The sequence below is a fragment of the Frigoribacterium sp. 2355 genome, from assembly GCF_054060695.1.
The window spans coordinates 54164-110576 of sequence record NZ_JBSSDL010000006.1; the positions used below are offsets into that span (position 1 = coordinate 54164).

The window sequence follows — 56413 nt, forward strand, 5'->3', positions numbered from 1 at the left end:
GGCCCCCGACGACGCCGAGGCCCGCCTGCGTGCCGCCCTCGGCGCCCCCGCGCCCCGCGCCGACCAGTAGTCCGCCGCGCGGCCCCCGCCGCACCTGGCCCGGCCGCTCTGGCCTCGTGCCGCGGCGCGCTCGTGCCGCCCCGCCGCCGTGCCCTCACGCCGCCACGAGATGGACACAGCGCCACCTTTTCGCCTGGCGTCGTGTCCACATCGTGGCGGGATGCCGGAGAGAACCGCAGCCTCTGACGGTTCTGACATTGCAGATAAGAATGTTGCTACCTTCGTCGCATGTACGAAAGCCGCCTCCGATGTCACTCGCCAGCTGCCACCGACCACGTCGCCGGCGAGTCGGCGAGGTCGACGATCCTCGATGCCCTGCCCGACTACCTGTTCCTCCGCGGGGGCGCCAGGTGACGGCGGTGTCGCTGTGGGGGGTCGGCCACGACGTGGTGGACACCAAGGGGGCGCGGCGCCCCGTCCTCGAGCAGATCTCGTTCACCGTGGCGAGGGGTGAGACCGTGGCGCTCATGGGGCCCTCCGGGTCCGGAAAGTCGTCGATCCTCGGGTGTGTGGCCGGGCTGCAGGACTGTTCGACGGGTCGCGTCGACGTCCTCGGTGGCGACATCCAGGCGCTCGACGCCGCAGGCCGTGCGTGGGTCCGGGCTCACCACGTCGCCCTCCTCCTCCAGGGGGATGACCTCCTGCCGGCTCTGACGGTCCGGGAGAACGTCGAACTCCTCCATCGCATCCGCGGCGAGAGGCCCCCGGCTGACGTGATCGACGACGCCCTTCGTCGCGTCGGACTCGCCGACAGGTCCGACGAACTGCCCGAGGGTCTGTCGGGTGGCGAGAGGCGCCGGGTCGCACTGGCCCGGGTCGCCGTCCAGCCGCCTCACGTCACACTGCTCGACGAACCGACCGACGGGCTCGACCCGAGATCGGTCGACGCCGTGGTCCAGATGATCCGCATCCGTGCCCGTGCCGGCTCGGCGGTCCTCGTCGTGACACACGATCCGAGGGTGGCGTCCGCTGCCGATCGCGTCGTCTTCGTCGACCGGGGCCGAGTGCGCCATGACGTGACCGGTCCGACTCCGGAAGGGCTCGAGGCCATCTTCCGTTCGGCTGGCACGGCATGACGGTCTGGCTGGCCTGGAGGTCGATCCGTGCAGACCCCCGGGCGGCCCTCGCCGCCACGATCGTCGCCTTCGTCTCGACCTCGGCCCTGACCTTGGCGCTGGGAATCGCGGTGTCATCCGAGATCATGCGGTGGGTCGAGCCCGATCCGGTGGACGCCGACGTGAGCCCGGTCGTCGTCGCCACGGCGATGGCGACGGTCGTCGTCCTGATCCGCGTGCACGCACTCGCCGTGCGCGGCGACGAGGTACAGAGCGCCCTCCTGTCGACCGCAGGGCTGGGTCCGAGGCACGTCGTTCGTCTCGCACTCGCCCGGGCAGGGGCCTGCGCCGTCCTCGGGTCGGTCTTCGCCGCGCCACTCGCCCACCTCCTCGTCCTGGTGCTGGTCCGTCTTGCCCTCGACGCCGTCGTCCCCTCGTTCGTGCTGCTGGTCGGCGGCAGCCTGTCGTGGACGTGCAGCGCTGCGTCCGTCGTGGCGCTGTCCCTGCTGTCGGCGCGCTCGGCAGCCTCCAGGGCTTCCACGCGCCTCCCGGCTCGGGTCCTCCGCGGCGAGGGGGCGGATCACACGGTGGCTGCCGCCCCGCCCGCAGGTCGCATCGGCGTCGTCGCCGCGATGTGGCTCGCGTTCGTCTTGCCCGTCGCGGCCCTCGTCCTCGTCTGGGACGGGCTGACGGCGACCGTCACGTCCGGCGCGGAGTTCTTCGACCAGGCCGACGTCGCCGCGTTCTCCGAGCTCGCGTTCTTCACGCCTGCCCTTCGGTTGCTCGCGCTGCAGTCGACGGCGGGTGTCGTGTCGGTCGCCAGTGTGGTGCTCCTGTACCCGTCCTTCGTGCCCTGGTTCGTCCGCCGATGGACACGGCTGGTGCCCCCTGGCAGAGGAATCGCCTGGCGGATCACGACGGCCCGGGCCGTCCACGGGACCGTGTCCGCCGTGTCGACGACGGTGACCGTCGGCGTCTTCGTCGGTCTCGTCATGGCGACCGGGTCGGCACTCGACCTGGCCGTCATGCTCGGAGTGTCACCCGCCGGAGCCTCGGGGCCACAGTGGCGTCAGACGGCTCTGGCCCTCGGGCCTGCATCGGCCGTGGCGCTCGCGGGTGCGGCCGCCTCCACCTTGCTCCGCGGCCCTCGCCGCGACCCCGACCGACTCCACTTGTCCGCACACGGGGCGCGACCCGCCGTCGCCCGACGGATCACCCTGGCAGAGGGGTTGGTCGTGGTCTTCACGGCCACACTGCCCGTCGGACTCGTCGTGGCGACGTCGACGGGTTTCTCGCTCGCGCTCGCCGTGTCCACCGGGGTGCAGGTGACCCCCACCCTGCCCGACGTCGTCCCCGTCGTCGTCGCGACGGCCCTCGCCGCGGCCGCCGTCGTGGGCGCCACGGGGGCGGCCCACTGGCTCGACCGGGGCGTCGTCAGCGCGCCCCGAACACGCTCCGTGACGGCTCGGGCGAGGGCACGGCCGTCGCGTCGGTGACGACGGGCGCCCCGGCGACGAAGTCGCGCAGCTCACGGCCGTGGACGACCTTGGCCGGCAGCGGGTCCGACGAGTAGAGCCGGGGCATGCGGTCGGTCGGCAGCGGCGACGGCGAACCGATCAGCACGACGTTGCCGAAGCGACGGCCCTTGAGCGTCGCGGGGTCGGCCACGGCGACGACGTGCTCGAACACGGTCGCGAGGGTCGACGCCTGGCCGCGGGCGAAGGCCAGCCCCGCGCCGTCGGCCGAGTTGACGATCAGCATGCCGGTCGGCGACAGGAACTCGGCCGCCGCCGTGTAGAACTCGAGCGACGTGACGTGGGCGGGGATCTGCGAGCCACCGAACACGTCGACGATCAGCAGGTCGACCGTGCCGCGCAGTCCGGCGGGCAGCTTCACCATGACCTCGCGGGCGTCGCCGTAGCGCACCCGGATCGAGGCCCCCCGCGGCAGCGGCAGGGTCTCGCGCACCAGGGCCACGAGGTCGGCCTCGAGCTCGATCACCTGCTGGCGCGAACCCGGTCGGGTGGCCTCGACGTAGCGCGGCAGGGTCAGGGCGCCGGCGCCGAGGTGCAGTGCGGTGACCGGCCCCTCGGGCAGCAGGTCGACGGCGTGCCCGATGCGCCGGACGTACTCGAAGGCCAGGTGCGTCGGGTCGTCGAGGTCGACGTGCGACTGGGGCGTGCCGTCGACGACGAGGGTGTACGAACCGGGGCGGTGCCGGTCCTCGTCCACGCGGGCGAGACCCGCCCCGATCGAGATCTCGACGGGCGGGTCGTCGTGCTGTGCGGCCATGCCCCAAGCCTCCCATCCCGGGGACGAGGAGGCGCGCGCGGCCCTCGATCCCGTGGAATGCCTGTGCATGCGCCCGGGTTATACCGAAGCTCGGGCGAAAGGTCAACGACAGGGCTTGCCAGGCGTGTCCGGGGCGACCTAGTATGGACCTTTGCGCTCCCCGTGCGTCCTGTCGTCATATTGCGGTCGACAACGTCTCGAGACACCCACCCCCGAATATGACGGCGGGGTGGATGGTGTCCGCCGGGTAGGGCCGTTCACTCACTCACCACATACTGTCCGACAGTGATGACCCGACGGGGTCCACGGAGGTTACTTCCTTGGCTGCTGCGAACAACGCATCCACCAACTCACCCAAGAACGGTCGCAACGCATCGCGGCTCTCGTTCGCCAAGATCACCGACACGCTGACGGTCCCCGACCTGCTGGCGCTCCAGACCGAGAGCTTCGACTGGCTCGTCGGCAACGACATCTGGAAGGACCGCCTCGCCGAGGCGACCGAGCAGGGTCGCACCGACCTGGCCCTCCACTCGGGCCTGGAAGAGATCTTCGAAGAGATCTCGCCGATCGAAGACCTCGGCGAGACCATGCAGCTCTCGTTCACGGCCCCCGAGCTCGAAGAGCCCAAGTACACGATCGACGAGTGCAAAGAGCGTGGCAAGACCTACGCCGCGCCGCTCTACGTGAACGCCGAGTTCATGAACCACCTCACCGGTGAGATCAAGACCCAGACGGTCTTCATGGGCGACTTCCCGCTCATGACCGAGCGTGGCACGTTCATCATCAACGGCACCGAGCGTGTCGTCGTCTCGCAGCTCGTCCGCAGCCCGGGCGTCTACTTCGAGCGCGCCTCCGACAAGACCAGCGACAAGGACATCTACTCGGCTCGCGTCATCCCGAGCCGTGGTGCCTGGCTCGAGTTCGAGATCGACAAGCGCGACCAGGTCGGCGTGCGCATCGACCGCAAGCGCAAGCAGAGCGTGACCGTCTTCCTCAAGGCCCTCGGCCTGACGAGCGAAGAGATCATGGAGGAGTTCAAGGGCTTCGCCTCGATCGAGGCCACCCTCGAGAAGGACGCCATCCTCACCAAGGAAGAGGCGCTCAAGGACATCTACCGCAAGCTCCGTCCGGGCGAGCAGGTCGCTGCCGAGGCCGCGCGTGCGCTCCTCGACAACTTCTACTTCAACCACAAGCGCTACGACCTGGCCAAGGTGGGTCGCTACAAGATCAACCGCAAGCTCGGCATCGACGCGCCCCTGGGCGACTCGGTCCTGACCGTCGACGACATCGTCGCGACGATCAAGTACCTCGTGTCGCTGCACGCCGAAGAGAAGTCGATGAACGGCACGCGCGACGGCGAGCCCGTCCAGCTGCGCCTCGACGTCGACGACATCGACCACTTCGGCAACCGTCGCATCCGCGCGGTCGGCGAGCTGATCCAGAACCAGGTCCGCACCGGTCTGTCGCGCATGGAGCGCGTCGTCCGTGAGCGCATGACCACGCAGGACATCGAGGCGATCACGCCGCAGACCCTGATCAACGTGCGCCCCGTCGTCGCCGCGATCAAGGAGTTCTTCGGCACCTCGCAGCTCTCGCAGTTCATGGACCAGAACAACCCGCTCTCGGGGCTGACGCACAAGCGTCGTCTGAGCGCGCTCGGCCCCGGCGGTCTGTCGCGTGAGCGCGCCGGCGTCGAGGTCCGTGACGTCCACCCCTCGCACTACGGCCGCATGTGCCCGATCGAGACCCCTGAAGGCCCGAACATCGGCCTGATCGGTTCGCTCGCGTCCTTCGCGCGCATCAACTCGTTCGGCTTCATCGAGACGCCCTACCGTCGCGTGGAGAAGGGCAACGTCACCACGACGATCGACTACCTCACCGCCTCCGAAGAAGACGACTACGTCGTCGCCCAGGCGAACGCGCCCCTCGACGACAAGTTCGACTTCGTCGACGACAAGGTGCTCGTCCGCAAGAAGGGCGGCGAGGTCGAGCTCGTCGACAAGGCCGAGGTCGACTACATGGACGTCTCGCCGCGCCAGATGGTGTCGGTGGCCACGTCGCTCATCCCGTTCCTCGAGCACGACGACGCGAACCGCGCCCTCATGGGTGCGAACATGCAGCGTCAGGCCGTCCCGCTCGTCCGCAGCGAGAGCCCCCTCGTCGGCACCGGCATGGAGGGCTACACCGCGATCGACGCCGGTGACGTCGTCACCGCCGACGCCGCGGGCGTGGTCTCCGAGGTGTCGGCCGACGTCGTCACCGTCCAGCTCGACGACGGCGGCACGCAGGACTACTACCTGCGCAAGTTCGACCGCTCGAACCAGGGCGCCAGCTACAACCACCGCGTGATCGTCGACGCCGGCCAGCGCGTCGAGGTCGGCGAGGTCATCGCCGACGGTCCCGCGACCGAGAACGGCGAGCTCGCGCTCGGCAAGAACCTGCTCGTCGCGTTCATGCCCTGGGAGGGCTACAACTACGAGGACGCGATGATCCTGTCGCAGAACCTCATCAAGGACGACACGCTCTCGTCGATCCACATCGAAGAGTACGAAGTCGACGCCCGCGACACGAAGCTCGGCAAGGAAGAGATCACCCGTGATCTCCCCAACGTCAGCCCCGACCTGCTGGCCGACCTCGACGAGCGCGGCATCATCCGCATCGGTGCCGAGGTGCGCCCCGGCGACATCCTCGTCGGCAAGGTCACGCCCAAGGGCGAGACCGAGCTCAGCGCCGAAGAGCGCCTGCTGCGCGCGATCTTCAACGAGAAGAGCCGTGAGGTCCGCGACACGTCCCTGAAGGTGCCCCACGGCGAGCAGGGAACGGTCATCGGCGTCAAGGTCTTCGACTCGCAGGACGGCGACGACGAGCTCGGCTCGGGCGTCAACCAGCGCGTCGTCGTCTTCATCGCCCAGAAGCGCAAGATCACGGCGGGCGACAAGCTCGCCGGTCGTCACGGCAACAAGGGCGTCATCTCGACGATCCTGCCGGTCGAGGACATGCCGTTCCTCGCGGACGGCACGCCGGTCGACATCATCCTCAACCCGCTGGGCGTCCCCGGTCGGATGAACTTCGGCCAGGTGCTCGAGATCCACCTCGGGTGGATCGCGGCGCAGGGCTGGAACGTCGAAGGCGTCCAGGAGTGGGCGAAGAACCTGCCCGAAGAGGCGCTCAGCGCCGCTCCCGGCACGAAGGTCGCCACCCCGGTGTTCGACGGTGCCGCCGAGCGCGAGATCGAGGGTCTGCTCGACTCGACCCTGCCGACCCGCGACGGTGAGCGTCTGATCGGTTCGTCCGGCAAGGCGCGCCTGTTCGACGGTCGCTCGGGTGAGCCGTTCCCGAACCCGATCTCGGTCGGTTACATGTACATCCTGAAGCTGCACCACCTCGTCGACGACAAGATCCACGCGCGTTCGACGGGCCCGTACTCGATGATCACGCAGCAGCCGCTGGGTGGTAAGGCACAGTTCGGTGGCCAGCGCTTCGGTGAGATGGAGGTCTGGGCCCTCGAGGCCTACGGCGCCGCGTACGCGCTGCAAGAGCTCCTGACCATCAAGTCGGACGACATCCTCGGCCGCGTGAAGGTGTACGAAGCCATCGTCAAGGGCGAGAACATCCAGGAGCCCGGCATCCCCGAGAGCTTCAAGGTCCTCATCAAAGAGATGCAGTCGCTCTGCCTGAACGTCGAGGTCCTCTCGGCCGACGGCCAGACGGTCAGCCTGCGCGACACGGACGACGAGGTCTTCCGTGCCGCCGAAGAGCTCGGCATCAACATCTCCTCCCGCTTCGAATCGTCGAACGTCGACGAGATCTAAGCCCCCTTCCCACAACGACACGTCGATACATCTGACAAGGGATTAAATTTTGATCGAAGCAACAACTTTCGATGAGCTGCGGATCGGCCTCGCCACTGCCGAGAACATCCGCGCCTGGTCGCACGGTGAGGTCAAGAAGCCGGAGACCATCAACTACCGCACGCTGAAGCCCGAGAAGGACGGCCTCTTCGGAGAGCAGATCTTCGGGCCGTCGCGTGACTGGGAGTGCGCGTGCGGCAAGTACAAGCGCGTCCGCTTCAAGGGCATCGTCTGCGAGCGCTGCGGCGTCGAGGTCACGAAGTCGTCCGTGCGTCGTGAGCGCATGGGCCACATCGAGCTCGCCGCTCCCGTCACGCACATCTGGTACTTCAAGGGCGTCCCCTCGCGCTTGGGCTACCTGCTCGACATGGCACCGAAGGACCTCGAGAAGGTCATCTACTTCGCGGCCTACATGGTCATCTCGATCGACGAAGAGGGCCGTCACGCCGACATGCCCGGGCTCGAGAACGAGCTCCGCCTCGAGATCAAGCAGCTCGAGTCGCAGCGCGACACGCGCATCGCCGACCGCCTCCAGAAGCTCGAGGACGACCTGGCCGTCCTCGAGGAAGAAGGCGCGAAGAGCGACCAGAAGCGTCGTGCGAAGGACGGCGCCGAGAAAGAGATGTCGCAGACGCGCAAGTCGTTCGACGAGGACATCAACCGCCTCGAGCGCGTCTGGGAGGACTTCCGCAGCCTCAAGGTCGGCGACCTCAAGCCCGAGGACGCCGTCTTCCACGAGCTGCAGGACCGCTTCGGCATCTACTTCGAGGCCCACATGGGCGCCGAGGCGATCAAGAAGCGCCTCGAGGGCTTCGACCTCACCACCGAGGCCGAGAACCTCCACCTGCAGATCTCCGAGGGCAAGGGTCAGAAGAAGATCCGCGCCATCAAGCGCCTGCGCGTCGTGAGCTCGTTCCTGGCCACCGGCAACTCGCCGGCCGCCATGGTCCTCGACGTCGTCCCGGTCATCCCGCCCGAGCTGCGTCCGATGGTGCAGCTGGACGGTGGCCGCTTCGCGACCAGCGACCTGAACGACCTCTACCGTCGCGTGATCAACCGCAACAACCGCCTCCGTCGCCTGCTCGACCTCGGTGCTCCCGAGATCATCGTGAACAACGAGAAGCGCATGCTGCAAGAGGCCGTCGACGCCCTGTTCGACAACGGTCGTCGCGGTCGTCCCGTCACGGGTACCGGCAACCGCGCCCTGAAGTCCCTGAGCGACATGCTCAAGGGAAAGCAGGGTCGCTTCCGCCAGAACCTGCTCGGCAAGCGCGTCGACTACTCGGGTCGTTCGGTCATCATCGTCGGCCCGACGCTGAAGCTGCACCAGTGCGGTCTGCCCAAGCAGATGGCCCTCGAGCTGTTCAAGCCGTTCGTCATCAAGCGCCTGATCGACCTGAGCCACGCTCAGAACATCAAGTCGGCCAAGCGCATGGTCGAGCGTTCGCGCCCGCAGGTCTGGGACGTCCTCGAAGAGATCATCCGCGAGCGCCCGGTGCTGCTGAACCGTGCGCCCACGCTGCACCGTCTCGGCATCCAGGCGTTCGAGCCCCAGCTGGTCGAGGGCAAGGCCATCCAGCTTCACCCGCTCGTCTGCGCGGCGTTCAACGCCGACTTCGACGGTGACCAGATGGCCGTGCACCTGCCGCTGTCCGTCGAGGCCCAGGCCGAGGCGCGCATCCTGATGCTCGCGTCGAACAACATCCTGAAGCCGTCCGACGGCCGTCCGGTGACCCTGCCCGCACAGGACATGATCATCGGTCTGCACTACCTCACGACGGTCACCGAGGGTGCCGAGGGTGAAGGCCGTGCCTTCTCGTCGGTCGCCGAGGCGATCCTCGCGAAGGACCAGGGCACGCTCGACCTCAACGCGATGGTCAAGATCCGCATGAACGGCGTGCACTTCGCCGAGGGCGAGGCTCCCGAGGGCTACGAGGTCGGGCAGGACATCCTGCTCGAGACGACCCTCGGTCGCGCGCTCTTCAACGAGAACCTGCCGGCGGACTACCCGTTCGTCCAGCAGGTGACCGACAAGGGCATGCTCTCGACGATCGTCAACGACCTCGCCGAGCGCTACCCGAAGGTCGCCGTCGCGGCGGCACTCGACAACATCAAGGACGCGGGCTTCTACTGGGCCTCGCGTTCGGGTGTCACCGTCGCGCTGTCCGACGTGCTCACGCCTCCGCGCAAGCCCGAGATCGTCGCGGGTTACGAGAAGCAGGCGGCCGCCGTGCAGTCCGAGTTCGACAAGGGTCTGATCTCGGACGCCGAGCGTCGCGCCGACCTGATCAAGATCTGGACGGAGGCCACGAACGAGGTCGCCGCCGAGATGCGCGCGAACTTCCCGATCGACAACACCATCAACCGCATGGTGACGTCGGGTGCTCGTGGTAACTGGCTGCAGGTGCGCAACATCGCCGGCATGCGAGGCCTGGTGAACAACCCGAAGGGTGACATCATCCCGCGCCCGATCATCTCCTCGTACCGCGAGGGTCTATCGGTGGCCGAGTACTTCATCGCGACGCACGGTGCCCGCAAGGGTCTGGCCGACACGGCCCTCCGTACGGCCGACTCGGGGTACCTGACCCGTCGTCTCGTCGACGTGTCGCAGGACGTCATCATCCGTGAGGACGACTGCGGCACCTCGCGCGGCCTCGAGATGCCGATCGCCGCACCCGACGCCAACGGCGTCATGGTGCGCGACGCGACCGTCGAGAACACCGTGTTCGCACGGTCGCTCGCGGCTGCCGCGGTGGACGCGAAGGGCACGGTGCTGGCCGAGGCCGGCGCCGACGTCGGAGACGTGCTGATCGACGAGCTCGTGGCGGCCGGTGTCGAGACCATCAAGGTCCGCTCCGTCCTCACCTGCGAGGCCGCCGTCGGTGTCTGCGCCCAGTGCTACGGCCGTTCGCTGGCCACCGGCAACCTGGTCGACATCGGTGAGGCCGTCGGCATCATCGCGGCCCAGTCGATCGGTGAGCCCGGCACGCAGCTGACCATGCGTACCTTCCACACCGGTGGTTCGGCCTCGGCCGACGACATCACGCAGGGTCTGCCCCGCGTGACCGAGCTGTTCGAGGCGCGTACCCCCAAGGGTGCGTCCCCGATCGCCGACTCGGCCGGTCGCATCACGATCGAGGACACCGACAAGGCTCGCCGCGTCATCCTGCAGCCCGACAACGGCGACGAAGAAGTGATCTACCCCGTGCTCAAGCGTTCGACCCTCCTCGTCGAGGACGGTCAGCACGTCGAGCTCGGTGAGCAGATCATCGCCGGTGCGGTGGACCCGAAAGAGGTCCTGCGCGTCAAGGGCGTCCGTGCGGTGCAGCAGCACCTCGTGGGTGGCGTCCAGGACGTCTACCGCTCGCAGGGCGTGCCGATCCACGACAAGCACATCGAGGTCATCGTCCGTCAGATGCTCCGCAAGGTCACGGTCGTCGACCACGCCGACACCGACCTGCTGCCCGGTGAGCTCGTCGACCGGTCGAAGTACAACGAGATCAACCGTGCGGCACTGACCGAGGGCAAGCGGACCGCGTCCGCTCGTCAAGAGGTCATGGGCATCACGAAGGCCTCGCTGGCGACCGAGTCGTGGCTGTCCGCCGCGTCCTTCCAGGAGACGACCCGCGTCCTGACGCAGGCCGCCATGGAAGGCAAGAGCGACCCGCTGGTCGGTCTGAAGGAGAACGTCATCATCGGAAAGCTCATCCCCGCGGGCACCGGCCTGTCGCGTTACCGCGACGTGTCGGTCGAGGCGACGGAAGAAGCGAAGGCAGAGCGGTACCCCAACCGCGTCTTCACCGACGACGCGTCGTTCAACGAAGCCGACCTGAGCTTCGTGGACTTCGACTCCTTCTCGTCGGACGACTTCACCCCCGGCACCTACAACTGAGAACCCCGTCAGGAGGCGCGGTGAGGGTCTGACCCCCACCGCGCCTCCTGAGGGCCTCACCTCGAAGGGCCCCGGCTCGCACTCCGTGCGGACCGGGGCCCTTCGTCGTCCCCTTCCGGTCCGAGCGGCGACGCGAGCGGGTGTTCCCCCGTCGGGCTGAGGCGACGGCGGGAGCCGACCCGGCAGGATGGAGGGATGCCTGACGACCAGCCCGACGAGACCGCCACCCTGACGACCGGCGTCGCCGCCACTGCCGCCGCCGCCACTGCCGCCGCCGTCGGAGCACCGGCCACACCGCCCCCGGTCGTCGTCGCCCGAGGCGAGGCCGCCGAGGGGGTCGGCATCGGCACGGCCGACCGCCCCGTCCGCGAGCGGGTGACGGCACCTGACGTCGTGGCGTCACCGGAGCCCGTCGCCGGTGTCACCTGGCGACCGCTCACCCTCGACGACCTCGTGCCCCTGCACGCGCTCTGTGCCCGCATCGGGTCGGTCGACCACCCCGACCGCGGCCATGCGCTCGAGGTCGTGCGTGACGACCTCACGTCGCCCGGCATCGACCTCGTGCGGGACAGCATCGTCGGCTTGGACGCCGACGGCCGCTTCGTCGCCTGGGGCCTCAGCCACCTCGGCCCGACGCGGGTCAGCCTCGTGCGGGTGGGGGTCCCCGGCGGTGTCGACCCCGGCCGACGCGGCGAGGGTCTCGGTCGCCGCCTCCTGGAGTGGCAACGGGTCCGGGGCGAGCAGCACCTGGCCACCTGTGACGAGGTGCTGCCGGCCGGTCTCGTGACCGACGTCGAGGAGGACGCCCTCGCCACGCGGGCGGCGTTCCGTCGGGCGGGGTTCGACGAGTCGCGGTGGTGGACCGAGCTGCGGCGCGACCTGACGGAACCGATCGAGCGCGTCGCGCTCGACCCGGCCGTCCGCCTGGTCACGATGACCGACGAGTGGGTCGAGGCGACGCGCCAGGCCCGCAACGACGCCTTCCGTGACCATTGGGGCAGCCAGCCGACGAGCGAGGAGCGGTGGGTCGGATGGTCGGTGCCGGCACGTTCCGGCAGGACCTCTCGCTGCTGGCCGTCGCCCGTCCCCTCGACGACCCCGAGGCCGTCGAGCAGGTCGTCGCGTTCGTGCTGAGCGACGTCGACCCCGAGGACTGGGCGGCCCTGGGGCGGCGGTGCGCCTACGTCGAGTACGTCGGCGTCCGGCGCTCCTGGAGGGGACGGCACCTCGCGCAGTCCTTGCTCGCATCCACGCTGGAGGCGCACGTGGCCGAGGGGCTCGAGGTCACCGTGCTCGACGTCGACTCCGTGAGCCCGACGGGCGCCCTGGGGCTCTACGCCCGGGCCGGGTTCGTCGCCGCGAGGCGCTCCGCCACGGTGGTCCGCGCCTACTGAGTCCGACCGGGGGGCGACCGGCGCACCCCTTCGAGGGGCACCCGCTCTGGGACGTGCCGCCGACGGCGTCGCCGCCGTAGCGTGAGGCAAGCTCGGACCCGACCCCGAGCGTCGAACGGCCTCGTCGTCCTACCCCCGAGGCCCTGTACTTCCGAGGAGGTACGCGTGGCTTCCATGACCGAGATCCTGATCTTGCACGGGCTGTTGCCGATCGAGCAGCTCGACGTGATCCCGCGCGGCCCTGCCGAGGAAGAGGCGTCCATCCGCGACCTCCTCTCGCGAGGCGTCGTCACCGAGATGCAGGTGGCGAGGGCCCGGGCCACCGCCGCCGACCTCGACTTCGTCGAGCTGATCGACTACCCGGTCGACCGCTCGGCCGTGACGATGGTGCCCGCGGCCGTGTGCCGACGGCACAAGGTCCTGCCGATCGGCGTGCGCGACGGTGCGTTGATCCTCGCCATGGAGGACCCGGGCGACGTCTTCGCGATCGACGACGTCCGCGCCGGCCTGCGCATGGGCGTCGACCCCGTCGTCGCCGAGAAGAACGACCTGCGCGCCGCCATCGACCGGTACCTGCGTGCCGACGACGAGCTGAACGACCTGACGTCGACCCTCGAAGAGGAGAGGGCGCACGAGACGGCGGCCGACATCACGGACGGCCCCGACGACGACGTGCCGATCGTCCGGTTCGTCAACCTGCTCGTCAGCCAGGCGATCACCGACCACGCCTCCGACATCCACATCGAGCCGTCCGAGACCGACGTGCGCATCCGGTACCGCATCGACGGCGTGCTGCACGAGATGCAGCCGGCGCCCAAGGCGATCCAGAACGGCGTGATCTCGCGCCTCAAGATCATGAGCGAGATCGACATCGCCGAGCGCCGCAAGCCGCAGGACGGCCGCATGTCGGTCCGCCACGGCGGGCGGCAGATCGACCTGCGGGTGGCGACGCTGCCGACCGTCTGGGGCGAGAAGGTCGTGATGCGCATCCTCGACAACTCGAACACCTCGATGAGCCTGCGCGACCTCAACCTGCTCGAGCGCAACTTCGACGTCTACGCCGAGTCGTACTCGAAGCCCTACGGCATGATCCTCGTCACCGGCCCCACGGGTTCCGGCAAGTCGACGACGCTGTACACGACGCTGAACGCCGTCGCCCGTCCCGAGATCAACGTCATCACGGTCGAGGACCCGGTCGAGTACCGGATGAAGGGCATCAACCAGGTGCAGGTCAACCCCAAGGCGGGCCTGACATTCGCGAGTGCGCTCCGCAGCATCCTGCGGTCCGACCCCGACGTCGTCCTGCTCGGCGAGATCCGCGACCACGAGACGGCGCAGATCGCGATCGAGGCGTCGCTGACCGGCCACCTCGTGTTGAGCACGTTGCACACGAACGACGCCCCGAGCGCGATCACCCGACTCACCGAGATGGGCATCGAGCCCTTCCTCGTCGGGTCGGCCATCGACTGCGTCGTCGCCCAGCGCCTCGCGCGCCGGCTCTGCGACCGGTGCAAGACGCCCACGGCCTACTCCCCGTTGCAGCTGGCCCACCTGAAGTTCCGGGTCGAGCCCGACGAGAACCCCACGGTGTACCAGCCGGTGGGCTGCCAGCAGTGCTCGAACACGGGCTACCGCGGCCGCATCGCGCTGCACGAGGTGATGAGCGTCTCCGAGGACATCGAGCGGCTCGCGGTGAGCCGTGCGTCCAGCGCCGAGATCGGCCGGGTCGCCCGCGAGCAGGGCATGTTGAGCCTGCGTCAGGACGGCTGGGAGAAGGCCAAGCTCGGCCTCACCAGCGTCGAAGAGATCCTGCGGGTCGTCGCGTGACGCCCGCCTCCGGCCGAGCCCGGACCGACCACGAGGAGCCCCTCTCATGAGCGCTTCGATCTACGACATCCCCGACGACGCAGCCGCCGAGGACGCCGCCCTCGCGGGGTGGACGCCGGGCCGTCCGGGCAACGAGGTCCGGTCCGCCACCGCGACCGCGACCGCGACCGCGACCGCGACCGCGACCGGCTCCGCGACCGCGTCGTCGACGGCTCCGGCCGACGCGTCGCCGTTCCCGTCCGCTCCCGCGTCGCCCGGTGGTGCCGCGACGGGTCCCGTCTACAGCCTCGACGGAGGCCAGGACCCGGTCATGGGCTGGACGCCCACGCGTGCCCCCTCGAGCCGTCGCGCCGCGCGGCTGGCCGAGGCGCTGGTCGACAAGGCCGCGCTCGCCGACCAGGAGGCCCTGCTCGTCCCCGACACCGGCCCCTCGCCCGTGCTGCCCCGATCGGCCGTGGCCCCGTCGTCGGTCTCCGCGCCCTCCTCCGTGGCCCCGTCGCCCGCGGCAACCGCCCCGGCACCGCTCAGCCCGCCCCCCGCCGGCCACGTGCTCCCGTCGACGCCGCGACCCGGCTGGGTCGACCCGCGTTTCGAGGAGCCGATCCGCGCCTCCCGGGCTCAGGCGTCCCCCCTGCAGGAGGCGCGGGCCGGCTCCGCGACGGACCTCGCCGCCCCCGCCCCCACCCTCGCGAACCCGGCCGCGGCCGGCACGACGGCCACGTCCGCGTCGCTCGCGTCGTCCTCGCCGTTCGCCGCCGAGGGCGTCGTCCTGCCGAGCCCTGCCGGCGCCTCGGCCGGCCCGACCGCGACGGCCCCCTGGGACGCGCCGGCTCCGCAGCACGTCGCCGCCGACGCGCCGACCGCCGTCCTCGCGACGGCCGAGGACGCGGCCGACTTCCACGGCATCGAGCTGCACCGCCACCCGCGCGACCACGCGCACGCCGGGCTCGTCTCGGCGCTGATCCAAGTCGTGCTGCAGAACGCCTCCGACCTGCACGTCACCACCGACGCCATGCCCACGATCCGCGTCGACGGCGACCTCCGACCCGCCCTCTCCGGCGGTACGGTCTGGGACGCGGCCATCGTCCGCACGGCGCTGGAGAGCCTGCTCACGCCCGAGCAGCAGCAGCGCTTCGACGAGGAGCTCGAGCTCGACTTCGCCTACTCGCTCTCGGACGAGTCGCGTTTCCGCGTGAACTTCTACCAGCAGCGCGGCTCGTTGGGGGCGGCCTTCCGGTTGATCCCCACCGAGATCAAGCAGCTCGGCGACCTGGGCGTGCCCGAGTCGGTGTCGACCTTCGCCAAGCTCCCGCGCGGTCTCGTGCTCGTCACGGGCCCCACGGGTTCGGGCAAGTCGACGACCCTCGCGGCGCTGATCGACCTCGTCAACCGCACGCGGGCCGACCACATCGTGACGGTCGAGGACCCGATCGAGTTCATGCACCAGCACAAGAAGTCGCTCGTGAACCAGCGAGAGGTCGGGCACGACACCCACAGCTTCGCGGCGGCGCTCAAGCACGTGCTGCGGCAGGACCCCGACGTCATCCTCATCGGCGAGCTCCGCGACCTCGAGACCATCTCGGTCGCGCTGACCGCCGCCGAGACCGGCCACCTCGTCTTCGCGACGCTGCACACGCAGAGCGCGGCGCAGACCATCGACCGCGTCATCGACGTGTTCCCGCCGTACCAGCAGGACCAGGTGCGCACCCAGCTCGCCTCGACGCTGCAGGGCGTCGTCTGCCAGACGCTGCTGCCCAAGGCCAGCGGCCGCGGCCGGGTCGTGGCGACCGAGATCATGATGATGACCCCGGCGATCGGCAACCTCGTGCGGGAGGGCAAGACGTACCAGATCGCCTCGTCGATGCAGGCGGGCCGTGACCTCGGCATGCACACGATGGACCAGAAGCTCGCCGACCTGGTGAACACCGGCGTCGTGACGCACAAGGCCGCGATGGAGAAGGTGCACGACCGTGAAGGGTTCGACCGCCTCGTGACGCGAGTGATCAACAAGTCCGAGAGCCAGGGGCTCGACAGCGGCATCGACTTCGGCGACTCGTTCTCGGGCGGGGCCGCCTGATGGCCGGGGCAGTCGCCTACGCCTACAAGGGGCGTGACGGGGCCGGAAAGGTCGTCAAGGGCAAGGTCGACGCGTCGAGCGAGGGCGCGGTCATCACCCGCCTCCGCACGATGGGCGTGCAGCCGATCTCGATCAGCGAGGCGGGTGCCGGCACCGGCCTGCAGCGCGAGGTGTCGATCCCCGGGCTCGGCGACCGTGCGGTCAAGATGAAGGACATCGCGGTCATGTCGCGCCAGATGGCGACCATGATCGGTTCGGGGCTGTCGCTGCTGCGCACCCTGACGATCCTCGCCGACCAGGTCGACAACAAGCGGCTGGCCAAGATCATGGCCGAGGTGCGCGACGACGTCGAGACCGGCGTCTCGTTCTCGGACGCGGTCGGCAAGCACGACAAGGACTTCCCTCCGCTGATGATCAACATGATCAAGGCGGGCGAGACCGGCGGGTTCCTCGACAAGGCGCTCGAGTCGACGGCCGAGAACTTCGAGAAGGAGGTGGCGCTGCGGTCGACGATCAAGTCGGCCATGACCTACCCCGTCGTCGTGCTCGTCATGTCGCTCGTCGCGGTCGTCATCATGCTGCTGTTCATCGTCCCGATCTTCCAGGACATGTTCACCAACCTCGGCGGTCAGCTGCCGTTGCCGACGATGATGCTCGTCTACGCGTCGCGGGCGATGCCGTACGTCGTGCCGGCCGGCATCGTCGTGGGGATCGCGTTCTCGATCTGGTGGCGGACGAACAAGAACTCGGTCAAGGTGCGGGCGTTCCTCGACCCGCTGAAACTGAAGCTGCCCGTCTTCGGTGCACTGTTCCGGAAGATCGCGATCGCGCGGTTCAGCCGCAACTTCTCGAACATGATCGGTGCCGGCGTGCCCATCCTCACGGCTCTGCGCATCGTGGGCGAGGTGTCGGGCAACTACGTGCTCGAGGAGGCGCTGGTCAAGGTCGCCGAGTCGGTGCGGCAGGGCGAGTCCATCGCCGGCCCGCTGACCGAGTCGGGCGTCTTCCCGTCGATGGTCACGCAGATGATCTCGGTCGGCGAGGACTCGGGTTCGCTCCAGACGATGCTCGAGAAGGTCGCGGACTTCTACGACCAGGAGGTGAAGTCGACGACCGAGTCGCTGACGGCCCTGATCGAGCCCCTCCTGATCGCCTTCCTCGGCGTCGTCGTCGGCGGCATGATCGTGGCGCTGTACCTGCCCATCTTCCAGATCACCTCGCTGATCAAGTAACGCACCAGGCACCCCCGCAGGAGGCGCGGGCCGGCTCACGAGGCCGGCTCGCGCCTCCTTCTCGTCCCGGACGTCCGGCGACCGTGCGGTCTACCCCGCAAACGGGTGTTGACCAGCGATTTCCGGCCTTTCGGGGGATACCCGAACTGGGGCCGTGTCGCAGGCCAAAACCCCCCTTCCAAGGGATTCTGGGGCACTTTCCCAGGTGGCACCATCGATCTCGGCGGGAGCTCAGTGACCGCCTCACCCCCTCACCGGGCATCACTCCCGCACCCGATCGAACAGGACCAGCGACATGTACTTCACCCTCATGGGCAAGCTCAGCGCCCGCCGCCAGAACCTCACCGAAGACAAGGACAAGGGCTTCACCCTGATCGAGCTCCTCGTCGTCGTCATCATCATCGGCATCCTCGCCGCGATCGCCATCCCGGTGTACCTCGGCGTGCAGAACAACGCCAAGGACTCGGCCGTGAAGAGCGACGTCACGAACCTGAAGACGGCCATCATCAGCCTGCAGACGAACGCGACGAGCACGCTCCCCGCCACGGCCACCTTCACCCAGACAGCAAAGCCTGCTGCGGGAACGGCGACGACTCCCGACTGGGCCGGTGCTGGTGCGACGATCAGCGACAACACGACCGAGCTGAAGTTCGGCAAGTCGTCCACGGACTCCTTCTGCATCATCGGGACGAGCTCGACCAGCAAGAAGTTCTACGCCACCGGCAACTCCGGTGTCAGCGAGACGGCCTGCACCATCTCCTAGCCCTCCGGCTCCCCCTGAGGCGGGACGGTGGCTTGGCCCTCGTCCCGCCTCTTCCAACGTCCTCGCTGCATGAGGACACCCACGCCCTCGACCCGACCGGGAGGTGAACCACCATGATCCAGCGCCTCAGCGCCCGTCTCCGCCCCCTCGACCCCGAGGCCCGCGACGCCGGCCTGTCGATCGTCGAGGTGGTGGTCGCCCTCCTGGTCTTCGCGGTCATCACGGTCGGCTCGATCGTCGCCGTCGGCACCACGCTGACGATCTCGAGCGACAACCGCAGCCGTGAGGTCGCCACCAACCTCGCCGCGCAGGCCGTCGACGTCGCCCGCGCCATGACCGACGTGATCGCGGTCGCCTCGGGCACGACGACGACCGTCGTCAACGGCACCACGTTCACCGTGGCCCAGACCGCCGCCTGGATCACCACCACCGGCGTGGACGCGACCTGCACCCCGGCCGCGTCGTCGGGCAACGGTTCGCTGTTCTACAAGCGCCTCCAGGTCGCGGTGACCTGGTCGGGCATGCGGAAGGCGACCGCTCCCGTGCGGAGCGACACGATCCTGGCCCCCAACAGCCGCCTCAACGACCAGGACACCGGCACGATCGTCATCGGCGTCAAGGACACCAAGGGCGGCCCGGTCCCGGGCGTCGTGGTCACGGTCGAGCCCGACACCGGATCGAACGCCCCCGGCAAGGCGCTGACCTCGGGCTCCAAGCCCGGGGCGACCAACGCCGACGGCTGCGCCGTCGCCATCAAGGTGCTGGAGGGCTCCTACAAGGTGACCGTCTCGCGTGCCGACGCCGCGCCGTACCGCGACTCCCGGCAGCAGCCCGCACCGGTCAAGACGGGCACCGTCGTCGTCAAGGGCGACACGGCCGGCGTCTCGTTCACCTACGACCTCGGCGACGACTTCGAACTCGGCTACGCCTCGAACTACACCGGTGGCACCGTGCTCCTGCCGAACGACCTCAAGACCACCGTCCTCGGCGGGCCCGACCCGTACGTGCTCAACGGCCCGGTGAGCGACGCGTACCTCTTCCCCCTGACGACCGGCTACCAGTTGATCGCCGGCACCTACCTGCCCGCCGGCACGTCCGGCGGGAGCTGCCTCTCGCCCGACCCTGCTGCGTGGCCGGCCAACGCCGCCGGCAAGACGGCCACACGCCAGCCCTTCGTCGCCGCGTCGGACAAGACCGCTGCCTATCCGCTGCCGATGGGCGTGACGACCGTGAAGCTCGCCTCGAGCGGCGACACCCTCGTCCAGGCCCGATCGACCACCGCGCTGAACGGCGACCCCGGCTGCGCCGCCTCCCAGACCTACACCTTCACGGTCAAGAACAAGACGTCGGCCAACGAGGTGACGATCGCGCTGCCCTACGGCACCTGGGCGATCAGCTCGGGCACGTCGACCTCGAACCTCCGGTCGCTGACCATCAGCGGGTTGATCGGCAGCATCATCGGCGCCGTCTTCGGCGGCAGCGGTGGCACGGCGAACGTCGTCACACTCGACCCGAGGCCTGCCAAGTGACCGCGCTGCGGCGACTGATCGCCCGGGCCCGCCGTGACGACGGCATCAGCCTGGCCGAACTCCTGGTGGCCATCATGGTCTTCGGCATCGTCCTGACCGTCGTCTCGACGACGTTCGTCTCGCTGACGAAGGCCACGGCCCAGGCCCGGTTCATCGACGCCAACACCCGCGTCGCCTCGAACGGCCTGAACGACCTCAGCCGGACCATCCGGGCCGCCCGGACGATCGCCCAGCCCGGGGGCACCGAGGCGTCGGCGTTCACGCTCGCGACGACCGAGAGCCTCACACTCACGACGGCCGTGAACACCGCCGACTCCCTGACCACGGTGCCGCGTCGCGTGACCTACCGCCTCGAGGCCGACCGCACCCTCAGTTCGTCGACCGTCGTGGCCACGCCCCTCCAGACCGACTTCTGGCAGTTCACCTCGCCGGCGACCAAGCGCGCCCTCGGGGGCACCGTCGTCACGGCCGCGAGCAGCGGTTCGCCGCTGTTCACCTACCTCGACTTCACGGGCAAGACGCTGACCCCCGACGCCTCGGGTGCGCTCACGGCGACGCAGCTGCCCTCCATCGCCGCGGTGACCATCTCGCTGACCATCGACCGGACCAGCTCCATGTCGAGCCAGGCGGTCACCCTGCAGAACACCGTCTCGCTGTCCAACCTCGCCGGAGGGGCGACCACATGACCTCCTTGCGCACCCGTCTCGGGCTGGCCGGCCCGTCCGCCGAGAGCGGCATGGCCATGGCCATCACCCTCATCTTCGGCATGGTCCTCGTCATCATGGCCGCCACCGCCCTGACCGTGGCCACGAGCGGGCTCAAGAAGGCCGACGGCGACCAGGACTTCAACGGTGCCCTCGCCGCGGCCTACGCCGGCGTCGAGGAGTACCAGTCCCGCCTCGCCAACGACAACAGCTACCAGCAGTACGGCGACTCCGACGCCCCGTTCAGCAAGGCGACCGCCAGCAAGCTGACCCTGCCGTCCGGCACTCAGGCCAACAAGGCGTTCGGGTCCGGCCCCTCGGGCTCGTGGGCCTCGGTGCCGGGCAGCGCCGACCTCGCGCAGTTCCGCTACGAGGTCGACAACTCGAAGTACGTCGGGTCGGGTGCCCTGCGAATCCGCTCGACGGGCAAGGTCGGTTCGGCCACGCGGTCGGTCATCGCCGACCTACGCCAGAAGGGCTTCATCGACTACCTGTACTTCACCGACATCGAGTCCCAGGACCCCACGCTCACCCGCAGCACCAACGCGGACTGCACGAAGCACGCCTGGGAGGGACGCACCCAGGGGGACGACTGCGGCGAGATCGCGTTCAGCGGTGGCGACACCATCTACGGTCCCGCGCACTCCAACGACACGATGCGCGTCTGCTCGGCGACCTTCAAGGAGGTCGTCACCACGGCCGACCCGACCGTCGGCCGCACGTACGCCAAGGTCGACTCGAACAACAGCGCGTGCTCGGGTCAGACCTTCGACAAGGGCGTCCCCGGCCAGGTGGCGACCGTGCAGATGCCCGACACCAACAACGACAAGGTGCGCGAGACCCGCACCGACATCTCCACCGAGGTGCCGCGCCCCGGCTGCCTCTACACCGGGCCGACCGACATCGTCTTCACCGCGGACGGCAAGATGACCGTCAAGTCGCCGTACTCGAAGATGACGCGGCTCGCCAACGCCGAGGCCACCGAGGGCAGCGCGCCGGCCGAGTGCGGCCTGCCGGGCACCGGGAAGGGCCAGCTCGGCTCGGCCGAGGGCGCGACCATCACCGTGCCCGTGAACAACCTGGTCTACGTCCAGGACATCCCCGTGCCCGCGTCGGGCATGGGCAAGTCCAACGTCAACGCGTGGGCCTCCACGGGCGACCTCACCCAGACCTCGTGCTCCAACAACCATGTCGGTTACCCCCTGGCCGGCGAGTCCGTGCCGACGGCGACCACGGCCGGTGGTCCGGGCTCCGGGGCCTGCGCCTACGGCGCCCGCAGCGGAGACGCCTTCGTGAAGGGCACCTTCCAGGGGCAGCTGACCATCGCGGCCAAGAACTACCTCTACGTCACGGGCGACCTCACCTACGCGTCCACGAACGCGAGCACGAACATCCTCGGCCTGGCCTCCGACGGCGTGACCTGGGTGCACAATCCGGTCAACGCGTTCGGCGGTTCGATGCTCGGCGACCGTGACCGTGAGATCGACGCGGCGATCATCTCGGTCCAGCACTCGTTCCTCGTGCAGAACTACGGGCGCGGTGGCGACCGGGGCACGCTGACCATCAAGGGGTCGATCTCGCAGGCGTACCGCGGCGTCGTCCGGAGCGGCTCCAACGGGTACATCAAGGCCTACGCCTACGACACGCGCCTGCGCTACCTCGCGCCGCCGAAGTTCCTCAGCCCGGTGACGACCTCGTACGGCGTCACCACGCAGACCGAGGTCAAGGCCGCCTTCAGGTCGACCGGGGCCGCCTCGTGATCGCGGCTCCGTGGATCACCGCCGTCCTCGTGGCGGGTGGCTTCGGTCTGCTCATCGGATCGTTCCTCAACGTCGTCGTGTACCGCGTACCCGCGGGCATCTCGGTCGCGCGACCCGCGAGCGCCTGCCCGGGCTGCAGCACGCCGATCCGTCGACGCGACAACGTTCCCGTGGTCAGCTGGCTCGCCCTCGGCGGGAAGTGCCGTGACTGCCGCACGTCCATCTCGGCCCGGTACCCGATCGTCGAGCTGGCCACCGGCCTGTCCTTCGTGCTCGTCGCCGCCCGCCTGTGGCCGCTCGTCGGCGTGCCGACCGAGGCGCTGCCGCTCGTGGCGCGCCTCCTGTCCCTCGTCGCCTTCCTCTGGCTGGCCGGCGTGAGCGTCGCGCTCGCCGTCATCGACCTCGAACACCACCGTCTGCCGGACGCGATCGTCCTGCCGTCCTACGCGGTCGGGGGCGTCCTCCTCGCGGCGTCGAGCATCCTCGTGGGCGACTGGCCGGCGCTCGTCCGCGCCGCCATCGGCCTGGCCTCCCTCTTCGCCTTCTACCTGATCGCCGCCCTGTCGTACCCGGGTGGCATGGGCTTCGGCGACGTCAAGCTCGCCGGCGTGCTCGGCCTGTACCTCGCCTGGCTCGGCTGGGGCGAGTTCGCCGTGGGCGCCTTCGCGGCGTTCCTGCTCGGCGGCCTGTACGCCGTCGTCCTCCTGGTCACCCGACGCGTCGAACGCACCGGTGGCATCCCCTTCGGCCCCTGGATGCTCGCGGGCGCCTGGGTCGGCGTCTTCGCCGGCGGCACCGTCGCCACGGCGTACCTCACCCTCCTCGGCCTGGCATGACCGGGCGAGCTGACAGAGAGCAGAACTGATGGGCAAGAACATCGTGGGCATCGACATCGGCAGCCGCTTCGTGCGGGCGGTCGAGGTCGCCGACGTCGACAAGGCCAAGCCGACCATCGTCCGGTTCAGCGAGGTGTCCCTGCCCGACGGTGCGGCGAGCCGCGGAGAGGTGATCGAGTCGCAGACCATGGCCGGCACGCTCAAGCAGCTGTGGTCGGCCGGGGGCTTCAAGAGCAAGCGCGTCGTGCTGGGCATGGGCAACCAGCGGGTGCTCGCGCGCGACATGACCGTGCCCAAGGCGTCTCACAAGCGCATCCGCGAGATGCTGCCGTTCCAGGTGCAGGACATGCTGCCCGTCCCGGTCGCCGACGCCCTGCTCGACTTCTACCCGTACGCCGAGGGGCTCGGCGAGAACGGTCCCGTCGTCCACGGGCTGCTGATCGCGGCGGTCAAGGACGCCGTCCTCGGCAACGTCCAGGCGAGCAAGCTCGCCGGCCTGACCACGCTGGGGGTCGACCTGATCCCGTTCTCGAACACGCGCCTCCTCGTCACCCGCCCGCGCATCGCGGGCACGGTCGCGCTCGTCGAGATCGGTCACAGCACGACCTCCGTGATCATGATCGCCGACGGGGTCCCGCAGTTCGTCCGCATCATCCCCTCGGGGGGCGACGACGTCACGCAGGCCGTCGCGTCGAAGCTCGAGGTCTCGACCCAGGTCGCCGAGGGCATCAAGTTCGGCCGTGGCCTCGCCACGACCGTCACGACGCCCGACGAGCAGGCCGCGTCGTCCGCCATCTTCGAGTCCGTCAACGAGTTGCTCGGCAGCCTGCGCAACACGATCCAGTACTACGTCAACACCCGCCCGACCGAGACCGTCGCGGGCATCATGATCGCCGGCGGGGGAGCGGCCCTGCCGGGCCTGCCCGAGGCGCTCAGCGAGGTCACCCGCCTGCCGGTGGCCCTCGCCGACCCGTTCGCGACGGTGGGCTTCGCGAAGAACCTCGACGAGGCCGCCCTGCGGTCGCGGTCGACCGACCTGACCGTGGCCCTCGGCCTGGCCCTGGGGAGCGCAGCATGAGAACCCGTGGGAAAGACACCGGCATCACCGTGGGAGGCGCGCCCCGCGTCGACCTGCTGCCTCCCGAGGTCCGCGCGGAGCGTCGCGCCGCCGCCCTGACCCGTCGGGTCTGGGCCGGCGTCGTCGTGGTCGCCGTCGTGGTCGGGATCGGATCGGGTGCGGCGTTCCTCCAACGCATGCAGGCCGAGGACGGGTTGATGACCGCCCAGGGCGAGACCCAGTCGCTGCTCATGTCGCAGACGAAGTTCGCGGACCTCAAGACCACGCAGGGGCAGCTCGACCTGGTCGAGGCCGCCCAGAAGGTCGGCGGTTCGACCGACATCGACTGGCCGACCTACCTCGAGAAGGTCCAGGGCACCCTGCCCGTCGGCGTGACCATCGTCAGCGTCTCGCTCGACCAGGCCTCGCCGCTCGTCCAGTACACGCAGCCCACGGCGCCGTTGCAGGGTTCGCGGGTGGCGACCCTCACGTTCCAGGCGTCGAGCCCGACCCTGCCGTCCGTGCCCGACTGGCTGAACGGTCTCGCGACCCTCCCCGGCTTCGCCGACGCCCAGCCGGGCTCGGTGACCCTCGAGGAAGGCGTCTACAAGGCGGACATCACGATGCACATCACGGCGGACGCCTTCTCGGGCCGCTTCGACCAGAAGGCTGGCGAGTGACCATGGACCGCAACCGGATGATGCTGATCGCCGCCGCCCTGACCGGCGTCGTGGTGCTGGCCCTCGGATTCCTCGTGGGCGTGCAGCCGCAACTCGTCGCCGCTTCGTCCGCCGAGTCGCAACAGCAGAGCGTCGAGGCGCAGAACGAGACCCTGCGCGAGAGCCTCGCGACCCTCGAGGCCGACAACGCCAAGCTCCCCGACCTGAAGTCCGAGCTGGCGACGCTCGACACGTCCGTGCCGTCCCAGGCCGCCCTGTCGTCGTTCCTGACCGAACTCGACCAGCTGGCCGGGGCCTCGGGCACGACCGTGACGGGGTTCACCTCGTCCGACGCGACGGCCTACGAGCCGACGACCACGGACGTCGCCGCCCCCGCCGCGACCGACGCGGCGGCATCCGACGCGGCCGGGACCGCCCCGGCCGCCACCGCCCCGGCCGCGCCCACCGCACCCGAGCTCGTCACCGACCCGCTCGTCACCGCGACGAACTTCTCGTCGATCCCGATCACGGTCAGCATCCAGGGCAGCTACGCCCAGGCCCGCGACTTCCTGTCGAAGCTGCAGGGCGGGTCGCGGCTCTTCCTCGTGACGACGTTCGCCAGCACCGGCAGCTCCGAGGCCGGCGACGCGACCGGCGTCCCCGACCAGTGGACCGTCGGCGGCCTCGTCTACGTCCTCCAGGACGCCGCCGCCACCCAGGCCGACCAGGCCGCCGAGACCCCCGCCACCACGGCCGAGGGCGCCGACGACGCGAGCTCGGACACGGCCGCGGGCGAGTAGCCGCGCGCCCCCGCACCCGCGCGCCCCCGCACCCCCGCGGGCGCGTAACCTCGGAGGATGTCCCGAGCCGTCTACGCCGTCATGGGCACCGTCCTCTTCGGTGCGCTCGTCATCATGGTGGCGGGGTTCGAGGCGCTGCTCCTCGACCGCGACCCCATCGACGAACCCGACGCCGGCACCCTGCTCGGCCCGTTGATGGTCGCCGCCGCCGTGCTCGTCGTGCTGCTGTCGCTGCTGCGGTCGGCGGCGCTCTCCGACGCCCGCGACGACAGGTCTCCGGAGGTGCGGGGCACGTTCCCCGCCCAGCCCGTCGTGTTCGCCCGCCCGGCCGGCGCGGGTGGGTCCCGCTCCGTCACCGGTGACGAGGTGGCCGGCCCTCGCGGGCCCGCGCCGCACCTCCTCGTCGCCGCGCTCCTCACGGCCGCGCTCGTCTACGTGTCGATGCTCGCCGTCGGGGGAGTCGTCTACGGCCTCGTGCGAGAAGAGCTCGTCTGGGTGCTGCTCTTCGCCGCCCGGTACGCCGTGTCGCCGTTCGTGATCGGTTCGGCTGTCTGCGCCGGGCTCGTGGTCGGGGGCACGCTGGCGGTGTCGCGCATCGACCCGGGGCGTTCCGACCCTCGACCATTTGATTAAGGCCCTACCTCAAGATAAGCTCTTTCGGGTGTGCGCCTGACCGCGCGCCCGAATAAAAGCCCCCTCGACCTCCCGGCCGAGACGGGCAGACCGTCTCGATCACCGAGACGAGGATGCCGGCTGATCAGCCGGACAGAGCAGAGCGATGCGAGAGCAGCGCGACTCGGCGTGTTCGCAAGGGCAGCGTCGAGATCCGATGAGGAGAACCAGTGCCAACTATTCAGCAGCTGGTCCGCAAGGGACGCACGCCGAAGGTCGTCAAGACCAAGGCCCCCGCCCTGAAGGCCAACCCCCAGCAGCGTGGCGTGTGCACCCGTGTGTACACCACCACCCCCAAGAAGCCGAACTCGGCGCTCCGCAAGGTCGCCCGCGTCAAGCTCTCCAACGGCACCGAGGTCACCGCCTACATCCCCGGCGAGGGCCACAACCTGCAGGAGCACTCGATGGTGCTCGTCCGCGGCGGTCGTGTGAAAGACCTCCCCGGCGTGCGCTACAAGATCGTCCGTGGCGCGCTCGACACCCAAGCCGTCAAGAACCGCAAGCAGGCCCGCAGCCGCTACGGAGCGAAAGCAGAGAAGAAGTAATGCCTCGTAAAGGACCCGCTCCCAAGCGCCCTGTCGTCGCCGACCCGGTCTACGGTGCGCCGATCGTCAGCCAGCTCGTCAACAAGATCCTCCTCGACGGCAAGAAGGGCCTCGCCGAGCGCATCGTCTACGGTGCTCTCGCCGGCGTCACCGCCAAGAACGACCAAGATGCAGTGGCCACGCTGAAGAAGGCGCTCGACAACGTGCGCCCCACGCTCGAGGTCCGCTCGCGTCGCGTCGGCGGTTCGACCTACCAGGTCCCCGTCGAGGTCAAGCCCCACCGCGCCAACACCCTGGCCCTTCGCTGGCTCACCAGCTACGCCAAGGCCCGTCGCGAGAAGACGATGACCGAGCGTCTCATGAACGAGATCCTCGACGCGTCGAACGGTCTGGGCGCCGCTGTCAAGCGTCGCGAAGACACTCACAAGATGGCCGAGTCGAACAAGGCCTTCGCGCACTACCGCTGGTAACCGGCACGAGGAGGCGCGGTGTGCGCACGACGCGCACCGCACCTCCTCGTCCCCCCAACTTCCCCACCTACCCCTTCGGAGGAACCTGTGGCACAGGACGTGCTCACCGACCTGAACAAGGTCCGCAACATCGGCATCATGGCGCACATCGATGCTGGCAAGACGACGACCACCGAGCGCATCCTGTACTACACGGGCATCACCCACAAGATCGGTGAGGTGCACGACGGTGCGGCCACCATGGACTGGATGGCCCAAGAGCAAGAGCGTGGCATCACGATCACCTCGGCGGCGACGACCTGCTTCTGGAACAAGAACCAGATCAACATCATCGACACCCCGGGTCACGTCGACTTCACGGTCGAGGTCGAGCGTTCGCTCCGCGTGCTCGACGGTGCCGTCGCCGTCTTCGACGGAAAAGAGGGCGTCGAGCCCCAGTCCGAGACCGTGTGGCGTCAGGCCGACAAGTACGACGTGCCGCGCATCTGCTTCGTCAACAAGATGGACAAGCTCGGTGCCGACTTCTACTTCACGGTCGACACGATCATCAACCGCCTCGGCGCCAAGCCGCTGGTGATGCAGCTCCCGATCGGTGCCGAGAGCTCCTTCGAGGGCGTCGTCGACCTGGTCGAGATGCGTGCCCTCACGTGGCGTGGTGACGCCAAGGGTGACGTCGAGCTGGGCGCGAAGTACGAGATCGAAGAGATCCCCGAAGACCTCAAGGAGAAGGCGGCGGAGTACCGCGCCAAGCTCCTCGAGACCGTCGCCGAGTCCGACGACGTGCTGCTCGAGAAGTACTTCGGTGGCGAAGAGCTCACGATCGCCGAGATCAAGGGCGCCGTCCGCAAGATGACGGTCAACTCCGAGCTCTACCCGATCTTCTGTGGTTCGGCCTTCAAGAACCGCGGCGTGCAGCCCATGCTCGACGCGGTCATCGACTACCTGCCCTCGCCGCTCGACGTGCCTCCCATGGAGGGCCACGACGTCCGCGACGCCGAGAAGATCATCATCCGCAAGCCCGAGTCGACCGAGCCCTTCTCGGCTCTCGCCTTCAAGGTCGCGGTGCACCCCTTCTTCGGTCGTCTCACCTACGTCCGCGTCTACTCGGGCTCCATCGAGTCCGGCGCCCAGGTCATCAACTCGACCAAGGACAAGAAAGAGCGCATCGGCAAGATCTTCCAGATGCACTCGAACAAGGAGAACCCCGTCGACAGCGTGACCGCCGGTCACATCTACGCCGTCATCGGGCTCAAGTTCACCACCACGGGTGACACCCTCTGCGACCCGTCCGAGCAGATCGTCCTCGAGTCGATGACGTTCCCCGAGCCCGTCATCGAGGTCGCGATCGAGCCGAAGACGAAGGCCGACCAAGAGAAGCTGTCGCTGGCCATCCAGAAGCTCGCCGAAGAAGACCCGACGTTCCGCGTCGAGCTCAACGCCGAGACGGGCCAGACGGTCATCAAGGGCATGGGCGAGCTCCACCTCGACATCCTGGTCGACCGCATGAAGCGCGAGTTCAACGTCGAGGCCAACGTGGGCAAGCCCCAGGTCGCGTACCGCGAGACCCTCAAGAAGGGCATCGAGCGCTACGACTACACCCACAAGAAGCAGACCGGTGGTTCGGGTCAGTTCGCCAAGGTGCAGATCGCTCTCGAGCCCTTCGAGGTCACGGCCGAGTCGACCTACGAGTTCGTCAACAAGGTCACCGGTGGCCGCATCCCCCGCGAGTACATCCCTTCGGTCGATGCCGGCATCCAGGACGCCATGCAGGTCGGCGTGCTCGCCGGCTACCCGACGGTGGGCGTCCGCGCGCTGCTGCTCGACGGTGCGGCGCACGACGTCGACTCGTCCGAGATGGCGTTCAAGATCGCTGGGTCGATCGCCTACAAAGAGGCGGCTCGCAAGGCCCAGCCCGTTCTCCTCGAGCCGCTCATGGCGGTCGAGGTCCGTACGCCCGAGGAATACATGGGCGACGTCATCGGCGACCTCAGCTCGCGACGCGGGCAGATCTCGTCGATGGAAGACGCCAGTGGTGTGAAGGTCGTTCGGGCCAGCGTGCCGCTGTCGGAGATGTTCGGTTACGTCGGAGACCTGCGGTCGAAGACCTCGGGCCGGGCCGTCTACTCGATGACGTTCGAGTCGTACCAAGAGGTGCCCTCGGCCGTCGCCGAAGAGATCATCCAGAAGAACAAGGGCGAATAGTCCTGAACCGCGTGGTCGTCCGACGACCGCGTAACATGTACACACACCAATCCGCAGGGCGACCGGTAGGCCGGGTCATCGACCCGGCCCCCGGGCCGCACTGCAACCGAGTCCTGAGGAGGACCCACAGTGGCTAAGGCCAAGTTCGAGCGGACCAAGCCGCACGTCAACATCGGAACCATCGGTCACGTCGACCACGGCAAGACCACGCTCACCGCGGCGATCACCAAGGTCCTGCACGACAAGTACCCCACCCTCAACACGGCGTCGGCGTTCGACCAGATCGACAACTCGCCTGAAGAGAAGCAGCGCGGCATCACGATCAACATCTCGCACGTCGAGTACCAGACCGAGAAGCGCCACTACGCTCACGTCGACGCTCCCGGCCACGCCGACTACGTCAAGAACATGATCACCGGTGCAGCTCAGATGGACGGCGCGATCCTCGTCGTCGCCGCCACCGACGGTCCCATGCCCCAGACGCGTGAGCACGTCCTGCTCGCCCGCCAGGTCGGCGTGCCCTACATCGTCGTCGCGCTGAACAAGGCCGACATGGTCGATGACGAAGAGATCATGGAGCTCGTCGAGCTCGAGGTCCGCGAGCTCCTCTCGAGCCAGGAGTTCGACGGCGACAACGCCCCGATCGTCCAGGTCTCCGCTCTCAAGGCCCTCGAGGGTGACGAGAAGTGGGCCGAGACGGTCGCCGAGCTGATGAACGCCGTCGACGAGAACGTGCCCGAGCCCGTTCGCGCCACCGACCAGCCCTTCCTCATGCCCATCGAGGACGTCTTCACGATCACCGGTCGTGGCACCGTCGTCACCGGTCGTGTCGAGCGCGGTCAGCTCAACGTCAACGAAGAGGTCGAGATCGTCGGCATCCGCCCGACCGTCAAGACCACCGTCACCGGCATCGAGATGTTCCGCAAGCTGCTCGACTCGGCTCAGGCCGGCGACAACACCGGTCTCCTCCTCCGCGGCACCAAGCGCGAGGACGTCGAGCGCGGCCAGGTCGTCGTCAAGCCCGGTTCGGTCACGCCGCACACCGAGTTCGAGGCGAACGTCTACATCCTGTCGAAGGACGAGGGTGGGCGTCACAACCCGTTCTACGCGAACTACCGTCCGCAGTTCTACTTCCGCACCACCGACGTCACGGGTGTCATCACGCTGCCCGAGGGCACCGAGATGGTCATGCCCGGCGACACGACCGAGATCAGCGTCCAGCTGATCCAGCCGATCGCCATGGAAGCCGGTCTGCGCTTCGCCATCCGTGAGGGTGGTCGCACGGTCGGTGCCGGTACGGTCACCAAGATCAACAAGTAAGTCCTGTTCACGCAGAACTGCTGATCTGACGAGAGAGGTCAGGCCCTTCGGGGCCTGGCCTCTTTTGCGTCGGCAGGGCACGATGGGGGAGACGTCGGACGGACCGGCGCCGACGGGAGGACGTCATGGCAGGTTTCGACGACATCACCAAGAAGGCCCAGGCCTTCCTCAAGGACGGAAAGGTCCAGGAGGCGCTCAAGAGCGAGAAGGCCGAGGGCGTCAGCGACAACATCCTCGACGCGGTCGCCTCCGCGGCCGACAAGGCCACCGGCGGCAAGCACGCCGACAAGATCCAGCAGGCCAAGGAGCAGGCCGACAAGAAGCTGGGCAACCAGTAGGGCGTGAGCGATGCCCCCGCCGTCGAGCGGGGGCTTCGCTGTACCCCGCCCAGGCCCCTCGACGACGCGCGGTGTTCACTCGACCGATGCCGCGCCTCCGGAGGACCGATTCGAGCCGACCCGGGCTGACGCGGGTCCGGGCAGGACGAGGGTTCTCGTACCGGACGGCCGACGGGACCGCCGTCGCCGACGCCGAGCTGCGGGCCCGCATCGAGCACCTCGCCATCCCACCGGCCTGGACCGACGTCTGGATCTCCCCTTACGAGAACGGCCACATCCAGGCCACGGGAGTGGACGCCGCGGGTCGGCGTCAGTACATCTACCACCCGACGTGGCGTGAGCAGAAGGACCGCATCAAGTTCGACCGGGCACTCGCCCTCGCCGAGTCGCTGCCGACCGCCCGTCGATTCGTGACGCACGACCTGCGCGTCCAGGGGGCCGGCCGTGAGCGGGTCCTGGCCGCCGCCTTCCGCATGCTCGACACGGGCTCCCTCCGGGTGGGCTCCGAGCGCTACGCGCAGGAGCACGGCAGCCACGGGTTGTCGACCCTGCTCTGCGCGCACGCGACCGTCTCCGGCGACACGGTCTCGCTGGCGTTCCCCGGCAAGAGCGGTCAGGACTGGGACTCCGAGATCCACGACGCCGACCTCGCGGCCGTCGTCCGAAGCCTGAAGCGGCGGGGCGGGCGGGCCCGGTTGCTCGCCTGGAAGGCCGACGGCGGGGGAGCGGGGGAGGCGCGCGCGGCCTGGCACCCGCTGCGAGCGACCGAGATCAACGACTACGTCAAGGAGAGGGCCGGCGACGAGTTCACCGCCAAGGACTTCCGCACCCTGCACGGCACCGTCGCCGCCGCCGTCAGCCTGGCCCGCTCCGGGCCGCAGGCGTCGGCCTCCCGGCAGTCGAAGTCCCTCGCCCAGGCGATGCGGGACGCCGCCGCCGTGCTCGGCAACACCCCGGCCATCGCGAAGTCGTCGTACGTCGATCCCCGACTGGTGGATGCGTACCGGCACGGGGAGACCATCGATCCGGCCCGCCTGCACGCGGCCGAATCCGAGGTCCGGGCATTGCTGTTCCGCTGAGCCGTCGCACACCCGAGGTGGTCCACGGTCTGCGAACGGTGCGCGTCGTGACGTAACCTAGAGGGTCGCGTCCCGTTCGGGTCGCCCGAGAGGAACAACTGCAGTGACTGACGAGTGCATCCACGGATTCGAGCGAGAGTTGTGCGACATCTGCGCTCCCCGCAAGCGCGAGGGCGTCGCCGACGGCATGCCCTCGACCGCCGCACGGTCGGTCACCACCCGCCGCCGCCCCTCCAACCGCAAGCCCGAGTCGCTGCGCAGCACGCCCGCACTCGCCCGTGACTCGGCCGCCGTCGCCGTGGCCGCGCAGGCGGCCGCCACCCCCGTCCCCGAGTTCTCGACCCAGCGTGCCTACCACTGGACGCACGTGTCCAACCTGCCCGGCATCCTCGAGGCCGGCGCGCTGCAGGCCGGCGCGACTCCCGTGCTCGACGTCAGCTCCGAGGCGACCCGGGCCCTCCGCGCCTCCGTCACGACCGCGTCGGGTCAGCCCGTCGCCGCGCACGTGCCGTTCTCGCTGTCGCCTCATGCGACCGCCTGGGACGCCGTCCGTACCGGAGCCGAGGGCTACGAGTGGTCTGATGCGGCACGTGAGGCCCGTGCCATCGATTTCGTCATGCTCGTGGTTCCCGTCGCCTCGCTCGGCGACGACTTCGTCGTGACCGAGGGTGACGCGGCCGTCGAGGGCGTGCGTGCGGCCGCAGGACTCGACGACGCCTCGTCGATGGTGCGGCGGTTCAGCCTCAAGGACCCCGACCTGCTCGGGCCGGAAGTGCTCGTGCCCGGTTCCGTGCCCTTCTCCTCGGTGACGCTCGTCGGCGTCCCGAACGACAAGGTCCGCGACGCCGTGAAGGAGACGCTCGCCGGGCTGGGGGCCGAGGCGCCGCGCGTCGCCGTCTACCCGCCGTGGTTCCGGCCTGCACCGGTCGTCGAAGCCGTCTGACATCCGCGACACGCCCGGGTTGCAGCAAATGCAGGCGTGTGGCAAAATCGTCTAGTTCAACATTTCGAGCCTGGCCTCTGCGCCGGGTGTCGGATCACTGCCAGGCAGTGCACAGACGCAAGGCGTCTGGGCCGCGGGTAGCAGGACGCATCTCACAACGAAACCACCGCCGTGACCTCAGGTCGCGGTGTGCCGGGGCGAAGCCCCGAGTGCGGTTGGCGGTGGCGAAGATGGCCCTCCCCGGGTCCTTCCTCGCGGGCACCGGCCGGTTTCGGCAGATGGATTGACACAAGAACAGCGGTACGCGAGAGACACGTAGTGCCAACAGATGTTCGCCCAGCGAACAGCGTCAGGCGGCCCCCGAGGTGCGCGACGTCCGAACGAGAGAGAGTCACACATGGCGGGACAGAAGATCCGCATCCGACTTAAGTCGTACGACCACGAGGTCATCGACACTTCCGCGCGCAAGATCGTCGACACGGTCACCCGCGCGGGCGCTACGGTCGTCGGCCCCGTGCCGCTCCCGACCGAGAAGAACGTGGTCGTCGTGATCCGTTCGCCCCACAAGTACAAGGACTCGCGCGAGCACTTCGAGAAGCGCACGCACAAGCGCCTCATCGACATCGTCGACCCGACGCCGAAGGCCGTCGACTCGCTCATGCGTCTCGACCTGCCTGCCGACGTCAACATCGAGATCAAGCTGTAGGGGGCGACCATGACCATCAGCACCACCAAGAACGTCAAGGGCCTGCTCGGCAAGAAGCTCGGCATGACCCAGGTCTGGGACGAGAACAACAAGCTCGTCCCCGTCACCGTCGTCGAGATCGCCCCGAACGTCGTGACCCAGGTCCGCTCGCTCGAGAAGGACGGCTACACCGCCGTCCAGATCGCGGCCGGCCAGATCGACCCCCGCAAGTCGAACAAGCCCTCCACGGGCCACTTCGACGCCGCGGGCGTCACCCCCCGCCGTCACCTCACCGAGGTCCGCACCGCCGACGCCGCCGAGTACGCACTCGGCCAGGAGCTCACGGTCGACACCTTCGAAGCCGGCCAGAAGGTCGACGTCGTCGGAACGTCCAAGGGCAAGGGCTTCGCCGGTGTCATGAAGCGTCACAACTTCAAGGGCGTCAGCGCCTCGCACGGTGCGCACCGCAACCACCGCAAGCCCGGTTCGATCGGTGCCTCCTCGACCCCCAGCCGTGTCTTCAAGGGCATGCGCATGGCCGGTCGCATGGGTGGCGAGCGCGTCACCATCCTCAACCTTACGGTGCACGCCGTCGACGCCGAGAAGGGTCTGCTGCTCGTCAAGGGCGCCGTCCCCGGTGCTCGTGGCCGCATCGTTTTCGTCCGCACCGCCGTGAAGGGGAAGTAGCTCATGGCCACCACTACCGCATCGGCCGCTTCGGTCGACGTCGTCGACGCCAAGGGCCAGAAGACCAGCACGGTCGAGCTCCCCGTCGAGCTCTTCGACGTCGTCACGAACGTCCCGCTCATCCACCAGGTCGTCGTCGCCCAGCAGGCCGCCGCACGTCAGGGCACGCACAAGACCAAGCGTCGCGGCGAGGTCTCCGGCGCCGGCCGCAAGCCGTTCAAGCAGAAGGGCACCGGCCGCGCCCGTCAGGGTTCGATCCGCGCTCCTCAGATGACCGGCGGTGGCATCGTCCACGGTCCGCAGCCCCGCGACTACGCCCAGCGCACCCCCAAGAAGATGATCGCCGCAGCCCTGCTCGGTGCTTTGTCCGACCGCGCTCGTGGCGCCCGCGTCCACGTCGTCGAGAGCTTCGTCGCCGACTCGATCTCGACCAAGGTCGCTCTCGAGCTGCTCGCGTCGATCGCCTCGAGCAAGCACGTCCTGATCGTCACCGACCGCGACGACACGCTGACCCTCAAGAGCGTCCGCAACGTGCCCACGGTCCACGTGATCACGTTCGACCAGCTGAACGCCTACGACGTCCTCGTCAGCGACGACATCGTCTTCACGAAGAGCGCCTTCGACGGCTTCGTCGCCTCGAAGACCAAGAAGGAGGCCACCGCATGAGCGGCTACGGAAAAGACCCCCGCGACGTCATCATCGCGCCCGTCGTCTCCGAGAAGAGCTACTCCCTGATCGACCAGGGCAAGTACACCTTCCTCGTGGACCCGCGTTCGAACAAGACCGAGATCAAGCTCGCCATCGAGAAGATCTTCGACGTCAAGGTCGACAGCATCAACACGCTCAACCGAACGGGCAAGACCCGTCGCACCCGCTTCGGCACCGGCAAGCGCAAGGACACCAAGCGCGCCATCGTCACGCTGAAGTCCGGTTCCATCGACATCTTCACGGCTGTCGGCTAGGGAGCAGAGGCATAAATCATGGCAATTCGTAACTACAAGCCCACGACGCCGGGTCGCCGCGGTTCGTCGGTCGCCGACTTCGCGGAGATCACGCGTTCGACGCCCGAGAAGTCGCTGCTGCGCCCGCTCTCGAAGTCCGGTGGCCGTAACAACGCCGGCCGCATCACGACCCGTCACATCGGTGGTGGCCACAAGCGCCAGTACCGCGTCATCGACTTCCGTCGCAACGACAAGGACGGCGTCAACGCCAAGGTCGCTCACATCGAGTACGACCCCAACCGCACGGCTCGCATCGCGCTCCTGCACTTCGTGGACGGCACCAAGCGGTACATCATCGCGCCGAACAAGCTGAAGCAGGGCGACGTCGTCGAGTCGGGTGCCGGCGCCGACATCAAGCCCGGAAACAACCTGCCGCTCAAGAACATCCCGGTCGGTACCGTCATCCACGCCATCGAGCTCAAGCCCGGTGGAGGCGCGAAGATGGCCCGCTCGGCCGGTGCCTCGGTGCGTCTCGTCGCCAAGGACGGCCCCTACGCGCAGCTCCGTCTGCCGTCGGGCGAGGTTCGCAACGTCGACGCCCGCTGCCGCGCCACGATCGGCGAGGTCGGCAACGCCGAGCAGTCGAACATCAACTGGGGCAAGGCCGGCCGCATGCGCTGGAAGGGCGTCCGCCCGACCGTGCGTGGTGTCGCCATGAACCCCGTCGACCACCCGCACGGTGGTGGTGAGGGCAAGACCTCCGGTGGACGCCACCCGGTCAGCCCGTGGGGCCAGAAAGAGGGCCGCACGCGTCACCCCAACAAAGAGAGCGACAAGCTCATCGTCCGTCGTCGTAACGCTGGCAAGAAGCGTAAGTAGGAGTTGTAGAAGATGCCACGCAGTCTTAAGAAGGGCCCCTTCGTTGACGACCACCTGCTTCGCAAGGTCGTCTCGCAGAACGAGGCCAGCACCAAGAACGTCATCAAGACCTGGTCGCGCCGTTCGATGATCGTCCCCAACATGCTTGGGCACACCATCGCCGTGCACGACGGACGCAAGCACATCCCCGTGTTCGTGACCGAGAGCATGATCGGCCACAAGCTCGGTGAGTTCGCGCCCACCCGCACCTTCCGTGGTCACGTGAAGGACGACAAGAAGGGTCGTCGCCGCTAACGCGGCGACGTGAAGGAGGAGAGAAATGGTGGAGTCGATCGCACGCGTGCGTCACATCCGCGTCACCCCCATGAAGGCCCGTCGTGTCGTCAACCTGATCCGCGGCAAGCAGGCCGCCGAGGCTCTGGCGATCCTGAAGTTCGCACCTCAGGGCGCCAGCGAGCCCGTCTACAAGCTCGTCGCGTCGGCCATGGCCAACGCCCGGGTGAAGGCGGACGCCTCGAACAGCTACCTCGACGAGCAGGACCTGTACATCAGTCGTGCATTCGTCGACCAGGGCGCCACCCTCAAGCGGTTCCAGCCGCGTGCACAGGGCCGCGCCTTCAAGATCCTGAAGCGCACCAGCCACATCACGATCGTCCTCTCGACGCCTGATGAGGTCGAGGCTGCCGACGCTACGAAGAAGGCGAGCAAGTAATGGGCCAGAAAGTCAACCCGTACGGCTTCCGTCTGGGCATCACCACCGACCACGTGTCGCGGTGGTTCACCGACAGCACGAAGCCGGGACAGCGTTACAGCGACTACGTCGCCGAGGACGTCAAGATCCGCACCCTGCTGAAGACCTCGCTCGACCGCGCCGGCGTGGCGAAGATCGAGATCGAGCGCACCCGTGACCGCGTCCGCGTCGACATCCACACGGCCCGTCCGGGCATCGTGATCGGTCGTCGTGGCGCCGAGGCCGAGCGCATCCGCGGCGACCTCGAGAAGCTCACGAGCAAGCAGATCCAGCTCAACATCCTCGAGGTGAAGAACCCCGAGGCCGAGGCCCAGCTCGTCGCCCAGGGCATCGCCGAGCAGCTCGCTGCTCGCGTGGCGTTCCGTCGTGCGATGCGCAAGGGGCTCCAGGGCGCCCAGCGTGCCGGTGCCAAGGGTGTCCGCATCCAGGTGTCGGGCCGTCTCGGCGGCGCCGAGATGAGCCGCTCGGAGTTCTACCGCGAGGGCCGCGTGCCCCTGCACACGCTCCGCGCCAACATCGACTACGGCTTCTACGAGGCCAAGACCACCTTCGGTCGCATCGGTGTCAAGGTCTGGATCTACAAGGGCGACATCACCAACAAGGAGCTCGCGCGCGAGCAGGCGAACCAGAAGTCGTCTCGCCCCGAGCGCCGCAACGACCGTGACGGCGCCCGCCGCGGCGGGGGCGACCGCGCTCCCCGCGAGCAGAAGGCACCCGCCACCACAGGAGCTGAGGCGTAACCATGCTTATTCCCCGTCGTGTCAAGCACCGCAAGCAGCACCACCCCGGCCGTAGCGGCCAGGCCACTGGTGGCACCAAGGTCAGCTTCGGTGAGTACGGCATCCAGGCCCTCACGCCCGCTTACGTGACCAACCGTCAGATCGAGTCCGCTCGTATCGCCATGACGCGTCACATCAAGCGTGGCGGAAAGGTGTGGATCAACATCTACCCCGACCGTCCCCTCACGAAGAAGCCCGCCGAGACCCGCATGGGTTCCGGTAAGGGTTCGCCCGAGTGGTGGGTCGCGAACGTCAAGCCGGGTCGCGTGCTCTTCGAGCTCAGCGGCGTGAGCGAGGAGATCGCCAAAGAGGCACTCACTCGCGCAATCCACAAGCTGCCCCTCAAGGCACGCATCATCAAGCGCGAGGAGGGCGACGCATAATGGCGATCGGTTCCAAGGAGCTCCGTCCTGTCGAGCTCGACACATTCGAAGACGAGCGTCTCGTCGATGAGCTGAAGAAGGCGAAGGAAGAACTCTTCAACCTCCGCTTCCAGTCGGCCACCGGCCAGCTCGAGAGCCACGGCCGCCTGCGTGCCGTGAAGCGCGACATCGCTCGCATCTACACGGTCCTGCGTGAGCGCGAGCTCGGCATCCGTGCCACCCCCGCCCCGGTCGAGGCGGCCCCCAAGGCCGCCAAGAAGTCGACCAAGAAGGCTGACAAGCCGGCCGAGACGGCTGACGAGACCGCCGAGGAGAGCAAGTAATGGCCACCGAGAACAAGACCGAGGTCGACTCGGCTGCCGTCGAGGTCCGCGGCTACCGCAAGACGCGTCGCGGCTACGTGACCAGCGACAAGATGGAGAAGACCATCGTCGTCGAGGTCGAGGACCGCGTGAAGCACCCCCTGTACGGCAAGGTCATCCGCCGCACGTCCAAGGTCAAGGTCCACGACGAGGCCAACTCGGCCGGCGTCGGCGACCTCGTCGTGATCAGCGAGACCCGTCCGCTCAGCGCCTCCAAGCGCTGGCGCCTGGTCGAGATCCTCGAGAAGGCGAAGTAGGCCTCGCGGCCTGCTTGCGTAGAAGGAGACACAAGTGATTCAGCAAGAATCCCGCCTCAAGATCGCCGACAACACCGGGGCAAAAGAGATCCTCACCATCCGCGTGCTCGGTGGCTCCGGCCGTCGTTACGCCGGCCTGGGTGACGTCATCGTCGCCACGGTGAAGGACGCCATCCCCGGTGGCAACGTGAAGAAGGGTGACGTCGTCAAGGCCGTCATCGTTCGCACCAAGAAAGAGGTCCGTCGTCCGGACGGCTCTTACATCAAGTTCGACGAGAACGCCGCAGTGATCCTGAAGGCCGACGGAGACCCCCGCGGAACCCGCATCTTCGGACCGGTCGGTCGCGAACTCCGCGACAAGAAGTTCATGAAGATCATCTCGCTGGCGCCGGAGGTTATCTAAGTCATGGCAAACATCAAGAAGGGTGACCTCGTGCAGGTCATCACCGGTGCCTCGCAGGCCCGCGGCGGAGACCGCGGCAAGCAGGGCAAGGTCCTCGAGGTGCTCGTCGAGCGCAACCGCGTGGTCGTCGAAGGCGTCAACTTCGTGACCAAGCACGTGCGCGTCGGCCAGACCCAGCGTGGTTCCAAGACCGGTGGCATCGAGACGCACGAGGCTCCCATCCACGTGTCGAACGTCGCCGTCGTCGACCCCAAGACCAAGAAGCCCACCCGCGTCGGCTTCCGCGAAGAGACGGTCACCAAGGACGGCGTGTCCAAGACCGTTCGCGTCCGTTACGCCAAGAAGTCTGGTGAGAACCTCTGATGACCGACACCACCACGCAGGCCGCCACGGCCCTCCCGCGGCTGAAGGCCAAGTACCGCGCCGAGATCATCGAGCAGCTGAAGTCCGACTTCGGCTTCACGAACGTGCACCAGGTGCCCGGGCTCGTGAAGATCGTCGTCAACACCGGTGTCGGTGAGGCCGCTCGCGACAGCAAGATCATCGACGGTGCCATCAAGGACCTGACGGCCATCACCGGCCAGAAGCCCCAGGTCACCAAGGCACGCAAGTCCATCGCGCAGTTCAAGCTGCGCGAGGGCCAGCCGATCGGTGCCCACGTCACGCTCCGCGGCGACCGCGCCTGGGAGTTCCTCGACCGACTGCTGTCGCTGGCGCTGCCCCGCATCCGTGACTTCCGTGGTCTGAGCGACCGCCAGTTCGACGGAAACGGCAACTACACCTTCGGTCTCAACGAGCAGAGCATGTTCCACGAGATCGACCAGGACCGCATCGACCGCGTCCGTGGCTTCGACATCACCGTCGTCACGACCGCCAAGAACGACGACGAGGGTCGCGCGCTGCTCAAGGCGCTCGGGTTCCCGTTCCGTTCGGCCGACTCGGCCAACTAAGATCGTCCGGTCGGCAACTCTCTCGTAGAGTTGCCGGCCGTTCCCCTGAGGTCGACGAGAACCGCTCGTCGACCAATCGATCGCCCAGGTCGGCACCCGGTGTACCGGATGTCGAAACCGGACGAGAAAGTGACAAACCGCATGACGATGACAGATCCGGTCGCAGACCTGCTGACCAGACTGCGCAACGCGAACTCGGCTTTCCACGAGACCGTGTCGCTCCCGAGCAGCAAGCTCAAGTCCCACATCGCCGAGATCCTCAAGCGCGAGGGTTTCATCGAGTCGTGGAAGGTCGAAGACGCCCGCGTCGGCCAGACCCTCACGATCGACCTCAAGTACGGCCCCGCCCGTGAGCGCTCCATCAAGGGCATCAAGCGCGTGTCGAAGCCCGGCCTCCGCGTCTACGCCAAGTCGACCGAGATCCCCCAGGTGCTCGGTGGCCTCGGTGTCGCCATCCTGTCGACTTCCTCCGGTCTGTTGACCGACCGTGAGGCCCAGAAGAAGGGCGTAGGCGGAGAAGTCCTCGCCTACGTGTGGTAACTCGTCATGTCTCGAATCGGAAGACTCCCCATCTCGATCCCTGCCGGGGTCGACGTGAAGATCGACGGCCAGGCCGTCAGCGTCAAGGGCCCCAAGGGTGAGCTGTCGCTCGTCGTCAAGAGCCCCATCGAAGCCAAGATCGAAGAAGGCACGGTCGTCGTGACCCGTCCGGACGACGAGCGCGAGTCGCGTTCGCTCCACGGCCTAACGCGCACCCTGATCGCCAACCAGATCATCGGCGTCACCGAGGGCTACACCAAGGGCCTCGAAGTCGTCGGAACCGGTTACCGCGTCCAGGCCAAGGGCTCGAACGTCGAGTTCGCCCTGGGCTACTCGCACCCCATCACCGTCGAGCCGCCCGCGGGCATCAGCTTCACGGTCGAGGGCAACAATAAGCTCACCGTCGTCGGGATCGACAAGCAGGCCGTCGGCGAGATGGCTGCCAACATCCGCAAGCTGCGCAAGCCCGAGCCCTACAAGGGCAAGGGTGTCCGCTACGCCGGCGAGGTCGTCCGCCGCAAGGCCGGAAAGTCAGGTAAGTAATCATGGGTCTCGGTACACGAGGAAAAAGCAAGTCGGCTGCCACCAAGCGCCGTCACACCCGCCTGCGCAAGAAGGTCGTGGGCACCGAAGAGCGTCCCCGTCTCGTCGTCACCCGTTCGGCCCGGCACGTGTTCGTGCAGGTCGTCGACGACAGCAAGGGCTTCACCGTCGCCAGCGCATCGACCCTCGAGGCCGACCTGCGCACGTTCGACGGTGACAAGACCGCGAAGTCCCGCAAGGTCGGCGAGCTCGTCGCCGAACGTGCGAAGGCTGCGGGCATCGAGGCCGTCGTGTTCGATCGCGGCGGCAACAAGTACGCCGGACGCGTCGCGGCCATCGCCGAAGGCGCCCGAGAGGCTGGTTTGAACCTGTGAGCGACGCTACTAACACCACTCCCCCCGCAGAGACCGAAGCGACCAAGGCGCCGGCTGAGGCCGTCGTCGAGCGTCCCGTCGAGACCGCTGCCGGCTCGGAGTCGAACAACCGCGAGGGTGGTCGCACCGACCGCCGTGGCGGCCAGGGTCGCGGTGACCGCAACCAGGGTGGCCGCGGACGCGGCGACCGTGACGACAAGAGCCAGTTCCTGGAGCGCGTCGTCACGATCAACCGCGTGTCGAAGGTCGTCAAGGGCGGTCGTCGCTTCAGCTTCACCGCACTCGTCGTCGTCGGCGACGGCAACGGCCTGGTCGGTGTCGGCTACGGCAAGGCCCGCGAGGTCCCCACGGCCATCAGCAAGGGCGTCGAAGAGGCCAAGAAGAACTTCTTCCGCGTCCCGCGCATCGGCAACACGATCCCGCACCCCGTGCAGGGTGAGGCCGCTGCAGGCGTCGTCATGCTGCGTCCGGCCTCGGCCGGTACCGGTGTCATCGCCGGTGGTCCCGTCCGCGCCGTGCTCGAGTGCGCCGGCGTGCACGACGTCCTGAGCAAGTCGCTCGGTTCGTCGAACACGATCAACATCGTCCACGCCACGGTCGAGGCGTTGCAGCAGCTCGAAGAGCCGCGCGCCGTCGCCGCCCGTCGTGGACTCGACATCGACGCTGTCATGCCGGCCTTCATGGTCCGTGCCGAGCAGGCAGCCCGTACCGCCGCGACCGAGAAGGCAGGTGCCTGATGGCCGCCAACCTCAAGGTGACCCAGATCAAGTCCGTAATCAGCGAGAAGCAGAACCAGCGTGACACGCTGCGGAGCCTGGGCCTCAAGCGCATCGGCCAGTCGGTCGTTCGCGAGGACACCAAGCAGAACCGCGGCTACGTCAACACGGTCGCCCACCTCGTGAAGGTCGAGGAGATTGACTAATGGCTGACGAGAAGAACGAGGCCGCCGCGAAGGCCGCCCCGAAGAAGGCCGCCGCCCCCAAGGCGACGACCACCAAGGCAGCAGCTCCCAAGGCTGCCGCCAAGAAGCCCGCAGCCGACAAGGCCGCTGCTTCGACGGGTTCGACCACCAAGGCCGCTCCCGCCTCGACGACGTCCTCCGACGACGTCGCGCGTCCCCAGGTGCTCAAGGTGCACCACCTTCGTCCGGCTCCCGGTGCCAAGAAGGCGAAGACGCGCGTCGGCCGTGGTGAGGGCTCGAAGGGTAAGACGGCCGGTCGTGGCACCAAGGGTCAGAAGGCCCGGTACCAGGTCAAGGTCGGATTCGAGGGTGGCCAGATGCCGCTCCACATGCGTACTCCGAAGCTGCGCGGGTTCAAGAACCCGTTCCGCGTCGAGTACCAGGTGGTCAACCTCGAGAAGCTGAACGAGCTCTACCCGCAGGGTGGTGACGTCACCGTCGGTGACCTCGTCGCCAAGGGTGCCGTTCGGAAGAACGAGAAGGTCAAGGTCCTCGGACAGGGCGACCTGAGCGTCAAGCTCACCGTCGCGGTCGACAAGGTCTCCGGCTCCGCCGAGGACAAGATCGTCGCCGCCGGCGGGTCCGTCAGCAAGTAAAAATCACCTGAGGGGGTGGTCCGCCAGGGCCACCCCCATCAGTCGTCTATCCTTCATACCGGGAGGCCCCACGTGTTCAGAGCTGTCGCGCGCATCATGCGCACCCCCGACCTGCGTCGCAAGATCGGGTTCACGCTCGGCATCATCGCGCTCTTCCGGTTGGGGAGCTTCATCCCCGCGCCGTTCGTCGACTACCAGAACGTGCAGGCCTGTCTCGCGGGCAACCAGGGCACCTCGGGTCTCTACGAGCTCGTCAACCTGTTCAGCGGCGGCGCTCTGCTGCAGCTGTCCGTGTTCGCGTTGGGCATCATGCCCTACATCACCTCGTCGATCATCGTGCAGTTGCTGCGCGTGGTCATCCCCCACTTCGACACCCTCTACAAAGAGGGCCAGTCCGGGCAGGCGAAGCTCACGCAGTACACGCGGTACCTCACCATCGCTCTCGGTGTCCTCCAGTCGACGACGCTCATCACCGTGGCCCGCTCGGGTGCCCTGTTCGGTTCGTCCGGCATCGCGGAGTGCAGCCAGCTGATCACGAACGACGCCTGGTACGCCGTCATGCTCATGGTCGTCACGATGACCGCCGGTACCGGCCTCATCATGTGGATGGGCGAACTCATCACCGAGCGCGGCATCGGCAACGGCATGTCGCTGCTGATCTTCACCTCGATCGCCGCCCGCTTCCCGACGGCCCTCTGGAGCATCGCGCAGTCGCGCAGCTTCGAGATCTTCCTGCTCGTCATCGCGGTCGGACTGATCATCATGGCGCTCGTGGTCTTCGTCGAGCAGTCCCAACGGCGGATCCCCGTCCAGTACGCCAAACGCATGGTCGGTCGGCGCACGTACGGTGGCAACAACACGTACATCCCGATCAAGGTCAACATGGCCGGCGTCGTGCCGGTCATCTTCGCCTCGTCGCTGCTCTACCTCCCGGCCCTCGTCGCCCAGTTCAACCAACCCTCCGACGGAACGGCTCCGCCCGCCTGGGTCAGCTGGGTGCAGGCCAACCTCACCTCGGGCGACAACCCGCTCTACATGGTGCTGTACTTCGCCCTCATCGTCGGGTTCACCTACTTCTACGTCGCGATCACCTTCAACCCCGAAGAGGTCGCCGACAACATGAAGAAGTACGGCGGGTTCATCCCGGGCATCCGGGCCGGTCGCCCCACGGCCGAGTACCTCGACTACGTGCTGACGCGTGTGACGCTGCCCGGTGCCCTGTACCTCGGCATCATCGCGCTCATCCCGCTGATCGCGTTGGCCACGGTCGGTGCGAACCAGAACTTCCCCTTCGGAGGCGCCAGCATCCTGATCATCGTGGGCGTCGGCCTCGAGACGGTCAAGCAGATCGACTCCCAGCTGCAGCAGCGTCACTACGAGGGCCTGCTCCGATGAGCGCCGCTGAGACCCGACTCAGCCCGCGCCTCCTCATCGTCGGTCCCCCCGGGGCCGGCAAGGGCACCCAGGCGGTCGCGATCGCCGAGTCGTTGGGCATCCCCGCGATCTCGACCGGTGACATCTTCCGCGCCAACGTCAAGAACGAGACCGAGCTCGGTCTCAAGGTCAAGGCGATCCTCGACGCGGGCGACTACGTACCGGACAGCCTCACCAACGAGCTCATCTCCGACCGGTTGTCGCAGGCCGATGCGAGCGAGGGCTTCCTCCTCGACGGGTACCCGCGCACGCTGCAGCAGGTCGAATTCCTCGACGAGCACCTCGCCGCGCAGGGGCAGTCCTTGACCACCGTCGTCCAGCTGGTCGCCGAGCGTGACGAGATCGTCGAGCGACTGCGCCGGCGAGCCGTCGACCAGGGTCGTTCCGACGACACCGAGGACGCCATCCGCCACCGCCAGGACGTCTACCTCCGCGAGACCGCACCCCTGATCGACACGTACCGAGATCGAGGCATCCTCGTCGAGGTCGACGGTCTGGGCAGCATCGATGAGGTCGCCGGGCGCATCGAGTCGGCCCTGGCCGCTCGTGGTTTCACGTCCGTCGCCCCGGCATCCTGACCTCGTGGCGTTCCGCCGCTCCGGCATCTACAAGACGGCCGACGAACTCCGACGTCTGATCGCGCCGGGGCTCCTGACGGCCGCGTCGCTCGACGCCGTCCAGTCCGCCGTTCGTCCCGGCGTGTCCACGCTCGAACTCGACGCCGTCGCCGAAGCCGTCATCCGAGACGGTGGGGGAGAACCCAACTTCATGTTGGTGCCCGGCTACCGCCACACGGTGTGTGCGTCGGTCGGTGACGAGGTCGTCCACGGCATCCCCGGTGCGCGCGTACTGGCGGCGGGGGACCTCGTCTCCGTCGACAGCGGAGCGCAACTCGACGGGTGGAACGGCGACAGCGCACGGAGTTTCGTCCTGGACGATGCCGACCGCCCTGACGTGGTGGCCGAGCGTCGTCGGTTGAACGAGGTCACCGAGCAGTCCCTCTGGCACGGCATCGCCGCGCTGGCGTCAGCCTCGCACCTCAACGAGGTGGGGGGCGCCATCGAGGACTACATCGACGGGCAGGGCGACTTCGGCATCATCGAGGACTACACCGGCCACGGCATCGGTCGTTCGATGCACGAGGACCCGCCGGTGTTCAACTACCGCGTCCGCGGACGTGGCCCCGCCGTCCGGCCAGGCCTTGTGATCGCCATCGAGCCCATGGTCACGTCGGGCGGAATCGACACCGTGACCCACGACGACGGGTGGACCGTCAGCACGCGCGACGGCTCGATGGCCGCGCACTGGGAGCACTCGATCGCGGTGCACGACGGCGGCATCTGGGTGCTCACGGCACAGGACGGCGGCGCTGCGGGTCTGTCTCCGCTGGGAGTGACACCCGTCCCGATCGCCTGACCCGCGCCTCCTCGGCTCACGCCGACGACGCGAGGAGGCGCGGTGCGGCTCAGCGGGACGAGCCGACGCTGCAGGTGGCCTCGGCCGCCGACTGGCCCGTGATGGTCGAGGGCAGCGTGGTCGTCGGCGCGTCCGTCGCGGCCGGGGCGGCCGGGGCGGCCGGCACGGAGGACCCCGACGTCGTGTCGGACGGCGCGGACGTCTCGCTCGGTGCGGCGGGGGGCGTGGTCGCGACCGGGGCCGTTCCGTCCGAGACGGAGCCACGTCCGGCGCTGTCGTCGCCGAGGGTGAACTTCTGGTCGGCGTTCAGGGCGGCGTTCAGGGCCGCGGCGTCGGTCGTGGACTGCACCACCCTGTTCGGGTCCCGCGGATCGTCGACGACCGGGTACTGGACGAAGACGATCCCCGCGGGCTGGATGTCCTTCAGCGCGAGGGCCAGGCGCACGAGCGTGTCGGGGGAGTCGAGGGTGGACGACAACGTCATGTTGCTCAGGGCGGCCGACGCGAGTTTGTAGAGAGTCGTCACGTCGCCGAGGGTGCCGCCCGAGATGATCTTGCGCATCATCGAGGACAGGAAGACCTGCTGCGAGCTGATGCGCGCGATGTCGCTTCCGTCGCCGACGCCGTGTCGGGTCCGCAGGAAGGCGAGGGCCTCGGCACCCTGCAGGGTGTGGGTGCCCGCGGTCAGGTCGATGCCCGAGTCGGTGTCCCGGATCGTCCGCGTGACGCAGACGTCGACCCCACCGATGGCGTTCGACATCTCGATGACGCCGTCGAAGGTGATCTTGCCGGCGTAGGGGATCGCCAGTCCGGTCATGCCCTCGACCGTCTTGACGGTGCACGAGAGGCCACCGCGTCCGAGGGTCGTGTTGAACTGCACGTAGTCCTCGGCCGGGTAAACCTGGCCGTCGTCGCCGACGCATTCGGGCACGTCGATCATCAGGTCGCGGGGGAAGCTCACGGCCGTCAGCTGGGTGTGGTCCGCCGAGAGGTGGGCCAGGATCGTCACGTCGTTGCGGATGCCGTCGACCTCGCCGGCGTCGACCTGGCTGCCGTCGTCGCGTTCGTCGCTGCCCACCAGCAGGATGTTGGCGCCGCCCTGGATGGCCGAGATGTCGACCCCGGCGACCTCGTCCTCGTTGCCGAGCGAGACGGTCTGCACGCCCGAGGTGGCGGAGCGGACCGCGATGGCCGCGACGGACACGCCGCTCACGAGCACGACGGCCATCGTCCCGGCGACGAGCCCCAGGAGCATGCGGGCAGGGCCGCGGCGGCGGAGTCGGCCGTGACGAGCGACCCCCCGAGGGGAGGAGGGGGTGGTCGAGCGGTCAGGCATGGTGCTCCCGGCAGTCGTGACGCGTACCCGACGAGACGACGGCCGAGGTGGGCGGCAGAGGTCGGCGGGTGCTCCGGCGTGTCGGGTTGACCAGCCGGGTTGCTGAACTATACCGGCATCACCTAGGATCGACCTTTGGTGTTCCGTGTGCGTTTCTGCGCGCCTGGGCATCGCATCCCCGCACGACCAACACCCCTATTCTTAGCGACAGTGAGGCTATGGCCAAAAAAGACGGTGTCATCGAAATCGAAGGCGCAGTGATCGAAGCTCTGCCCAACGCGATGTTCCGCGTTGAGTTGACCAACGGACACAGGGTCCTCGCGCACATCTCCGGCAAGATGCGGCAGCACTACATCCGCATCCTGCCCGAAGACCGTGTGATCGTGGAGCTCAGCCCCTACGACCTGACCCGCGGCCGGATCGTCTACCGCTACAAGTAGGGCGTGCTGGAAAGGAACGGCCCCACGCACCCGTGGGGCACGAAGCCAGCGAGATCAAGGAATCAGCAATGAAGGTCAACCCCAGCGTCAAGCCCATCTGCGAGCACTGCAAGGTCATCCGCCGCAAGGGCAACGTCATGGTCATCTGCAAGAGCAACCCGCGCCACAAGCAGCGTCAGGGCTGACTCGTCCGTCGCTCCGGCGACGTGCCGATGCCGACCCGGCCGAGCCGGGTCACACAGCAACACCCTCCCAGCAGCACCAGAACTCGTCACGGAAGCCCGACAGGGTGGACGGAGGCGGGGGACACCCCGGGTCGGAGGCCCGGGCACCGGTGCTGTGACAGACCTCCACCATCTCTGAAAAGAGGCCATCATGGCACGTCTAGCAGGCGTTGACATCCCGCGCGACAAGCGCGTCGAAGTCGCACTGACCTACATCTACGGAGTCGGCCGCACCAGCGCGCTCAAGACTCTCGCCGAGACCGAGATCGACGGCAACATCCGCGTCAAGGACCTCACGGACGACCAGCTCGTCCTGCTCCGCGACTACATCGAGGGCAACTACAAGGTCGAGGGTGACCTCCGCCGCGAGGTGGCCGCCGACATCCGCCGCAAGGTCGAGATCGGTAGCTACGAGGGCATCCGCCACCGCCGCGGCCTCCCCGTCCGCGGCCAGCGCACCAAGACGAACGCTCGTACCCGCAAGGGCCCGAAGCGCACCGTCGCCGGCAAGAAGAAGGCTCGATAGGCCTCGGCTCCCGCCGTACGCCCCTCAAGGTTGTAGGAGAAAAAATTGGCAGCACCGAAGACGGCCGCGCGTAAGCCCCGCCGCAAAGAGAAGAAGAACGTCGCCGTGGGCCAGGCCCACATCAAGAGCACGTTCAACAACACGATCGTCTCGATCACCGACCCCTCGGGCGCCGTCCTGAGCTGGGCCTCGTCCGGCGCCGTCGGCTTCAAGGGCTCGCGCAAGTCGACCCCGTTCGCCGCGCAGCTCGCCGCCGAGTCCGCCGCCCGCCAGGCGCAGGAGCACGGTGTCAAGAAGGTCGACGTCTTCGTCAAGGGCCCGGGTTCGGGTCGCGAGACGGCGATCCGCTCGCTCCAGGCCGCAGGCCTCGAGGTCGGTTCGATCAACGACGTCACCCCCCAGGCGCACAACGGCTGCCGCCCGCCGAAGCGTCGTCGCGTCTAACTGAGTTACCGCCCGCCGTGCCCGATGGGCCCCGTCACCGGGGTCCGTCGGGTACGGCGGGCTCCCCCGCGTCAGCACCGCCTCCCGCGTGTTCGCCCGAGGTGCCCACAACTCAACAGACCCGACGGGCCAGCCACCTGTCGTACCGCCAAGAGTCATATAGCGGACTCTTCGCCGAAAGGATTAAACAGTGCTCATTGCACAGCGCCCCACCCTCACCGAGGAGAACATCTCGGAGTTCCGCTCCCGCTTCGTGATCGAGCCCCTCGAGCCAGGCTTCGGTTACACCCTCGGCAACTCGCTGCGCCGCACGCTTCTCTCGTCGATCCCCGGCGCTGCTGTCACCAGCATCCGCATCGACGGTGTGCTGCACGAGTTCACGACCGTCCCCGGAGTGAAAGAGGACGTCACCGAGGTCATCCTCAACATCAAGCAGCTGGTCGTCGCCAGCGAGCACGACGAGCCCATCACGGCCTACCTGCGCAAGCAGGGTGCGGGTCAGGTCACGGCCGCCGACATCTCGGCTCCGGCCGGCGTCGAGATCCACAACCCCGAGCTCGTCATCGCCACGCTGAACGACAAGGCGAAGTTCGAGCTCGAGCTCACGATCGAGCGTGGCCGTGGTTACGTGTCGGCCGTGCAGAACCGCAGCGAGTTCAGCGAAGCCGGTCAGATCCCGATCGACTCGATCTACTCGCCCGTGCTCAAGGTCACCTACCGCGTCGAGGCGACGCGTGCCGGTGAGCGCACCGACTTCGACCGCCTGGTCGTCGACGTCGAGTCGAAGCCGTCGATCTCGCCCCGTGACGCCATCGCCTCGGCCGGTCGCACGCTGACCGAGCTGTTCGGCCTCGCCCGCGAGCTGAACACCGCCGCCGAGGGCATCGAGATCGGCCCCGCGCCGGTCGACGCCGTCCTGTCGAGCGAGCTGCAGACCCCGATCGAGGACCTCGACCTGTCGGTCCGCAGCTACAACTGCCTGAAGCGCGAGGGCATCAACACGGTGTCCGAGCTGGTCGCCCTGTCCGAGACCCAGTTGATGAACATCCGCAACTTCGGTCAGAAGTCGGTCGACGAGGTGAAGGACAAGCTCGTCGAGCTCGGCCTCTCGCTCAAGGACACGGTCCCCGGGTTCGACGGAGCCCACTTCTACAGCGGTTACGACGAAGAAGAGACCACCAACTAGGTCTCTCCGCCCGACGCCCTCCACTCTCGACTCACTTAGGAACAGACAATGCCCAAGCCCACCAAGGGACCCCGCCTCGGAGGCGGCCCGGCGCACGAGCGCCTCATGCTGGCCAACCTGGCCGCCTCGCTCTTCGAGCACAAGACGATCAAGACGACCGAGACCAAGGCCAAGCGCCTCCGTCCCGTCGCCGAGCGTCTCGTGACCTTCGCGAAGCGTGGCGACCTGCACTCGCGTCGTCGCGCCATGCAGACCCTGCGCAACAACAAAGAGGCCGCCCACATCCTCTTCACCGAGATCGCCCCGCTGGTCGAGAACCGTGACGGCGGCTACACCCGCATCACGAAGCTCGGCTTCCGCAAGGGTGACAACGCGTCGATGGTGTCCATCGAGCTCGTCCTCGAGCCCGTGAGCCCCAAGGTCAAGAACTCGAAGACCACCGCCGCGGCGGCTCCGGTCGCCGAGCCCGTCGCCGAGGAGCCCACCGAGGCTCCCGTCGACGAGACCGAGACCGTCGAGGAGTCGGCTCCCGTCGAGACCGAGACCGAGACGGCTGCCGCCGACGAGGTCGAGGCCGACGCCGCTGCGAAGTCGGACGACGAAGCCGCCAAGTAGACCCACCAGCACCACCCGGAGGGCCCGTCACCGTGAGGTGACGGGCCCTTCGTCGTGCAGGGAGCAGGAGGGGGTCCGCACAAGAGAGGACTGGCCCCCCGGGCGGGGGTCGTTTACCTTGGCGATTGTTCTGCGACACCTGTGGTGCACCTGTGCCGCCTACGGTGACCGGAGCCCGACCCGATCACGAAGGACGTCATGTCGCCACGCCCCCGCCCACTCAAGGCCCTCGCCCTCACGACGGGCATGGCCCTCGCGCTCGGGCTCGCCCCTCTCGCGACCGCCGCGCCCGCCCTCGCCGCGCCCGACGGCTCGTCGGTGGTCATCAACGAGGCCTACCTCAAGGGAGGTAGCGCCAACGCTCCCTTCAACCGCAAGTTCGTCGAGCTGTACAACCCCACGACGGCGTCGGTGTCGCTGGCCGGCTGGTCCCTGCAGTACCGCTCGGCGACGGGCGCCGGGCAGTTCTCCGCCGCCGAACTCGCCGGCACCATCGCGGCCGGTGGCTACTTCCTCGTGGCGATCCCGGGCAACGGCACCACGGGCGCCGACCTGCCCGCCCCCGACGCGAGTGTCTCGCTCAACCCGAGCGGCACCACGGGAACGGTCCTGTTGTCGAACGGCGCCGTTCCGTTGACGCTCGCACCCGGTTCGGTCCCCGCCGGGACGCCGGGCGTGGTCGACCTGCTCGGCTACGGCGCCTCGAACACCTTCGAGACGACCGTCGCTCCCGTGACGGGAACGAACCCGACGCCCAATTCGTTGGCCCGCACCGCTGGTTTGGACACCGACGTCAACGCGGCCGACTTCTCGACGCAGACCACCGTCACCCCGCAGAACTCCGGCGGCACGGGCACCGACCCCGGTCCGGAGCCCGAGCCGCAGCCCGAGCCGACCCCCGAGGCCGACGTGACGGTCGCGCAGATCCAGGGTGCGACCGGCACGAGTCCTCTCGTCGGTCGCACGGTGACCACGCGGGGCGTCGTCACGGCCACCTACCCCACGGGCGGCCTCGACGGCTACGTCATCCAGACCCCGGGCACCGGAGGCGCACTCGACCTGGCGACGCACGTCGCGTCGGACGCGCTGTTCGTGTACTCCGCGAGCACCGCCTCCTCGGTCGCCGTCGGCGACTACGTCGAGGTGGACGGGACGGTCACCGAGTTCTTCGGCCTGACGCAGATCACCGTCACCGGTGCGTCGTCGCTCAGGACGCTCGACGCCTCGAGCGTGGTGGCGCCGCGGGCGGCGACCGTCGGCCTGCCCGCCACCGACGCCCAGCGTGAGACGCTCGAGAGCATGCTCGTGCTGCCCCAGGGCGAGTTCACCGTCGCGGACACCTACACGACGAACCAGTACGGCGAGGTCGAGCTCGCCTCGGGCGACCGGCCGCTGATCCAGCCCACCGAGGTCGCGCGCCCGGGCTCCCCGGGCTACGCGGCGGTGGTCGCCGACAATGCGGCCCGAGCCGTGACCCTCGACGACGGCGCCACGACGAACTTCTTCACCGCGGCCAACCAGTCGATCCCCGTCCCCTACCTCTCGAACGAGGACCCGGTCACGGTGGGCGCCTCCGTGGCGTTCACGAAGCCGGTCGTCTTCGACTTCCGCAACTCGGCCTGGAAGTACCAGCCGACCGCCCGCCTCACGGGTGACACGGCCTACGGCGACCTGCCCGTCACGTTCGAGGACATCCGGACCGACGCCCCGCGCGAGGTGGGAGGCGACCTGAAGCTCGCCAGCTTCAACGTGCTCAACTACTTCACGACGACGGGCGACCAGCTGCGCGGCTGCACGTTCTACACGGACCGCGCGGGTGCGCCGGTGACGGTGAACAGCGGCTGCGACGCTCGTGGTGCCGCGAACGCCGAGAACCTCGCCCGCCAGCAGGTGAAGATCGTCACGGCGATCACCGCCCTGGGCGCCGACGTCGTGTCGCTCGAGGAGATCGAGAACTCGGCCCGCTTCGGCGAGGACCGCGACTCCGCACTCGCGACCCTGGTCGGGGCGCTCAACGCCGCGGCCGGCAGCGAGGTCTGGGACTACGCGCGCTCACCGGAGGCGCTGCCCGCCAACGAGGACGTCATCCGTCTGGCCTTCATCTACAAGAAGGCCGTCGCCGAGCCCGTCGGAGGGTCGACGATCCTGACCGGATCGGCCGCGTTCAGCAACGCCCGGCAGCCGCTCGCGCAGGCCTTCCGGCCCGTCGGCGGTGACGCCGGCTCGACCTTCGTCGCGATCGCGAACCACTTCAAGTCGAAGGGCAGCGGTTCGGGCCCGGACGCCGACCAGGGTGACGGTCAGGGCGGTTCGAACGGCTCGCGCGTCAACCAGGCGAACGCCCTGGTCGCCTTCGCCGCCGAGCGTGAGGTCGCTGCGGGGACCGACAAGGTGTTCCTGCTCGGCGACTTCAACGCCTACAGCCAGGAGGACCCGATCGAGGTGCTCCGCCAGGCCGGCTACGTCGACCTCGGCTCGACCGGGACCGACGAGTACAGCTACGTCTTCAGCGGTCTCAGCGGGTCCCTCGACCACGTGCTCGCCTCGCCCGCCGCGGCCGAGGCCGTCACGGGCGTGGACATCTGGAACATCAACTCGGGTGAGGGCATCGGCCTCGAGTACAGCCGCTTCAACTACAACGCCGAGCAGCTGTACCAGCCCGACCAGTTCCGCTCGAGCGACCACGACCCGGTCGTCGTCGGGGTGTCGCTGCTCGCCGCTCCCGTCGACCCCGCCCCGCCGGTGACCGACCCGGGCGCGACGCCCGGAGCCGGAGCCGGAGCCGGAGCCGGAGCCGGTCCGACCGTGCCGGGTGCCGGTTCCGGGGCGGTCACCCCGGGCACGACCGCACCGACCGCGGACGGCTCGCTCGCCTTCACGGGTTCCGCGCCCCTGGCCGGGTGGCTGGCGCTGGCCCTGGTGCTGATGGCGATGGGTGGCACGGTCCTCGTGGTCCGGCACCGCGCCTCCCGCATGGGCTAGGCGGAGGCGCCCGACGGCGGTCGTGACCCGGGTGGCCGGGTCGCGGCCGCCGTCGTCGTCCACCCACCCGACAGGCCGAGGAGGCGCGGTGTCGGCCCCGTAGGATCGTCGGGTGACGATCGACGCCCCGGCCCTGACGCGCCTCCGCCTCGGGGTGGCGTACGACGGCACCGGCTTCTCGGGCTGGAGCGAACAACCCGGCCGCCGCACGGTGCAGGGCGAGATCGAGGCCGCTCTGCAGACGCTCTTCCGTCGGCTGGGGGACGTGCCGACCGTGACCGTGGCGGGTCGCACCGACGCCGGCGTGCACGCGCGCGGACAGGTGGTGCACCTCGACCTCACCGACGCCCAGATCGCCCAGCTGCAGAAGCCGCACCGCGGCATGCGCGACCAGTCCCCGCTCGACGCCCCGACCGTGCTGGCCCGGCGGCTGAACGGGCTCGCGGGCGCGTCCGACGAGATCGTGATCTCGGGTGCCCGGGTCGCGCCTCCGGGTTTCCACGCCCGCTTCGGCGCCCTCTGGCGCCGGTACGAGTACCGCATCGCCGACCGGGGGGCCGAACGCGACCCGACGAGGCGCAGCCACACCCTCTGGTACGACCAACGCCTCGACCTCGATCTGATGAACGCGACGGCGTCCGGCCTGCTCGGCCTGCACGACTGGGCCGCGTACTGCCGTCACCGCGACTACGCGACCACCATCCGCGAGCTGCAGGAGTTCTCGTGGAGGCGCGAGGCCGACGGCGTGCTCGTCGCCTCGGTGCAGGCGGACGCGTTCTGCCACAACCTCGTGCGCAACCTCGTGGGCGCCTGCGTCGCCGTCGGCGAGGGGGCGATGGAGGCGCATCGTGCGGTGGGCGTGCGGCGCGAGGCCCAGCGCAACGGCGAGTTCCGGGTCGTGCCCGCCCACGGACTCACGATGGTCGAGGTCGGCTACCCGCCCGACGCCGAGATGGCCGCCCGGGTGGCCCTGACGCAGGTGAAGCGGTCGCACGATCAGCTGGGGGAGTGACCCCCGGGGCGAGGCGGGCGATGGTTGACCGTCCGGCCCGTGTCGGGTAACGTGAACCCTTGGTGTCTGCGCAACTGCGCGCTTTCGCCCGAAGTTGAGCCCTCCACCTGACTCGTTCTCATCGCCTCTGCGGTGACAACGGCAACGGAGCGGGATTCACGAACCTCTCACCTCGACCAGAAAGCAGCACTACTGTGACGCGCACTTTCTCCCCCAAGCCGGCTGACGTTCAGCCGAACTGGCTGATCATCGACGCCAACGACGTCGTGCTCGGCCGCCTCGCGAGCCACGTGGCAGCCCTGCTGCGAGGCAAGCACAAGCCGACCTTCGCCCCCCACATGGACATGGGCGACTTCGTCATCGTCATCAACGCCGACAAGGTGGCCCTCACCGGCTCCAAGCTGGCCGAGAAGCTCTACTACCGTCACTCGGGTTACCCGGGCGGCATCACGGCCACCACGTACTCCGAGATGGTCGAGAAGCACCCCACCCGTGCGGTCGAGAAGGCCATCCGTGGCATGCTGCCGAAGAACTCGCTGGGCCGTGCCCAGATCAAGAAGCTGAAGGTGTACGCGGGTGCCGAGCACCCCCACGCTGCTCAGCAGCCCACGGTTTACACCCTCGACCAGGTCGCCCAGTAGCGTCCGCCTTCAGACTTAAGGACCCCCACACAGTGGCTCAGATCGCAGATTCCATCGACCAGGCTCCCGAGAGCTTCACCACCGAGAGCTCGGCCCCCGAGGCCGCCGCGACGCCCCGCCCCGTGCTGAGCGTCGGCGGTTCCGCCGTCGGTCGCCGCAAGGAGGCCATCGCTCGTGCGCGCCTCACGCCCGGCTCCGGCACGATCGTCGTGAACGGTCGCACCCTCGAGGACTACTTCCCCAACAAGCTGCACCAGCAGCTGATCAACGACCCGTTCAAGGTCCTCGACCTGCTCGGCTCGTACGACGTGGCCGTCAAGGTCACCGGTGGTGGCCCCTCGGGCCAGGCCGGTGCCCTCCGTCTCGCCATCGCCCGTGCGCTGAACGAGATCGACCGCGAGAACAACCGCGCCACGCTCAAGAAGGCCGGCTTCCTCACCCGTGACGCCCGCGTCATCGAGCGCAAGAAGGCCGGTCTCAAGAAGGCCCGCAAGGCCTCGCAGTTCTCGAAGCGCTAACCAGCACCACACAAGGCAGGTCTCGCGATGTCGCGTTTGTTCGGTACCGACGGTGTCAGAGGCCTCGCCAACCGTGAGCTGACCGCCGCGCTCGCCCTGGGGCTCTCCCAGGCGAGCGCGGTGGTGCTCACGAAGGGGCATCACGCCGATGCCCGTCGCGCCGAGGGGCGGCGACCCGTCGCCGTCGTCGC

General features: G+C 68.4%; 62 protein-coding genes (2 of these 62 cut by a window edge). 60 read left to right on the forward strand and 2 right to left on the reverse strand.

Annotated elements, in window-relative coordinates; translation table 11 throughout:
- From csrA to ACVJ1F_RS09160, 3 genes are all read left to right on the forward strand, one after another.
- A protein-coding gene (csrA, locus tag ACVJ1F_RS09150; RefSeq protein ID WP_043596512.1) for a carbon storage regulator CsrA crosses the window boundary here: on the forward strand, positions 1 to 70 show its final stretch. It extends 179 nt beyond the left edge of the window; 70 of the gene's 249 nt are visible here — the last part of the coding sequence; its start codon lies off the left edge, out of view; its stop codon occupies positions 68 to 70.
- Between the two features lie 349 nt (positions 71 to 419).
- The gene (locus ACVJ1F_RS09155) at positions 420 to 1136 is read left to right on the forward strand and encodes an ABC transporter ATP-binding protein (RefSeq protein WP_456885719.1); all 717 of its coding nucleotides are present in this window, start codon (positions 420 to 422) and stop codon (positions 1134 to 1136) included.
- Positions 1133 to 2611, forward strand: coding sequence for a hypothetical protein (locus ACVJ1F_RS09160; protein WP_456885721.1), 1479 nt, complete (start codon positions 1133 to 1135; stop codon positions 2609 to 2611). Before ACVJ1F_RS09155 ends, ACVJ1F_RS09160 begins: the two co-directional genes overlap by 4 nt.
- On the opposite strand, the gene ACVJ1F_RS09165 is transcribed toward ACVJ1F_RS09160, so the two are convergent.
- Positions 2550 to 3407 (reverse strand): spermidine synthase, encoded by an 858-nt coding sequence (locus ACVJ1F_RS09165; RefSeq protein WP_123571300.1) that lies wholly within the window; start codon positions 3405 to 3407, stop codon positions 2550 to 2552. The genes ACVJ1F_RS09160 and ACVJ1F_RS09165 overlap by 62 nt on opposite strands.
- A 320-nt stretch (positions 3408 to 3727) precedes the next feature.
- Between ACVJ1F_RS09165 and rpoB the strand changes: the two genes are divergently transcribed.
- The 46 genes from rpoB to map all read left to right on the forward strand — a co-directional run bounded on the left by rpoB (position 3728) and on the right by map (position 46298).
- Positions 3728 to 7219 (forward strand): DNA-directed RNA polymerase subunit beta, encoded by a 3492-nt coding sequence (rpoB, locus tag ACVJ1F_RS09170; protein WP_056043614.1) that lies wholly within the window; start codon positions 3728 to 3730, stop codon positions 7217 to 7219.
- Positions 7220 to 7268: 49 nt separating this feature from the next.
- A complete protein-coding gene (locus tag ACVJ1F_RS09175) occupies positions 7269 to 11150 on the forward strand; it encodes a DNA-directed RNA polymerase subunit beta' (RefSeq protein ID WP_456885724.1) in 3882 nt (1293 codons plus the stop codon).
- A gap of 195 nt (positions 11151 to 11345) precedes the next feature.
- A complete protein-coding gene (locus tag ACVJ1F_RS09180) occupies positions 11346 to 12284 on the forward strand; it encodes a hypothetical protein (RefSeq protein ID WP_456885726.1) in 939 nt (312 codons plus the stop codon).
- Positions 12182 to 12544, forward strand: coding sequence for a GNAT family N-acetyltransferase (locus ACVJ1F_RS09185; RefSeq protein WP_456885728.1), 363 nt, complete (start codon positions 12182 to 12184; stop codon positions 12542 to 12544). Before ACVJ1F_RS09180 ends, ACVJ1F_RS09185 begins: the two co-directional genes overlap by 103 nt.
- Positions 12545 to 12709: 165 nt before the next feature.
- Complete coding sequence (locus ACVJ1F_RS09190) at positions 12710 to 14371, forward strand: GspE/PulE family protein (protein WP_056043605.1); 1662 nt, start codon at positions 12710 to 12712, stop codon at positions 14369 to 14371.
- Between the two features lie 46 nt (positions 14372 to 14417).
- Positions 14418 to 16448, forward strand: a complete 2031-nt coding sequence (locus tag ACVJ1F_RS09195) for a type IV pilus twitching motility protein PilT (protein ID WP_456885730.1) — start codon at positions 14418 to 14420, stop codon at positions 16446 to 16448.
- Positions 16448 to 17680, forward strand: a complete 1233-nt coding sequence (locus ACVJ1F_RS09200) for a type II secretion system F family protein (protein ID WP_056043602.1) — start codon at positions 16448 to 16450, stop codon at positions 17678 to 17680. The genes ACVJ1F_RS09195 and ACVJ1F_RS09200 overlap by 1 nt, the downstream gene beginning before the upstream one ends.
- Before the next feature lie 295 nt (positions 17681 to 17975).
- The gene (locus ACVJ1F_RS09205; protein WP_374058374.1) at positions 17976 to 18443 is read left to right on the forward strand and encodes a type II secretion system protein; all 468 of its coding nucleotides are present in this window, start codon (positions 17976 to 17978) and stop codon (positions 18441 to 18443) included.
- A gap of 113 nt (positions 18444 to 18556) precedes the next feature.
- Positions 18557 to 19972: a hypothetical protein gene (locus ACVJ1F_RS09210; RefSeq protein WP_456885732.1), complete on the forward strand. Its 1416-nt coding sequence runs from the start codon at positions 18557 to 18559 to the stop codon at positions 19970 to 19972.
- Positions 19969 to 20658: a PulJ/GspJ family protein gene (locus tag ACVJ1F_RS09215; RefSeq protein ID WP_456885734.1), complete on the forward strand. Its 690-nt coding sequence runs from the start codon at positions 19969 to 19971 to the stop codon at positions 20656 to 20658. The genes ACVJ1F_RS09210 and ACVJ1F_RS09215 overlap by 4 nt, the downstream gene beginning before the upstream one ends.
- A complete protein-coding gene (locus ACVJ1F_RS09220) occupies positions 20655 to 22436 on the forward strand; it encodes a hypothetical protein (protein WP_456885736.1) in 1782 nt (593 codons plus the stop codon). Before ACVJ1F_RS09215 ends, ACVJ1F_RS09220 begins: the two co-directional genes overlap by 4 nt.
- Complete coding sequence (locus ACVJ1F_RS09225) at positions 22433 to 23272, forward strand: prepilin peptidase (RefSeq protein WP_456885738.1); 840 nt, start codon at positions 22433 to 22435, stop codon at positions 23270 to 23272. The genes ACVJ1F_RS09220 and ACVJ1F_RS09225 overlap by 4 nt, the downstream gene beginning before the upstream one ends.
- Before the next feature lie 28 nt (positions 23273 to 23300).
- Complete coding sequence (gene pilM / locus ACVJ1F_RS09230; RefSeq protein WP_056043589.1) at positions 23301 to 24350, forward strand: type IV pilus assembly protein PilM; 1050 nt, start codon at positions 23301 to 23303, stop codon at positions 24348 to 24350.
- The gene (locus tag ACVJ1F_RS09235; protein WP_173153459.1) at positions 24347 to 25009 is read left to right on the forward strand and encodes a hypothetical protein; all 663 of its coding nucleotides are present in this window, start codon (positions 24347 to 24349) and stop codon (positions 25007 to 25009) included. The genes pilM and ACVJ1F_RS09235 overlap by 4 nt, the downstream gene beginning before the upstream one ends.
- Entirely contained in the window at positions 25006 to 25788 is a 783-nt protein-coding gene (locus tag ACVJ1F_RS09240; RefSeq protein ID WP_173153457.1) for a hypothetical protein, read from the forward strand. The genes ACVJ1F_RS09235 and ACVJ1F_RS09240 overlap by 4 nt, the downstream gene beginning before the upstream one ends.
- A gap of 57 nt (positions 25789 to 25845) precedes the next feature.
- On the forward strand, positions 25846 to 26421 hold the full coding sequence (locus ACVJ1F_RS09245) for a DUF6121 family protein (RefSeq protein WP_456885741.1): 576 nt from the start codon (positions 25846 to 25848) through the stop codon (positions 26419 to 26421).
- A gap of 209 nt (positions 26422 to 26630) precedes the next feature.
- Positions 26631 to 27005, forward strand: coding sequence for a 30S ribosomal protein S12 (gene rpsL, locus ACVJ1F_RS09250; protein ID WP_056043579.1), 375 nt, complete (start codon positions 26631 to 26633; stop codon positions 27003 to 27005).
- Positions 27005 to 27475, forward strand: a complete 471-nt coding sequence (gene rpsG / locus ACVJ1F_RS09255; protein ID WP_043593378.1) for a 30S ribosomal protein S7 — start codon at positions 27005 to 27007, stop codon at positions 27473 to 27475. Before rpsL ends, rpsG begins: the two co-directional genes overlap by 1 nt.
- Before the next feature lie 87 nt (positions 27476 to 27562).
- Positions 27563 to 29677 (forward strand): elongation factor G, encoded by a 2115-nt coding sequence (fusA, locus tag ACVJ1F_RS09260; RefSeq protein WP_056043577.1) that lies wholly within the window; start codon positions 27563 to 27565, stop codon positions 29675 to 29677.
- Between the two features lie 129 nt (positions 29678 to 29806).
- Entirely contained in the window at positions 29807 to 30997 is a 1191-nt protein-coding gene (tuf, locus tag ACVJ1F_RS09265) for an elongation factor Tu (RefSeq protein ID WP_043593375.1), read from the forward strand.
- Positions 30998 to 31122: 125 nt separating this feature from the next.
- Entirely contained in the window at positions 31123 to 31335 is a 213-nt protein-coding gene (locus ACVJ1F_RS09270; protein ID WP_056043574.1) for an Rv0909 family putative TA system antitoxin, read from the forward strand.
- Between the two features lie 86 nt (positions 31336 to 31421).
- On the forward strand, positions 31422 to 32414 hold the full coding sequence (locus ACVJ1F_RS09275) for a DNA topoisomerase IB (RefSeq protein ID WP_173153452.1): 993 nt from the start codon (positions 31422 to 31424) through the stop codon (positions 32412 to 32414).
- A gap of 103 nt (positions 32415 to 32517) precedes the next feature.
- Entirely contained in the window at positions 32518 to 33357 is an 840-nt protein-coding gene (locus ACVJ1F_RS09280) for a DarT ssDNA thymidine ADP-ribosyltransferase family protein (protein WP_192122970.1), read from the forward strand.
- A gap of 397 nt (positions 33358 to 33754) precedes the next feature.
- Positions 33755 to 34063, forward strand: coding sequence for a 30S ribosomal protein S10 (gene rpsJ / locus ACVJ1F_RS09285; protein WP_043593369.1), 309 nt, complete (start codon positions 33755 to 33757; stop codon positions 34061 to 34063).
- Positions 34064 to 34078: 15 nt separating this feature from the next.
- Positions 34079 to 34729, forward strand: coding sequence for a 50S ribosomal protein L3 (gene rplC, locus ACVJ1F_RS09290; protein ID WP_173154863.1), 651 nt, complete (start codon positions 34079 to 34081; stop codon positions 34727 to 34729).
- Positions 34730 to 34732: 3 nt separating this feature from the next.
- Positions 34733 to 35395: a 50S ribosomal protein L4 gene (rplD, locus tag ACVJ1F_RS09295; RefSeq protein WP_043593365.1), complete on the forward strand. Its 663-nt coding sequence runs from the start codon at positions 34733 to 34735 to the stop codon at positions 35393 to 35395.
- Positions 35392 to 35691: a 50S ribosomal protein L23 gene (gene rplW, locus ACVJ1F_RS09300; protein WP_043593363.1), complete on the forward strand. Its 300-nt coding sequence runs from the start codon at positions 35392 to 35394 to the stop codon at positions 35689 to 35691. The genes rplD and rplW overlap by 4 nt, the downstream gene beginning before the upstream one ends.
- A gap of 18 nt (positions 35692 to 35709) precedes the next feature.
- Positions 35710 to 36549: a 50S ribosomal protein L2 gene (gene rplB / locus ACVJ1F_RS09305; protein ID WP_056043560.1), complete on the forward strand. Its 840-nt coding sequence runs from the start codon at positions 35710 to 35712 to the stop codon at positions 36547 to 36549.
- 12 nt (positions 36550 to 36561) lie between these two features.
- A complete protein-coding gene (gene rpsS / locus ACVJ1F_RS09310; RefSeq protein ID WP_043593360.1) occupies positions 36562 to 36843 on the forward strand; it encodes a 30S ribosomal protein S19 in 282 nt (93 codons plus the stop codon).
- Between the two features lie 25 nt (positions 36844 to 36868).
- Positions 36869 to 37261, forward strand: a complete 393-nt coding sequence (gene rplV / locus ACVJ1F_RS09315) for a 50S ribosomal protein L22 (RefSeq protein ID WP_043593358.1) — start codon at positions 36869 to 36871, stop codon at positions 37259 to 37261.
- Positions 37261 to 38040, forward strand: coding sequence for a 30S ribosomal protein S3 (gene rpsC, locus ACVJ1F_RS09320; protein WP_043593357.1), 780 nt, complete (start codon positions 37261 to 37263; stop codon positions 38038 to 38040). Before rplV ends, rpsC begins: the two co-directional genes overlap by 1 nt.
- A 2-nt stretch (positions 38041 to 38042) precedes the next feature.
- The gene (gene rplP / locus ACVJ1F_RS09325) at positions 38043 to 38462 is read left to right on the forward strand and encodes a 50S ribosomal protein L16 (RefSeq protein ID WP_043593355.1); all 420 of its coding nucleotides are present in this window, start codon (positions 38043 to 38045) and stop codon (positions 38460 to 38462) included.
- A complete protein-coding gene (gene rpmC / locus ACVJ1F_RS09330; RefSeq protein WP_054145424.1) occupies positions 38462 to 38785 on the forward strand; it encodes a 50S ribosomal protein L29 in 324 nt (107 codons plus the stop codon). Before rplP ends, rpmC begins: the two co-directional genes overlap by 1 nt.
- Positions 38785 to 39081 (forward strand): 30S ribosomal protein S17, encoded by a 297-nt coding sequence (gene rpsQ / locus ACVJ1F_RS09335; RefSeq protein ID WP_056043557.1) that lies wholly within the window; start codon positions 38785 to 38787, stop codon positions 39079 to 39081. Before rpmC ends, rpsQ begins: the two co-directional genes overlap by 1 nt.
- A 34-nt stretch (positions 39082 to 39115) precedes the next feature.
- Complete coding sequence (gene rplN / locus ACVJ1F_RS09340) at positions 39116 to 39484, forward strand: 50S ribosomal protein L14 (RefSeq protein ID WP_043593350.1); 369 nt, start codon at positions 39116 to 39118, stop codon at positions 39482 to 39484.
- 3 nt (positions 39485 to 39487) lie between these two features.
- Positions 39488 to 39847 carry a 50S ribosomal protein L24 gene (gene rplX / locus ACVJ1F_RS09345; RefSeq protein ID WP_043593348.1) on the forward strand — a complete coding sequence of 120 codons (360 nt, stop codon included), beginning with the start codon at positions 39488 to 39490 and terminating at the stop codon, positions 39845 to 39847.
- Complete coding sequence (gene rplE / locus ACVJ1F_RS09350) at positions 39847 to 40434, forward strand: 50S ribosomal protein L5 (protein ID WP_043593346.1); 588 nt, start codon at positions 39847 to 39849, stop codon at positions 40432 to 40434. The genes rplX and rplE overlap by 1 nt, the downstream gene beginning before the upstream one ends.
- A gap of 141 nt (positions 40435 to 40575) precedes the next feature.
- Entirely contained in the window at positions 40576 to 40974 is a 399-nt protein-coding gene (rpsH, locus tag ACVJ1F_RS09355) for a 30S ribosomal protein S8 (protein ID WP_043593344.1), read from the forward strand.
- A 6-nt stretch (positions 40975 to 40980) separates the two neighbouring features.
- The gene (gene rplF, locus ACVJ1F_RS09360) at positions 40981 to 41517 is read left to right on the forward strand and encodes a 50S ribosomal protein L6 (RefSeq protein WP_043593343.1); all 537 of its coding nucleotides are present in this window, start codon (positions 40981 to 40983) and stop codon (positions 41515 to 41517) included.
- 2 nt (positions 41518 to 41519) lie between these two features.
- Positions 41520 to 41891: a 50S ribosomal protein L18 gene (gene rplR / locus ACVJ1F_RS09365; protein ID WP_043593341.1), complete on the forward strand. Its 372-nt coding sequence runs from the start codon at positions 41520 to 41522 to the stop codon at positions 41889 to 41891.
- Entirely contained in the window at positions 41888 to 42628 is a 741-nt protein-coding gene (rpsE, locus tag ACVJ1F_RS09370; RefSeq protein ID WP_043593339.1) for a 30S ribosomal protein S5, read from the forward strand. The genes rplR and rpsE overlap by 4 nt, the downstream gene beginning before the upstream one ends.
- Positions 42628 to 42813: a 50S ribosomal protein L30 gene (gene rpmD / locus ACVJ1F_RS09375; RefSeq protein WP_043593338.1), complete on the forward strand. Its 186-nt coding sequence runs from the start codon at positions 42628 to 42630 to the stop codon at positions 42811 to 42813. Before rpsE ends, rpmD begins: the two co-directional genes overlap by 1 nt.
- The gene (gene rplO, locus ACVJ1F_RS09380) at positions 42813 to 43448 is read left to right on the forward strand and encodes a 50S ribosomal protein L15 (protein ID WP_082460060.1); all 636 of its coding nucleotides are present in this window, start codon (positions 42813 to 42815) and stop codon (positions 43446 to 43448) included. The genes rpmD and rplO overlap by 1 nt, the downstream gene beginning before the upstream one ends.
- 72 nt (positions 43449 to 43520) lie before the next feature.
- On the forward strand, positions 43521 to 44843 hold the full coding sequence (gene secY, locus ACVJ1F_RS09385) for a preprotein translocase subunit SecY (RefSeq protein ID WP_043593336.1): 1323 nt from the start codon (positions 43521 to 43523) through the stop codon (positions 44841 to 44843).
- Entirely contained in the window at positions 44840 to 45460 is a 621-nt protein-coding gene (locus tag ACVJ1F_RS09390; RefSeq protein WP_456885750.1) for an adenylate kinase, read from the forward strand. The genes secY and ACVJ1F_RS09390 overlap by 4 nt, the downstream gene beginning before the upstream one ends.
- Positions 45461 to 45464: 4 nt before the next feature.
- Positions 45465 to 46298, forward strand: coding sequence for a type I methionyl aminopeptidase (gene map, locus ACVJ1F_RS09395; protein WP_456885752.1), 834 nt, complete (start codon positions 45465 to 45467; stop codon positions 46296 to 46298).
- 49 nt (positions 46299 to 46347) lie between these two features.
- On the opposite strand, the gene ACVJ1F_RS09400 is transcribed toward map, so the two are convergent.
- Positions 46348 to 47553 carry an LCP family protein gene (locus ACVJ1F_RS09400; protein WP_456885754.1) on the reverse strand — a complete coding sequence of 402 codons (1206 nt, stop codon included), beginning with the start codon at positions 47551 to 47553 and terminating at the stop codon, positions 46348 to 46350.
- 299 nt (positions 47554 to 47852) lie between these two features.
- Between ACVJ1F_RS09400 and infA the strand changes: the two genes are divergently transcribed.
- From infA to glmM, 11 genes are all read left to right on the forward strand, one after another.
- Positions 47853 to 48074, forward strand: a complete 222-nt coding sequence (infA, locus tag ACVJ1F_RS09405) for a translation initiation factor IF-1 (RefSeq protein WP_043593329.1) — start codon at positions 47853 to 47855, stop codon at positions 48072 to 48074.
- A gap of 68 nt (positions 48075 to 48142) precedes the next feature.
- Positions 48143 to 48259 (forward strand): 50S ribosomal protein L36, encoded by a 117-nt coding sequence (gene rpmJ / locus ACVJ1F_RS09410; protein WP_043593327.1) that lies wholly within the window; start codon positions 48143 to 48145, stop codon positions 48257 to 48259.
- 190 nt (positions 48260 to 48449) lie between these two features.
- A complete protein-coding gene (rpsM, locus tag ACVJ1F_RS09415) occupies positions 48450 to 48824 on the forward strand; it encodes a 30S ribosomal protein S13 (RefSeq protein WP_043593325.1) in 375 nt (124 codons plus the stop codon).
- 45 nt (positions 48825 to 48869) lie between these two features.
- The gene (gene rpsK / locus ACVJ1F_RS09420) at positions 48870 to 49268 is read left to right on the forward strand and encodes a 30S ribosomal protein S11 (RefSeq protein WP_043593323.1); all 399 of its coding nucleotides are present in this window, start codon (positions 48870 to 48872) and stop codon (positions 49266 to 49268) included.
- A 190-nt stretch (positions 49269 to 49458) separates the two neighbouring features.
- Entirely contained in the window at positions 49459 to 50454 is a 996-nt protein-coding gene (locus ACVJ1F_RS09425; protein ID WP_043593322.1) for a DNA-directed RNA polymerase subunit alpha, read from the forward strand.
- Between the two features lie 48 nt (positions 50455 to 50502).
- On the forward strand, positions 50503 to 51069 hold the full coding sequence (rplQ, locus tag ACVJ1F_RS09430) for a 50S ribosomal protein L17 (RefSeq protein ID WP_043593320.1): 567 nt from the start codon (positions 50503 to 50505) through the stop codon (positions 51067 to 51069).
- Positions 51070 to 51267: 198 nt separating this feature from the next.
- Positions 51268 to 54051, forward strand: coding sequence for an ExeM/NucH family extracellular endonuclease (locus ACVJ1F_RS09435; RefSeq protein WP_456885758.1), 2784 nt, complete (start codon positions 51268 to 51270; stop codon positions 54049 to 54051).
- 112 nt (positions 54052 to 54163) lie between these two features.
- Entirely contained in the window at positions 54164 to 55063 is a 900-nt protein-coding gene (locus ACVJ1F_RS09440; RefSeq protein WP_456885760.1) for a tRNA pseudouridine synthase A, read from the forward strand.
- 194 nt (positions 55064 to 55257) lie between these two features.
- On the forward strand, positions 55258 to 55704 hold the full coding sequence (rplM, locus tag ACVJ1F_RS09445) for a 50S ribosomal protein L13 (protein ID WP_043593314.1): 447 nt from the start codon (positions 55258 to 55260) through the stop codon (positions 55702 to 55704).
- A gap of 32 nt (positions 55705 to 55736) precedes the next feature.
- Positions 55737 to 56222: a 30S ribosomal protein S9 gene (rpsI, locus tag ACVJ1F_RS09450; RefSeq protein WP_082059799.1), complete on the forward strand. Its 486-nt coding sequence runs from the start codon at positions 55737 to 55739 to the stop codon at positions 56220 to 56222.
- Between the two features lie 27 nt (positions 56223 to 56249).
- A protein-coding gene (gene glmM / locus ACVJ1F_RS09455; RefSeq protein WP_456885762.1) for a phosphoglucosamine mutase crosses the window boundary here: on the forward strand, positions 56250 to 56413 show its beginning. Its footprint extends 1198 nt past the window's final position; 164 of the gene's 1362 nt are visible here — the first part of the coding sequence; its start codon is at positions 56250 to 56252; its stop codon lies off the right edge, out of view.

Bases quoted from the DNA above. Each gene is read 5' to 3' on its own strand.
- ACVJ1F_RS09160 (WP_456885721.1), top strand. From the start codon at position 1,133: ATGACGGTCTGGCTGGCCTGGAGGTCGATCCGTGCAGACCCCCGGGCG.
- ACVJ1F_RS09165 (WP_123571300.1), bottom strand. From the start codon at position 3,407: ATGGCCGCACAGCACGACGACCCGCCCGTCGAGATCTCGATCGGGGCG.
- ACVJ1F_RS09180 (WP_456885726.1), top strand. From the start codon at position 11,346: ATGCCTGACGACCAGCCCGACGAGACCGCCACCCTGACGACCGGCGTC.
- ACVJ1F_RS09185 (WP_456885728.1), top strand. From the start codon at position 12,182: ATGGTCGGTGCCGGCACGTTCCGGCAGGACCTCTCGCTGCTGGCCGTC.
- ACVJ1F_RS09195 (WP_456885730.1), top strand. From the start codon at position 14,418: ATGAGCGCTTCGATCTACGACATCCCCGACGACGCAGCCGCCGAGGAC.
- ACVJ1F_RS09200 (WP_056043602.1), top strand. From the start codon at position 16,448: ATGGCCGGGGCAGTCGCCTACGCCTACAAGGGGCGTGACGGGGCCGGA.
- ACVJ1F_RS09205 (WP_374058374.1), top strand. From the start codon at position 17,976: ATGTACTTCACCCTCATGGGCAAGCTCAGCGCCCGCCGCCAGAACCTC.
- ACVJ1F_RS09210 (WP_456885732.1), top strand. From the start codon at position 18,557: ATGATCCAGCGCCTCAGCGCCCGTCTCCGCCCCCTCGACCCCGAGGCC.
- ACVJ1F_RS09220 (WP_456885736.1), top strand. From the start codon at position 20,655: ATGACCTCCTTGCGCACCCGTCTCGGGCTGGCCGGCCCGTCCGCCGAG.
- pilM (WP_056043589.1), top strand. From the start codon at position 23,301: ATGGGCAAGAACATCGTGGGCATCGACATCGGCAGCCGCTTCGTGCGG.
- ACVJ1F_RS09235 (WP_173153459.1), top strand. From the start codon at position 24,347: ATGAGAACCCGTGGGAAAGACACCGGCATCACCGTGGGAGGCGCGCCC.
- ACVJ1F_RS09245 (WP_456885741.1), top strand. From the start codon at position 25,846: ATGTCCCGAGCCGTCTACGCCGTCATGGGCACCGTCCTCTTCGGTGCG.
- rpsG (WP_043593378.1), top strand. From the start codon at position 27,005: ATGCCTCGTAAAGGACCCGCTCCCAAGCGCCCTGTCGTCGCCGACCCG.
- ACVJ1F_RS09270 (WP_056043574.1), top strand. From the start codon at position 31,123: ATGGCAGGTTTCGACGACATCACCAAGAAGGCCCAGGCCTTCCTCAAG.
- ACVJ1F_RS09275 (WP_173153452.1), top strand. From the start codon at position 31,422: ATGCCGCGCCTCCGGAGGACCGATTCGAGCCGACCCGGGCTGACGCGG.
- rpsJ (WP_043593369.1), top strand. From the start codon at position 33,755: ATGGCGGGACAGAAGATCCGCATCCGACTTAAGTCGTACGACCACGAG.
- rplD (WP_043593365.1), top strand. From the start codon at position 34,733: ATGGCCACCACTACCGCATCGGCCGCTTCGGTCGACGTCGTCGACGCC.
- rplW (WP_043593363.1), top strand. From the start codon at position 35,392: ATGAGCGGCTACGGAAAAGACCCCCGCGACGTCATCATCGCGCCCGTC.
- rplB (WP_056043560.1), top strand. From the start codon at position 35,710: ATGGCAATTCGTAACTACAAGCCCACGACGCCGGGTCGCCGCGGTTCG.
- rpsS (WP_043593360.1), top strand. From the start codon at position 36,562: ATGCCACGCAGTCTTAAGAAGGGCCCCTTCGTTGACGACCACCTGCTT.
- rplV (WP_043593358.1), top strand. From the start codon at position 36,869: ATGGTGGAGTCGATCGCACGCGTGCGTCACATCCGCGTCACCCCCATG.
- rpsC (WP_043593357.1), top strand. From the start codon at position 37,261: ATGGGCCAGAAAGTCAACCCGTACGGCTTCCGTCTGGGCATCACCACC.
- rplP (WP_043593355.1), top strand. From the start codon at position 38,043: ATGCTTATTCCCCGTCGTGTCAAGCACCGCAAGCAGCACCACCCCGGC.
- rpmC (WP_054145424.1), top strand. From the start codon at position 38,462: ATGGCGATCGGTTCCAAGGAGCTCCGTCCTGTCGAGCTCGACACATTC.
- rpsQ (WP_056043557.1), top strand. From the start codon at position 38,785: ATGGCCACCGAGAACAAGACCGAGGTCGACTCGGCTGCCGTCGAGGTC.
- rplX (WP_043593348.1), top strand. From the start codon at position 39,488: ATGGCAAACATCAAGAAGGGTGACCTCGTGCAGGTCATCACCGGTGCC.
- rplE (WP_043593346.1), top strand. From the start codon at position 39,847: ATGACCGACACCACCACGCAGGCCGCCACGGCCCTCCCGCGGCTGAAG.
- rpsH (WP_043593344.1), top strand. From the start codon at position 40,576: ATGACGATGACAGATCCGGTCGCAGACCTGCTGACCAGACTGCGCAAC.
- rplF (WP_043593343.1), top strand. From the start codon at position 40,981: ATGTCTCGAATCGGAAGACTCCCCATCTCGATCCCTGCCGGGGTCGAC.
- rplR (WP_043593341.1), top strand. From the start codon at position 41,520: ATGGGTCTCGGTACACGAGGAAAAAGCAAGTCGGCTGCCACCAAGCGC.
- rpmD (WP_043593338.1), top strand. From the start codon at position 42,628: ATGGCCGCCAACCTCAAGGTGACCCAGATCAAGTCCGTAATCAGCGAG.
- rplO (WP_082460060.1), top strand. From the start codon at position 42,813: ATGGCTGACGAGAAGAACGAGGCCGCCGCGAAGGCCGCCCCGAAGAAG.
- ACVJ1F_RS09390 (WP_456885750.1), top strand. From the start codon at position 44,840: ATGAGCGCCGCTGAGACCCGACTCAGCCCGCGCCTCCTCATCGTCGGT.
- ACVJ1F_RS09400 (WP_456885754.1), bottom strand. From the start codon at position 47,553: ATGCTCCTGGGGCTCGTCGCCGGGACGATGGCCGTCGTGCTCGTGAGC.
- infA (WP_043593329.1), top strand. From the start codon at position 47,853: ATGGCCAAAAAAGACGGTGTCATCGAAATCGAAGGCGCAGTGATCGAA.
- rpmJ (WP_043593327.1), top strand. From the start codon at position 48,143: ATGAAGGTCAACCCCAGCGTCAAGCCCATCTGCGAGCACTGCAAGGTC.
- rpsM (WP_043593325.1), top strand. From the start codon at position 48,450: ATGGCACGTCTAGCAGGCGTTGACATCCCGCGCGACAAGCGCGTCGAA.
- rplQ (WP_043593320.1), top strand. From the start codon at position 50,503: ATGCCCAAGCCCACCAAGGGACCCCGCCTCGGAGGCGGCCCGGCGCAC.
- ACVJ1F_RS09435 (WP_456885758.1), top strand. From the start codon at position 51,268: ATGTCGCCACGCCCCCGCCCACTCAAGGCCCTCGCCCTCACGACGGGC.